Origin of the sequence: Pseudoalteromonas sp. R86517, assembly GCF_042466295.1 — a bacterium.
In the GTDB taxonomy this organism is placed as follows: domain Bacteria; phylum Pseudomonadota; class Gammaproteobacteria; order Enterobacterales; family Alteromonadaceae; genus Pseudoalteromonas; species Pseudoalteromonas atlantica.
This window is the reverse complement of record NZ_JAXHCB010000001.1, coordinates 3,237,501-3,292,500: the sequence shown is the minus strand read 5'-3', so window position 1 is coordinate 3,292,500 and position 55,000 is coordinate 3,237,501. Positions and strand designations below refer to the sequence as shown.

Genomic DNA, 55,000 nt, shown 5'->3' with positions numbered 1-55,000 from the left:
TGTATAACCTAATAATTTATAAGGCTTGGAATAGCTATTTTGAGTTTTAACACCTATTAAAGGCCTTAAAATATCAATACGTGTCACTATTAATGTAATAACCGCGCAAATACACCATGTACCAATAACAACCAAGAGTGGTTCAATAAAAGAACCTACTTCTAAAGGCTGCAAAACAAAACATAGGATTATGAGTACACTTTGGTGCAATAAATAAAAAGGGAACACCCAGCTATTAAATGTTTTTAAGTAATTAGTTTTAAAGTTTAAAAAATGCTGTGCGAGTGCAAGCATGGTAAGCACTCCCAATACTCTTTGAATATTGTATATAGTAGTAAAAATATAACTAGGTAAATCAAATACGTTTTGGTAAGCCATTAATATGTATATACACAGCAGGGTAAAGCTTACACATAACACCCAAAAATAGTGTTTTAGGCTCGCCCAAAAATAATTGTGTTTGGCTAACAGAAACCCTATAAATAGAAATATAAAGCCGTTAGCCTCCCTTACAGCATCTCCTTCTAAGTAGTTATGTGTAAGCAACATGGCTATGACTAATAAGCTTACCAGTAATGGCAGCCTCACTTTACCTAACTTGAGTAAAGGCGTAAAAAAAGGGAGCTTCATGAATAGTGAAAATAAAATAATGATAAGCATGAACTGCCAAAGAGAGCGTAAATACCATAAATGATTTACATCTACGTGCGGCCATACCCCAGACTGGTAATTGGCAAACATCTCATTATTAATATCTAAAAACGCTAAGTAGAACTGCCAATACGTTATGTCTATTACGCTCTTTTGCGACATTTCTGCATACAACTGAAAGGGAACTATTAGCCATAACCCCACCAGCAAAGGTAGTAATATAAAAATAGAGCGATTTAAAAAAAATAACGCATTTGATTTAACACCTCTCACTTTATCGAGCATAAAGCGAAGTGCTACTCCAGATATAAACCAAATCAGTAGCATTCTCCAAGGAGCAAACACCAATAAAAAATACTCTACGTAGTGAGATATATAAGTACTTTTAAAGTGAAAGCCCCAGTTTTCGCTGTACAACATGCCAATGTGATAAAAAATAAGTACAGCAAACGCAATGACTCTCAGCCAATCAAGAAAGTAATGACGGTTTGTTACGTGTAATTGTTTTTTCATGCTAAAACCAATGTATACCTTTTGGTACTAGTAAGACTTAAACGACTCGCAAAAACTATTCATAAGTGCTTATATTACATGCAATAGTGATAAACGGTGGTATTTAGGGATAAACCCACCACATAAATATAAGCACATACTATGAACCTACAACACTTTCAGCGTTTTCAAACCTTATACGCATCAGTATTACTGTGTGCTTACGTATTAATTAATAATACCGTAAATGCAACAACCCAAATCATGGAGGTAAAAAGATCAGGAGATTTACCATTTTTAATTTGGGAGCCATTTGTATGGGAGTATTCAAGCGCGCTAGGATCTTTGCTTATGTTTCCGGCTTTAATTTGGTTTTTGAATAACACACCTTTTAAATGGCATAAAATACCTGCTTCATTGGGTATGTATTTTGGCGCTTCAATTGTATTTAGCATGTTACATATTGCTATTATGGTAGGCAGTCGCAAGCTTGTATATTTAGCTTGGGGTCGCTCTTATGATTTTGGTTTGAGTTGGTTTGAATTAATATACGAATATCAAAAGGATGCTATAAGCTTTATATTTTTTATTGCGCTCATAAAAGTATATCAATATGTCGTTCAGCAATTAATTGGGGAGGCATCTTCTATAGAAGAAAGCGAGCAACAAGCAACACCCACTCTAAACCGTTTGCTTGTAAAAAAGCATGGTAAAGAGTTTATTGTAAAAATAGACGATGTTGATTGGCTTGAATCATCGGGCAACTATGTAAACTTGTATATTGGCACGTCTATTTACCCTTTAAGAACGACCCTTACAGCACTAAGTGAGCAACTAGAAGATAAAGGCTTTTGCAGAGTCCATCGCAGCCATGGCGTAAACCTTGATAGAATAGAGTCTATTACACCGCTACCTAGTGGCGATAGTGAAATAAAACTAACTACAGGTAAGATGCTTAACTTATCTAGACGCTATAAAGAACAGTTTAAACTTCAACTGAAATAAAAAAGGCTACCTAAGTAGCCTTTTATAATTATTTTTTAACCGGGCGTTTCCAGCCCGTTAAATTACGCTGTTTAGAACGTGCTATTGCAAGTTGTTCATCTTCAACGGTACTGGTGATCACAGAGCCTGCACCTACAGTTGCTGTTGTACCAATATTTACAGGAGCAACAAGTGATGAATTTGAACCAATAAAGGCGTTATCACCAATAATGGTTTTTGCTTTATTAACTCCATCGTAGTTACAGGTAATAGTACCTGCGCCTATATTCACTTTTTCGCCAATTTCAGCATCGCCTAAGTAACTTAAGTGGTTTGCTTTAGAACCTTTCCCTAAGCGGGTTTTTTTCATCTCTACAAAGTTACCAATGTGCGAGTCTTCTTCCATTACCGCACCAGGGCGTAGGCGAGCATATGGGCCTAGCGTACATTTAGCCGCTACGCTTGCCTCTTCAATTAGGGTATTCGCTTTTATTACAACGTTATCGCCTATGGTACAGTTTTTAAGTACGCAGTTAGGGCCAATTTTTACGTTATTGCCTAGGGTTACACTACCTTCAAAAATAACGTTTATATCAATTAATACGTCTTCGCCTGTTTTAACATTGCCACGTACATCAATACGAGCAGGGTCGGCTAGGGTGGCACCATTTAACATTAACTCTTCTGCTTGCCATGCTTGATAAGCACGCTCTAGGCCTGCAAGTTGTATGCGGTTGTTTGCGCCTTCAACTTCCATTGCATGATCGGGCTGTGCTGACGTGATTTCTACACCTTCACTGTGCGCCATAGCAACGATATCTGTAAGGTAGTATTCACCCTGCGCATTATTGTTAGATAGATTGCCTAACCATGTTTTTAAAAGCTTGCCGTTAACCGCCATAATGCCGGTGTTTACTTCGCTGATAAGTAGCTGCTCAGCGCTTGCATCTTTTTGCTCAATAATACCTACAAGCTTGCCATCTTCTCGTAGCATACGGCCATAGCCATTTGGGTTAACCAAATTAACTGTTAATACCGCCAAACCATTTTTAGGTGTTGCAGCTAGTAAGCGCTCAAGTGTTGATTGCTTTGTAAGAGGTACATCACCATATAAAACAAGTACAGTGTCGTCATCATTAATATGAGGGTTTGCTTGTGCTACTGCGTGGCCAGTACCAAGTTGTTCTGCTTGCAGTACCCAGTTTACGTCGTTATCGGCAAGTTGTTGTTGTAATAGTTCGCCGCCGTGCCCGTAAACTAAGTTAGTGGTGGTTGCACCAAGTGCCTTTGCGTTATCTATAACATGCTGCACCATAGGTTTACCTGCCACTTTATGCAGTACTTTTGGTAGAGCAGAGCGCATACGAGTACCTTTACCCGCAGCAAGAATTACTGTTGTTAGAGCCATTAAAACAATTTCCTTTTTCCGTTGTTTTAGTGAGGAGTTAATGAAAGTAGCTTAACTAGATTACGCATGTCACTCCATGTATACATACTCAGCCGTATTATAAAAAATAATGACTGAATCTATGATAAACAAACTATTCATAATAATTACACTTATTGTAACCAGCTTTGCTAACCGATATAAGTGCAAAGCCAAATTACAGGCACAAAAAAGCCCACATAACGTGGGCTTTTAAAAACCGGATAGGCTTACTTTTTACGTAATTGCTGAATTACGCGAAGTTGTGCAATAGCTTCTGCTAGTTGCATAGCTGCTTTTTGATAATCAAATTCAGCTGCTGACGCATTAGCCATTTGGCTTTCTGCGTCACGCTTAGCTTGCTCTGCGGCTTGCTCGTCTAGGTCTTCACCACGAACAGCTGTATCAGCAAGTACGGTTACTATGTTCGGTTGAACTTCTAGTGTACCGCCAGCAATGTAGATGAGTTCTTCTTCACCATGTTGCTTAACTAAACGTACCATACCAGGTTTAAGGGCAGTTAGTAGTGGGGCGTGACCGGCATTAACACCAAGCTCACCTTCACTACCAGATACTTGAATCGATTCAACTAGACCAGAGAACAAGCTCTGCTCTGCGCTTACTACGTCAAGATGTACAGTCATAGCTGCCATACTACCCTCCTAATTACATGCTTTTAGCTTTTTCTTGAGCTTCTTCGATAGAGCCTACCATGTAGAACGCTTGCTCTGGAAGGTCATCAAATTCACCGCTTAGAATGCCTTTAAAGCCAGCAATTGTGTCTTTTAGTGAAACGTATTTACCTGGCGCACCTGTAAATACCTCTGCCACGAAGAATGGCTGAGATAGGAAACGCTGGATTTTACGTGCACGAGATACAAGTTGCTTATCTTCGTCAGAAAGCTCGTCCATACCTAGGATAGCAATGATGTCTTTAAGTTCTTTGTAACGCTGAAGAACTGTTTGAACGCCACGTGCTGTATCGTAGTGCTCTTGACCAATTACTAATGGGTCAAGTTGACGTGAAGATGAATCAAGTGGGTCTACCGCTGGGTAGATACCAAGTGATGCGATATCACGTGAAAGTACTACTGTTGCATCTAAGTGAGCAAAGGTAGTTGCTGGAGATGGATCCGTTAAATCATCCGCAGGTACGTATACCGCTTGGATTGATGTAATTGAACCTGTCTTCGTTGAAGCGATACGCTCTTGAAGTACACCCATTTCTTCAGCAAGTGTAGGCTGGTAACCTACCGCTGATGGCATACGACCAAGAAGTGCAGATACTTCTGTACCAGCAAGCGTGTAACGGTAGATGTTATCTACGAAGAAAAGTACATCGCGACCTTCGTCACGGAACTTCTCAGCCATAGTAAGACCAGTTAACGCTACGCGTAAACGGTTACCAGGAGGCTCGTTCATCTGACCGTATACAAGCGATACTTTATCAAGTACGTTTGAATCGTTCATCTCATGGTAGAAATCGTTACCCTCACGAGTACGCTCACCAACACCTGCGAATACTGAGTAGCCGCTGTGCTCGATTGCGATGTTACGGATAAGTTCCATCATGTTTACGGTTTTACCTACACCGGCACCACCGAATAAACCAACTTTACCACCTTTAGCAAATGGACATACAAGGTCGATTACCTTGATACCAGTTTCTAAAAGTTCTACTGAACTTGATTGCTCTTCGTATGAAGGCGCTGCACGGTGAATAGACATACGGTCTTCTTCGCCGATTGGGCCAGCTTCATCGATTGGCTCACCAAGTACGTTCATGATACGACCAAGCGTTGCTTTACCAACTGGAACTTGAATCGCTTCACCTGTATTTTCTACCGCTGCGCCACGACGTAAACCGTCAGTAGTACCTAGTGCGATAGTACGAACAACACCGCCACCTAGCTGTTGTTGAACTTCTAAAGTCAAACCAGCTAAATCGCCATCTGTTACTTTTAGCGCGTCATATACGGCTGGCACGTTGTCTTGAGAAAACTCAATATCCACAACGGCACCGATAATTTGGACGACCTTACCTAAACTCATGTCTATTCCTCTCGTTAATCTTTGCCTGAAGCATTAAACTGCGGCTGAACCAGAAACAATCTCACTAATTTCTTGTGTGATTGCCGCTTGGCGGGCCTTGTTATAAACAAGCTGTAACTCATCCATAAGGTCGCCGGCATTATCTGTTGCAGCTTTCATTGCAACCATACGGGCAGCCTGTTCAGAGGCAGCGTTCTCAACCACACCTTGGTATACCTGAGACTCAACAAAGCGTACAAGCAAAGACTCTAATATAGCGTCTGGGCCTGGCTCGTATAAGTAGTCCCATGTGTGGGCAGATACTTCTTCTTCAGCTTTTGGCAAAGGGAGTAACTGGTCAATTGTTGGTTCTTGCTTCATGGTATTAACGAAGTTGTTATATACCAGGAATAAACGGTCAATTTTACCTTCTGAGAATGCATCTAGCATAATTTTTACAGGACCAATTACGTCTTGTACTGAAGGCTTATCTCCAAGGCCTGCTTTTTTAGCAAGCACTTGACCGCCAAAACGTTGAAAGAAACTAGCAGCTTTGCTACCTAAAGTTGCAAACTCAGCGTCCACACCTTTTTCTTTCCACGCTTTAATGTCTAATGCAACTTTTTTAAACTCATTTGAGTTTAAGCCGCCACATAGACCACGGTCTGTAGAGATAACAATATAACCAACTCGTTTTACTTCACGTTCTTCTAAGAACGGGTGAGTAAAATCAAGATTTGCTTGAGCAACACGACCAATTACTTTGCGTAATTTGTCAGCGTATGGACGGCTTGAAGCCACTCGTTCTTGCGCCTTTTTCATTTTAGACGCAGCAACCATTTCCATTGCGCTAGTGATCTTTTGAGTATTTTTAATACTCCCGATCTTGCTTTTAATCTCTTTTCCGCTGGCCATGACTCTCTCTCCGAATCAAGGTGTGCTTTAGTAAACTAAAGCGCACCATTAATAACTAAATTACCAAGTTTGCGTAGACTTGAACTTCTCAAGAAGTTCTTTAAGCTGCGCTTCGATCTCGGCGTTGTAGTTACCAGTTTCATTGATTTGAGCCACAAGCTCTGCGTATGTGCTACTTGCATAAGAAAGTAAAGCTGCTTCGAAATCCATAATTTTAGAGATTTCGATATCTTTAAGATAACCTTTCTCAGCTGCAAATAACGACAAAGACATTTCAGCAACAGACATTGGTGCGTACTGTTTCTGCTTCATTAGCTCTGTTACACGCTCACCATGCTCAAGTTGAGCACGAGTTGCATCATCAAGGTCAGACGCGAACTGCGAGAACGCAGCTAATTCACGGTACTGAGCTAGGGCTAGACGGATACCGCCACCTAGTTTCTTAACGATTTTAGTTTGTGCAGCACCACCAACACGCGATACCGAGATACCAGCATTTACTGCCGGACGGATACCTGAGTTGAATAAGTCAGTTTCTAAGAAGATCTGACCATCGGTGATAGAGATAACGTTTGTCGGTACGAACGCAGAAACGTCGCCGCCTTGAGTTTCAATGATTGGCAATGCCGTCAATGAACCAGTTTGTCCTTTCACTTCACCGTTAGTGAACTTTTCAACGTAATCAGCGTTTACACGCGATGCACGCTCTAAAAGACGCGAGTGAAGGTAGAATACGTCACCTGGGTATGCTTCACGACCTGGTGGACGCTTAAGTAGTAATGAGATTTGACGGTAAGCAACAGCTTGCTTAGATAAATCATCATATACGATTAATGCGTTTTCACCACGGTCACGGAAGTATTCACCCATAGTACAGCCCGAGAACGGTGCTAAGTACTGAAGTGCCGCAGACTCAGAAGCAGATGCTACAACTACGATAGTATTTGCAAGTGCACCGTGCTCTTCTAATTTACGTACTACGTTAGCAATAGTAGATGCTTTTTGGCCAACCGCTACGTACACACACTTAACGCCTGTGTTCTTTTGGTTGATGATTGCATCGATTGCTAGTGCAGTTTTACCTGTTTGGCGGTCACCGATAACAAGCTCACGCTGACCACGACCAACTGGAATCATCGCATCAATAGATTTGTAACCAGTTTGAACTGGCTCATCTACAGATTGACGCTCGATTACACCTGGTGCAATTTTTTCTACAGGTTCAAAACCGTCGTTATCTAAAGCGCCTTTACCATCGATAGGAGCACCTAGTGTGTTTACAACACGACCAAGTAAGCCAGCACCAACAGGAACTTCTAAGATACGACCAGTTGTGTATACTTTTACGCCTTCAGTAAGGTCAGCGTAAGGACCCATAACTACTGCACCAATTGAGTCACGCTCAAGGTTTAGTGCGATAGCATAACGGTTGCCTGGAAGCTCAATCATCTCACCTTGCATACAGTCAGCTAGACCGTGGATGCGGATGATACCGTCAGTAACAGATACGATAGTACCTTCGTTACGAGCTTCACTTACAACTTCGAACTGCTCAATACGTTGTTTGATCAGATCTGAAATTTCAGTGGAATTAAGTTGCATGCTCTTTTTCCCAATTACGATTGTAGTGTTGTGGCTAAGCGGTTTAATTTACCGCGTACTGAGCCGTCGATTACAGTGTCACCCGCCTTAATAATAAGGCCGCCAACAACTGCAGCGTCTTCACTACAATTCAGCTTAACTTTGCGTGCGAAACGTTTTTCAAGTGTCGCTACCAATGACTCTTGCTGCGCTGCAGCAAGAGGGGTTGCCGAAATCACATCTACGTCGATTTCTTTGTCATACTCTGCTTTAAACGCAGCGAATAACTGAGCAACCTCAGGCAGTGCAATCAAACGTCCATTTTCAGCCATCACCTTAACTAGGTTCTGACCTTGTTCGTTGAGCTGCTCAGCACATAAGTTAATAAATAACTCAGCTTGTGCAGTAGCAGTAGGCAATCCAGCTAGAATGGCTGATGCTTGTTCATTGCTGGCAACTTCGCCTGCAAAAAACAACATGTCATTCCAGCTTTCAATCGTGCCTTTTTCAACGGCAAGTTCAAAAGCCGCTTTAGCGTATGGGCGAGCGATAGTAGTCAATTCAGACATGCTCATACCCTCCTAATTACAGCTCAGCGACAAGTTTTTCAACGATGTCACTATGTGCGGCTTGATTGATTTCACGCTCTAAAATTCTTTCAGCGCCAACCACTGCCAGAGTCGCTACTTGCTTACGTAGCTCTTCTGTTACACGGTTACGCTCTGATTCAATTTCAGAGTGCCCTTGAGCAATAATTTTTTCACGCTCTTCTTGTCCACGAACAGTTTCTTCGTCAACAATAAGCACGGCACGCTTTTTAGCTTGTTCAATGATATCAGCCGCTTGAGCTTTTGCATCTTTAAGCTGTTCTGCAGCTTTTTGTTGCGCAAGTTCTAAGTCTTTTTCGGCTCTATCAGAGGCAGCTAAACCATCTTCAATTTTCTTCTGGCGAGACTCAATTGCATCATTAAGTGGTGGCCATACATATTTCATACAAAATAGTACAAACACCGTAAACGCAATTAATTCACCGATAAGAGTGGCTGTTATGTTCACGACCGCTCCTCCTTAAAATAGTAAGCTGTTCAAAAAATAAAATTAAAGTACGAACAGGATTACCATTGCGATACCAACACCGATCATTGCTACCGCATCGATTAGACCAGCTAGGATGAACATCTTAACTTGTAATGAAGGTGCAAGTTCAGGCTGACGCGCACATGCTTCTAGGAATTTACCACCCATGTTACCGAAGCCGATAGCAGTACCGATTGCACCGAAGCCGATAAGTAAAGCAACTGCGATGTACTTAAGACCTAATACTAGTTCCATTTTTTTCTCCAAAGTTTCAATTGTTAAAGTTAAATATAAAAAGTGTATAAATTAGTGATTGTCTGAACTTGCCATGCTTAGGTAAACAATGGTTAGCATCATAAATACGAATGCTTGTAACACGATTACTAAGATATGGAATACAGCCCAAACAAAGTGCAACGGAAGTTGCATTAAACCAACTGCGCCGATAAGTATGAATATCAATTCACCAGCGTATAAGTTACCGAATAAACGCAGTGCTAACGAGAAAGGCTTAGACACTAGAGCGATTGTTTCTAGTAATAAATTACAAGGAATTAAGAAAATCATAGCCACTTTGCTATTAGAGCTAAACGGGTGAAGTGTAAGCTCTTTAATGAAGCCACCAACCCCTTTAATTTTAATAGAGTAACCAATCATCAGAATAAACACGCCCAATGCTAATGCAGCAGTTAAGTTTATGTCTGTGGTAGGTACAATTTTCATGTAAACGTCGTGTGAGTCCATGCCAAAGGCTTGTTCACCAACAAAACCAGCAAGTGCAGGTAAGAAATCAACTGGGATTAAATCCATTAAGTTCATTAAGAACACCCAAACAAAAATTGTTAAGGCTAATGGAGCAATTAATTTGCTTTTACCGTGGTATGTGTCACGTACGTTGTCACCAACGAACTCAACAATCATTTCAATAAAACATTGAAATTTACCCGGTACTCCGGTGTGAGCTTTCTTTGCGGCGCTTCGGAAGGTCCATAAAAATAATAGACCAAGTCCGATTGACCATGCGAGGGTATCTATATTCCATGTCCAGAAACCACTGTCTGCACACGCTTTGTTGAAGGCAAGACCTGAGTCGGTCATACACATCTTAGCGTTTGTTAAGTGATGCTGGATATGGCTTGATATAGTAACTTCTTCTGCAGCCATGTTATATCCCAAAAGTTAATGTTTAAAAAAAACGGGTGCAAACAATCCAGTAAAGAGCACAAATACGTAAACACAAAAAAACGGCACTAAAACGACCGTGGTTGACTTGAGTATCAGTGCAAACAATACGATTGTTAGCATAAATTTTAATCCGTTACCGCGTTTTAACGAGGTATACGCTTGATTTGCTTTGCTTGCACCCATATATCTGAATGCATAAAGCGCAAATACTAGGTGGGGAAGTATTGCTACGCTGCTACCGGCAAGTGCTGATACGCTGGCGTTTACTCCCCAACCAACAAAAATAATTACTGCAGCTACAAGTGCTACGATACCCTGAAGACAAATTAATTTAAATGCGGCAAGCCTATAAGGTCTTGCTAACTTATTAGTCACGTTTAGTTAACCTTTATGGCGTTCTAATTGTTAGGGTGTGAAAACTGGCGAAATTATACTTAATCCTACCAGTTTTGCAACTTGAGTAGACGCTTTGTAACACAAAATAGCTACAAATGTCTCTTATCGGACATGTAAAATTTTAATGGTCGGTATTGCTGTGATTTATACGATTTAAAATGCCATCAAGCTCATCTAAATTGGTGTAAGAAATAACCAACTTACCTTTGCCTTTCGCGTTATAATTTATTTCTACTTTAGCCCCTAAATTATCGGCTAATTTTTGCTCTAAACGCTTAACATCTGGGTCTTTTTCAGGTGTTTCTTTAGCAGCAACCGGCTCTAAAATTGAGCGTACTAACTTTTCGGTTTCGCGAACAGTTAGCGCTTTAGCAACGGCTAATCTTGCAGCGTCAGATTGTGCTTCACCTTCAAGTGCTAATAAACAGCGTGCGTGGCCCATTTCTATGTCGCCATGCTCTAACAGAATTTTAACATCACTATTTAAATTGTTTAATCGTAGTAAATTGGTCACGGTAGTGCGCGATTTACCCACCGCATCGGCAACTTGCTGGTGCGTTAATTCAAATTCATTCAATAATCTGTTTAAAGCGATAGCTTCTTCCATTGCGTTTAAATCTTCACGCTGAATATTTTCTATCAGCGCAATAGCAACAGCGGCTTCATCTGGCACATCTTTTACAATACAAGGTACGCTTTCAAGCTTTGCTATTTGTGCAGCACGCCAACGGCGCTCACCGGCAATTATTTCAAAGCTATTTTCTGCAACAGGGCGTACCACAATTGGCTGAATAATGCCTTGAGAGCGGATAGAGCTTGCTAACTCCTCAAGCGCTTCTTCAGACATATCTTTACGAGGCTGGTATTTTCCTGAGTGTAAAAACTCAATAGGCAGCTTTTGCAATTCATTCGCAACGGGCTGTGCTGCAGTTTGTACAGCTTCAGTCACATTTACTGTGTCTTGTTCCTTGCTTGAGCTCGGCGCTGGTTTTGATGAACTTAAAAGGGCATCGAGTCCTCGGCCTAAACCTCGTTTTTTAGCAGACATGTTATTTTTTTACCTTAAAGTTAGGCGACTACCGGCGCTGTTTTTTCTTTTCTGCGTAGCATTTCGCCCGCAAGTGCTAAGTAGGCTTTTGCGCCACTTGATGCGCGGTCGTAGTACATTGCTGGTGCACCAAAACTAGGTGCCTCGGCAAGACGCACATTACGTGGGATCACGGTGCGGTATACTTTATCGCCAAAATGTTGTTTTAATTGTTCTGATACATCATTTGCTAATCGATTGCGCGGATCGTACATAGTACGAAGAATGCCTTCAATTTGTAAGTTAGGGTTAACTAACTTTGCAAGTTGCGTAATAGTGTCCATTAATGCGGTTAACCCTTCAAGCGCATAATATTCACATTGCATAGGTACTAAAATAGAATCAGCAGCAGCCATGGCGTTTACTGTTAACATATTTAGTGAAGGCGGGCAGTCGATAAAAATAAATTCGTATTTATCTTGTATTTTTTCAAGCGCATTACGAAGGCGTACTTCGCGTGCAAACAATTCCATTAATTTTACTTCGGCTGCGGTTACATCGCCGTTGGCCGCTATCATATGATACTCACCCGAGGTTTCAGTGATTATAACCTCATCCATTGGTTTTTCTTCAATGAGTAAATCGTAAATGGTGGCGACATCGCCATATTTGTCTACACCGCTACCCATCGTAGCGTTGCCTTGGGGGTCGAGATCTATTAACAGCACTTTACGCTTCGTTGCAGCCATAGATGCAGCGAGATTAACAGCCGTTGTTGTTTTACCAACGCCGCCTTTTTGATTTGCTAATGCGATGACTTTTGCCACTATGTCTCTGATCCCTAGTCTTTAGAAAGAATAATTAAATGTCGTTGTGCATCAAGTTCAGGCACTACTAGCGAGATTTTATCTTCAAATTTTACACCCTCAGGTAGCGACTCTAGCTCTTCACTAGGAAACACACCTTTAAGCGCTATAAATTTGCCTGAGTGATCAATTAAGTGTGAACACCAATCAACCATATCTTGCAGTGAAGCAAACGCACGACTTAGTACGCCATCTAATTTAACACTTGGTTGATATTCTTCAACTCTTGACTGCACAGGGGTGACATTATTTAGCCCGAGCTCGTGTTTAACTTGCATTAAAAAGCGAACACGTTTGCCTAAGCTATCAAGCAATACAAATTGCGTATCAGGTAGTGCAATAGCTAATACAATACCTGGTAAGCCAGGACCTGTGCCTACATCAATATAACGATGACCGGGTAAATGAGGTGCAACAACTAAGCTATCCATAATGTGCTTAATCATCATTTCTTCTGGTAAGCGTACAGACGTTAAATTATACGCTTTGTTCCATTTGTTTAGTAACTCAACGTATTTAACTAATTGCTGTTGTTGTTTTTCGGTTAGCGCAATATCAGTTTGCGCTAACAATGTTGTTAATTGTTGCTGTAACACAGTTTACCTTTACCATTACGCAGTTTTGCGTAATAAGCCTTGCTTCTTCAGATACACTAATAATAGCGAAATCGCCGCTGGGGTGATACCAGAAATACGAGAAGCTTGGCCAATAGTGTCTGGACGCGCATCCGTTAACTTAGCAACTACCTCGTTTGATAAACCCGATACCGTTGAGTAATCGAACTCTTTAGGCAAAATGGTTTCTTCATGACGAAGCTGTTTATTGATCTCATCTTGCTGGCGCGCAATGTAGCCTGCGTATTTAGTATGGATCTCAACTTGTTCAAGTGCAGCTTGGTTTGTAAACTCAGATCCAAGCCCATCAATAGCCATTAAATCGTCGTAACGAATTTCTGGACGACGAAGTAGATCCTCTAAACTTGCTTCACGAGTAAGCGGTGTTTTTAATAAGGCGTTTACTTGATCAACCACAGCATGATCTTTATGGATCCAGGTTTCTTTAATACGCTGTTTCTCTTTTTCGATCACTTCCATTTTTTCGTTAAATGCCTGCCAGCGCTCATCGTTAACTAAACCAAGTTCACGGCCTTTTTCTGTTAAGCGAATATCAGCGTTATCTTCACGTAATAATAAACGGTATTCCGCACGGCTAGTAAACATACGGTACGGTTCTTTTGTACCAAGCGTTGCTAAGTCATCTATTAGTACGCCCACATACGCTTCATCACGACGTGGAGTCCATGCATCTTTGCCTTGTACTTGTAAAGCGGCGTTCATGCCGGCTATTAAACCTTGTGCACCGGCTTCTTCGTAACCAGTAGTACCATTTATTTGGCCTGCAAAAAATAATCCGTCTATAAACTTGGTTTCTAATGACTGTTTTAAATCACGCGGGTCAAAGAAATCATATTCAATAGCATAACCAGGGCGACAAATATGTGCGTTTTCAAAACCATCTATCGATTGCACAATTTGTAACTGCACATCAAAAGGTAAGCTGGTTGAAATACCGTTAGGGTAAAGCTCGTACGATGTTAAACCTTCAGGCTCTACAAATATTTGGTGCTTGTCTTTATCAGCAAAGCGCACAATTTTATCTTCTATTGAAGGGCAGTAACGTGGTCCTATACCTTCAATTACGCCAGAGTACATAGGCGAGCGATGTAAATTGTTACGAATAACCTCATGGGTTTTTTCGTTTGTGTAGGTGATATAGCATGGTATTTGCTGTGGGTGATCGCTTTGTTTACCAATAAACGAAAATACCGGTGTAGGCGCATCACCTGGTTGTTCTTGCATCTTGCTAAAATCAACTGTACGGGCATCAATACGTGGTGGAGTACCTGTTTTTAAACGGTCTACTCTAAAAGGTAATTCACGTAAACGATCAGCAAGTGCAATTGAAGGGGGATCGCCTGCACGACCACCTTTAAAATTCTCTAAACCAATATGTATTTGGCCACCTAAGAAAGTACCTACGGTTAATACAACACTAGGTGCGCTAAAACGTAATCCCATTTGGGTTACTACGCCAACAACTTTGTCGTTTTCAACGATAAGATCATCACACGATTGTTGAAATATTTTTAGGTTTTCTTGGTTTTGTAATGTGTTTTGAATTGCAGCTTTGTACAAAGCGCGATCAGCTTGTGCTCGAGTTGCACGAACAGCAGGTCCCTTTGAAGAATTTAAGGTACGAAATTGAATACCGCCTTTATCAATAGCTTGTGCCATAGCACCGCCTAGCGCATCAATTTCTTTAACCAAATGGCCTTTGCCTATGCCACCAATTGCAGGGTTGCAAGACATTTGACCAAGTGTATCCATATTATGAGTTAGCAGCAGGGTATTCATCCCCATACGTGCAGCAGCCAATGAGGCTTCAGTGCCTGCATGTCCACCACCTACTACGATAACGTCAAACTTTTCGTGAAAAATCATTAATGGGATCCTACTTAATCAAACCAGTAAACTTCAAAAGGGAGCGTATTCTACCTAGAAATTAGGAGAAGATAAATGATTAAACAGTGGGCAAGATCTAAGTCACTGATCACTTATAATATAAAGGATCTTTTAAAGAGATCTTTTAATACTATTACTACTAGTGATCGGGTTTTCTGTTGATAAGCTCTATTTATTCATTTAAAACATAAAATTAGATCAGATCTAAAGGTGTTAATATGATCGGATCATCAGGCAAATAAGCTCTGATCAAAAAAGGGGTTTATACACAGCCCAATATCGATTGGATCTTATCCCATGGATAAGCATGCTTAAAAACGCAGTTTGATCAGCGGTTATCCACAAAAGCTATTAAATTATTAGTAAATTGTGGGTAACTTTGTTTATGCATTTTATTCGATCACATTACTTTAATTGTGTTTTCTCTATCCACGAGTCTAGCCACTCTAGGGCGGTATCTTCGGGTAATGCCTCATCAAGAATATTTAACTCAAGCCTTGGCGCTATGCATGTTGCGCCAAGGCTTGCCATTAAACGATTTATATTACGCCCAGCAAGGTTATAGGTGTCGTAGCTGGTATCGCCTAAGCCAATGACTGAATATTTAATTGCAGATAAGTCACTTTGCTGATTTAGCTGCTCAATAAATGGTAAAAGGTTGTCGGGGTAATCGCCCGCGCCATAGGTTGATGTGCATATAAGCCAGATTGTATTGTGTTGATCAATATCAGATAAATTAGGTTGATCATGTAGTTCAGCACTTATACCTTGGTTATTTAACTCATCACATAGTTGTTCTGCTACATATTCTGCAGATCCCATTTGACTACCAACGATTATATTTACAGAACTCATATTTAAACTGATCACACATTACTTATTTGCCCGCTATGATAACTGAGTTAGCCTTGCAGTAAAGAAAACCTTTGTAATTTTGTATAACTATTTTTGAGTTGTTTTTGCTCTTTGTTGTAATTGCTTATCTAAGTTACTGAATATAAATGAATTAACAAAAACTATTTAAATGTAATCTTCTGATCAAGTTGTTGATAAGGTTGGGGAAAGCTCTGCTTAACTAGTATGTTTTGTAGATCTAAATATAGCTAAGTCATTGATTTTTTATTATAAGTGAGGCCACCAGCCCACGTTTTTATATAGCTAAGCTGTTGTTGATCATAATGTGGATAGTAACCTTGTTGATAACTTAAAAAGGCGATCAAAAATAATTTTTAAAAACGATCCGATTAAGCAGATCTGCCCTAAAAAAGTGAAAATAAGTGTAATAAACCACGCTTTTTTATAGATCGTGGCGGTTTAAGGTTATAAATGTGCCGCTATTTTTGTTTTATTAGCCATAAAGTAGGCGATTGTGGATAACCTTTTTTAATTAGTCTTATTATTTTTCAAGTTCAGCGAGGAGTTTTGCTGGTGGATCAATTAAAAACGAGGGCGTTGGCCTTAATAGTACCGGTTACTTTTGCTTATAAATTCATAAACTGTAGTTAAAACGATCTACTTAAGGATACTTTTTAGCGGCATATTGGTACTTTTTTAAGCTATATCGAGCGCCAATTACGCGCTTAACGTGGTGTATTTTTATACTGTAAGAAATTAAACAGGTGAGTTGAATACGCTAAAATCAGGCGCGTTTTTATTTAATTTTAGCCCCATTTTAGCTTTTTAAATTTTATACCGGGCATAAAAAAGGGCACTAATGTGCCCTAAAGTAAGTGTAATTTTATGCTGCTTTAGCGAGTTATTTACCAATACAGAACGAGCTAAATATTTTGCCTAGTAGGTCGTCTGAGGTAAATTCACCGGTTATTTCGTTTAAGTACTGCTGCGTTAAGCGTAGCTCTTCGGCTAATATTTCGCCGGCTACGTGCATTTCTAACTGCGTTTTACCAGTATCTAAGTGATAGGCCGCATGTTCAAGTGCATCTAAATGGCGGCGGCGCGCCATAAATCCACCTTCTGTTGCGCCTTGAAAGCCAATACAAGCTTTTAAGTGGTCGCGTACAAGCTCAATACCTTGCGCATTTTTAGCGCTTAAACTAATTACTGGGTATTGTTGGTTTTCATCCATACCTACTGCATCGCCCGATAAATCGGCTTTATTTCTGATAACGGTAACACCCATACCTTGCGGTAACTTTGCCATAAACTCAGGCCAAATTGCGTGTGGGTCGGTGTCGGTGGTGTCGGTGCCATCAAGCATAAACAACACGCGATCAGCTTGATTTATTTCATCCCACGCGCGCTCTATACCTATTTGTTCAACGCGGTCTGGGCTTTCACGTAGACCTGCGGTATCGATAATATGCAGTGGCATACCATCAATATGAATGTGCTCACGTAGTACGTCGCGAGTAGTACCGGCTATTTCGGTTACTATGGCAGCTTCGCGTCCTGCTAGGGCATTAAGTAGGCTTGATTTACCCGCATTAGGACGCCCTGCGATAACAACGCGCATACCTTCGCGCATAATACTGCCTTGCTTAGCTTGGCTCGTTACTGTGTGTAATTGACTGATGATGGCATCTAAATCGCCCGATACTTTACCATCGGATAAAAAATCAATTTCCTCATCAGGGAAGTCAATGGCTGCCTCTACATACATACGTAAATGAATAACTTTTTCTACTAGGGTTTCAATGTGTTTAGAAAACTCACCTTGTAGTGACTGTAGGGCGCTTTTAGCTGCTTGCTCTGAGGTTGCATTAATTAAATCGCTAATAGCCTCTGCTTGGGTTAAATCAAGCTTGTCGTTCATAAAGGCGCGCTCAGAAAACTCACCAGGCTTAGCTAAGCGAACGCCTTCTATTTGGCTAATTTCTTTTAATAGCATGTCGAGTACAACAGGGCCGCCGTGACCTTGCAGTTCAAGTACGTCTTCGCCGGTAAATGAGTTTGGGCCTGCAAAATAAATAGCGATACCTTGGTCGAGTTGCTCGCCGCTTAAACTTTTAAAAGGAACGTAGTCGGCATAGCGAAGCTTAGGTACTTTACCTATTATTTTTTCGGCCACGCTTTTCGCAAGGCTGCCAGAAACCCGAATTATACCTACGCCACCACGCCCAGGGGCGGTCGCTTGTGCTGCAATTGTGTCTTGATTGATCATGCTATTTATTTGCCAACGAGAGTAACTTTAATGGCGCTATTGTAACCTATGCATTTATTGGTAGCGAATAGCTGTGGTAAAAAATAGGCAATAAAAAAGGCGACCTAAGTCGCCTTTATATGAGTAGCCGTTAAGCTAGCCTCTTACTTTTATACCTTGCTTTTCCATGCCACGGTAGATGATAAGCATCTGGACAATAGAAATAAGGTTAGACACTAACCAGTAAAGTACTAAACCAGATGGGAACCATAAGAAGAATACAGAGAAGATAACCGGCATAAAGGTCATCATTTTTTGCTGCATTGGATCGGTAACCGTCATTGGTTGTAGTTTTTGCGTCACAAACATACTTGCACCAAATAATATTGGTAATACGTAGTATGGGTCTTTTGTAGAAAGGTCAGTTAGCCAAAGAATGAACTCTGCATGGCGCAGCTCTGTCGATTCTAAGAATACGTAAAATAGCGCTAAGAAAATTGGCATTTGTAGCAAAATAGGGAAACAGCCACCCATAGGGTTAACTTTTTCTTTTTTGTACATTTCCATAGTAGCTTGGCCGAACTTTTGACGGTCATCACCATATTTTTCTTTTAGGGCAGCCATTTTAGGCTGAAGGGCACGCATTTTAGCCATTGACGTGTATTGCGCTTTAGTCAGTGGGTACATTAACGATTTAACGATAATAGTGATGGCAATAATAGCGACACCCCAGTTACCTAAAATACTGTGTAACCATTTAAGAAGTACAAATAAAGGCTGCGAAATAAACCATAACCAACCGTAATCTACAGTTAAGTCTAAATCTGGGTGAATCGCTTCAAGAATATCTGACTCTTTAGGACCCATGTAGTAAGTCGCATTAAGGGTTTGCTCGCTGCCAGCTTGTACATTTATAGGCGCTGCTTTTGTACCAATAATAGCGGCATTACTTTTAGTAATTAAGCTGTAAAGCGTGTGTGTTTCGTCTTGCTTAGGTACCCATGCACTTACAAAGTAATGCTGAATAAATGCAACGTAACCGCCTTGGGTGTTTTTATTTAGGTTTTTGTCAGCCATATCTGAAAAGCTGTATTTTTCGTACGACTCTTCATCAGTACCGTAAGCTGCACCTAAATAGTTTTGATCTACTAAGCTGCCTTTTTCTTGTACGGTACGCTTAATTTGCGTGTATAGCTGTACTTGCACTGGCGCACTTGTAGCATTATTTACTGTGTACTCTAGGCCTACATCGTATTGACCTTTTTTAAATACGTATGTTTTAGTGAAGCTAACGCCATTACTATCTACATAGGTAAGTGGTACACGTAGCTCATCACCGCTTAGCGTGTAGGCTTTTTGCGTTGCTTGGTAAGTAGGGCGACCATTCGCTGATGCGTCTGGGCCATTTAAACCAATTAAACCACTTTGTGAGAAGTATTGATTGCCATCAAACTCGCCTAGAAGCATAAATGGTGTTTCTTCACCTTTTACTTCTTCGTATTGGAGTAAGTCTGCTTCAACAATGTCACCGCCTTTGGTGTCTATTTTTACTTTGAAAACGTCAGTCGTAATGTCAATAACTGAACGCTTAGCAGCGGTAGCCGAAGCAGGTAAACCTGAATCTGACGATGACGGTATATAATCATCTGACTCTGGTGACGTTGTGTTTAGTGTTTGTGTAGTGGCACTAGGATCGGCTTTAGGAGTGTTGTAGTCATTATTCCATTCTTGAAATAATAAAAACGACACTAACATTAAACCGATTAATAAAAACGTGCGTTGCGATTCCATAACAGCTCTTATTTCTCGTGTTGGTGGTTAATACGGGTTAATTTTTCAGGAACGGGGTCTTCTCCGCCTGAATGTAAAGGATGGCATTTTAATATGCGTTTAAGTGCTAACCAACTCCCTTTTACAAATCCATGCAAATTAATTGCTTGAATAGCGTAATGAGAGCAGCTTGGATTAAAACGACAATGCGGGCCTAGTAGTGGGCTTATCCACATTTGATAACCGCGGATAAATAACACTAAACAACGCTTTGGAATAGCAACAAGTGGTTTAAGTAACCTCATGGTGTTTATACCCCTGCGTATATTTAGTGAATAGATACCATGTATTTAAAGGCTCAATTAGAGATTTTAAACGCATGATTAAAAGGTGAGCTAAAGATACCCTAATTAACCCTGCAATTCTATTGCTATCGGGTTTGTTTATTAGATTTAGCTGATTTGTTTGGGCGTTTTTTAAAAGGTGGTGGTTTAGGTGCACCAGGTTTGCAGCGTTCATTTATTTTACGCCACAGCTTTGTAAGTTGTTTGGTTATTTCTTCGTTAGACTGCTCATCAATACCACTTTTTACCATAAGCACAATATCGATATTATCGATGGTGTGTTGATTTAAACGAAAACTTTCGCGAGCGAGTCGTTTAATACGGTTACGTTGGCATGCCTTTTTTACACGTTTTTTAGCAACAGTGAGCCCTAACCTAGGTTTAACTTGGTCATTAGGTTTAGCTAAAAGAGTAAATAAAGGAGTTGCAGCCCGAGCGGGTTCGTTAAATATGCGAGAGTAATGCGAGGGAGTTAACAGACGTAACTCCCTGCCAAAGCTAAAGTCTTCCACTTATATATTAAGCAGAAAGAACTTTGCGGCCTTTAGCGCGGCGACGTGCTAATACTTTACGGCCATTTACAGTTGCCATGCGAGCACGGAAGCCGTGTGCACGTTTGCGTTTTAAAACGCTAGGTTGAAAAGTTCTTTTCATAACAATCTCATCCGATCGGTTAAAGTTAAAACATCCTATGCAGGTCGCGATCCTGGCACAGGTGCCATTGCGAGCGCGAGATATTATAGATTAAGCACTTTAAAGTCAATCATAATTGCGCTGTAAACACCGTGTTTATTACATTTTTTGTACGCTGGCTTGATATTTATGGATTAATTTTAAAGCAAAATGGCCTGCTTTTGCGCAAAAAGGCGAATTAATGGCCGAGAGTGACTTAAAGAATGTGGATCGTAATAAAGTAGGGTGATCAACTAGGATCATCATAATTAAGAAGTTTTCCACAGCTGGTGTTTAAAAAGTGAATAAAAGCATGGGAAAACTCATTTAGATCGTAAAATTGGTTCGCGATCTCAGTGTGTTTTTGTTATGATCTGTTATCAGGCTTTAAAATAAAAGTCGCTATAAATCAGTCTGTTAAGATATTTATACACTGATATCAACAATTTTATAAAAATCAATCTTTTACTTGTGGATAAAGTGCCTTCATAATACCCGGTCTTGGGTCGGGTAGCTGGCCAATTGAACGCAATAAATGCATGATTTTTAATCATTATTGATGTGCGGGAATAAAAATTATACCTCTGGGAGTTTAACTGTGTATCTGTCGGTTTGGCAAAGTTGTTTATATGTATTGCAAGATGAGTTGCCTTCGCAACAATTCAGTATGTGGGTAAGACCACTACAAGCAGAAAGTACCGAAGATACCTTAACGATTTACGCACCTAATCGCTTTGTTCTTGATTGGGTAAGAGAAAAGTATTTAAACCGTATTAATGAGTTACTGGTAGAAATTTGTGGTGATGAAGCGCCCGAATTACGTTTTGATGTAGGTAGTAAACCACTACTAAATACTCAAGCGGCGGCGCCAAGTGTTGAAGCCCCTGCATCACCTAGTTCACAGGCACCTGCTAAACAGCAACCTGTAGAACAAAAAGCAGCAGTAGAGCCTGCGCCTAAATCAGGCTATAAATCTAATATAAAAGATAACTATACCTTTGACAGCTTTGTTGAGGGTAAATCTAACCAGCTAGCAAAAGCGGCTGCAACACAAGTTGCAGATAACCCTGGCTCTGCCTTTAACCCGGTATTTATTTACGGTGGCACAGGCTTAGGTAAAACTCACTTATTACATGCAGTAGGTAATGGCATTATGGCTAACAAGCCCGATGCTAAAATTGTTTACATGCATTCTGAGCGTTTTGTGCAAGACATGGTAAAAGCACTACAAAATAACGCCATTGAAGAATTTAAACGTTATTACCGTAGTGTTGATGCGCTAATGATTGATGATATTCAATTTTTTGCTAATAAAGAGCGCTCACAAGAAGAGTTTTTTCATACCTTTAATGCATTATTAGAAGGTAATCAGCAAATTATTTTAACCTCTGACCGCTACCCAAAAGAAATTGAGGGCGTAGAAGACAGGCTTAAATCACGATTTGGTTGGGGTTTAACGATTGCTATAGAGCCGCCAGAACTTGAAACGCGCGTTGCCATTTTGATGAAAAAAGCGCAGCAGAGTAAAATTAATTTACCGCACGAAGTCGCTTTTTTTATCGCTAAAAAATTACGCTCAAACGTACGTGAATTAGAAGGCGCGCTTAACCGTGTAATAGCTAATGCTAATTTTACCGGACGCCCAATTTCTATCGACTTTGTAAAAGAAGCACTGCGCGATTTATTGGCACTACAAGATAAGCTTGTCACTATAGACAACATACAGCGCACCGTGGCTGAGTATTACAGAATACGTGTGTCAGATCTGTTATCTAAGCGCCGCAGCCGCTCTATCGCGAGGCCGCGTCAGGTAGCTATGGCATTATCAAAAGAATTAACTAATCACAGCTTACCTGAGATTGGTGACGCATTTGGTGGACGTGACCACACCACGGTATTACATGCGTGTAGAAAGGTTAAATCACTTCGTGATGAAAGCCACGAAATAAAAGAAGATTATCAAAATTTAATAAGAACGTTGTCATCTTAGGGCTGACTTTATTATGCAAATAACCATTTCAAGAGAACAATTTTTAAAGCCATTAGTGCAAGTATCGGGTGCGATTGAACGTAAACATACGTTACCTATATTATCTAATGTATTGTTAGTGGTAGAAAACGGGCAACTTTCAATGACAGGCACAGACCTTGAAATTGAACTAGTTGCAGGTGTTTTTGTTGGTGATGATATTGCCGATACAAAGTTAACGCTACCTGCTAAAAAATTACTCGATATTTGTAAAAGCCTGCCTGATGGTTCTGAGCTTACATTGAGCTTACAAGAGCACCAACTGCTTTTAACCAGTGGTAAAAGCCGCTTTTCACTTACAACGCTTGCCGCGGAAGACTTTCCTAATTTAGAGCAGTGGGATGGCGAGGTTGAGTTTCAGCTAACGCGTTTAGAGTTACGTAAATTACTTGAAAGCACGCATTTTTCAATGGCTAACCAAGACGTTCGTTATTACTTAAATGGCATGTCGTTTGAAGTAGATAATACCGACATAAAAACAGTGGCCACCGATGGCCACCGTTTGGCAATAGCGCAAAAAGAATTAGGCCAATCGTTAAATACGCAGCGCCAATTAATAATACCGCGCAAAGGGGTGCAAGAAATTATGCGCCTTATGGTTGCCGATGAAGAATTAGTTACTATTCAATTTGGCGCTAACCATATTCGTATTATCGATGTGGAATTTACTTTTACAAGTAAGTTAGTGGATGGCCGCTTCCCGGATTACCGCCGCGTATTACCACGTGGTGGAGATAAAGTAATTACTGCTAACCGTGAATGGTTACGTAATGCGTTTCAACGCGTGTCTATTTTATCTAACGAAAAATTTAGAGGTGTGCGTTTAAACCTTGCCAATGGCTTACTTAAAATTACGGCTAATAACCCTGAGCAAGAAGAGGCTGAGGAAATAGTAGAAGTAATGTATGAGGGTGATGAGCTAGAAATTGGTTTTAATGTATCGTATGTATTAGATGTACTAAATACACTAAAAACAGAAGATGTACTATTTACATTAGCAGATTCAAACAGCAGTGCACTTATTGAAGGTGCAGGCGATGAAGAAGCAATGTACGTGGTTATGCCTATGCGATTATAAGATACCAATTATAAATGAGTTTAAGTCACTTGAGCCTCAAGTATTTTCGTAATATTGAGGCACTGACGCTAGAACCAGTCAACGGCGTTAATATAATTTATGGTGAAAACGGCAGCGGAAAAACCAGCCTTTTAGAGGCTATTTATTACCTTTCTCACGGCAAATCTTTTCGAACACCTAAACATAAAAGTATTATTCAACATCAGCAAGATCTGTTTGTAATACATGGCCGCAAAGCGCTACACGACTTGTCTATTCCTATTGGGATTAGTAAAACCCAAAGTGGTGAAACTAATTTAAAAATACAAGGCAAAGCCAGTAGAAAAATCTCTGAACTTGCGCAGTTAATGCCTGTGCAAATTATTACACCCGAAAGCTATTCATTGTTTTTTGGGGGCCCAAAAGAGCGACGTAAGTTTTTAGATTTGGGTTTGTTCCACGTGGAACATGAGTTTTTTTATTTATGGCAATCGTTTAATAAAGTGCTTAAACAACGCAATGCATTATTAAAAAGTAAGCCAAAGAATTATTTTGACCAAATTAGGTTTTGGGACAAAGAATTTGTTAGACTGGCAGAACAAATAAATAAATTAAGAATGGCGTATATAAGTAGGTTTAAGCAGCAGTTTTTTGATAAAATGTGTGCAGAATTAACGCTTATACGCGATTTAGAAATCAACTTTAATGCAGGCTGGAAAGACAGTGAGTCTTTGAGTGATGCATTAGAGCAAAACTTTGAGCGAGACGCTCGCCAAGGTTTTACAAGTAAAGGCCCTCATAAGGCCGATTTTAGTTTTAGTGTCGCTGGCAACAGCGTAGAGAATACGTTTTCACGCGGTCAATTGAAGTTATTGCTTTATGCGTTAAAAGTAACGCAAAATAGTTTAATTGAGTCAGAGACAGATAAGCAATCTATATTGCTAATAGATGATCTACCTTCAGAGTTAGGCGAAGATACAAAAGAGAAAGTGGGACAATTATTGGCTCATTGCAGTTCTCAAATTTTTATTTCTTCAATTTTGTCTGATAGTATTTCTGCTGTGGTGGAACCCATGCAACGAGAACTACAAATGTTCCACGTGAAACATGGCAACCTAATAACAAGATAAGTGGGATTAACCATGTCTGAGAATTATGATTCGTCGAGTATTAAAGTACTTAAAGGATTAGACGCAGTAAGAAAGCGTCCTGGAATGTATATAGGGGACACCGATGATGGCACAGGCTTACACCACATGGTGTTTGAGGTCGTTGATAACTCTATCGATGAAGCCTTAGCAGGTCATTGTGATGATATTTATGTAACGATTCACTTAGACGGTTCAGTCTCTGTAAGAGATAACGGTCGTGGTATCCCAACTTCTATCCATGAAGAAGAAGGTGTGTCTGCTGCCGAGGTTATCATGACGGTACTTCATGCCGGTGGTAAGTTTGATGATAACTCGTATAAAGTATCAGGTGGCTTACACGGTGTTGGTGTATCGGTAGTAAATGCATTATCAGAAAAACTAACCCTTACTATTCGTCGTGAAGGTAAATTGCACGAGCAAACTTACAGCATGGGCGTACCTAACGCTCCATTAACTGTTATTGGAGATGCTGACACTACGGGTACTGAACTGCGTTTTTGGCCAAGTGGCGAAACATTTACAAACCTTGATTTTCATTATGATATTTTAGCTAAGCGTTTACGCGAGCTATCGTTTTTGAACTCTGGTGTAAGCATCATCTTAACTGATGAACGCGAAGAAAATAAAACCGACCACTTTAAATATGATGGCGGTATTCAAGCGTTTGTTGAATACTTAAACCGCAATAAAACACCAGTACATAAAGGTGTATTCCACTTTACTCACGAGCGTGAAGAAGATGGTATTAGCGTTGAAGTTTCAATGCAGTGGAACGATGGCTTCCAAGAAAACATTTACTGTTTTACTAATAACATTCCACAACGTGATGGTGGTACTCACTTAGCCGGCTTTAGATCTGCGCTAACACGTACACTTAATAACTACATGGAAAAAGAAGGCTTTAACAAAAAAGCTAAAACAACCAGTAACGCAACGGGCGATGATGCGCGTGAAGGCTTAACTGCGGTTGTAAGTGTTAAAGTACCTGATCCTAAGTTCTCATCACAAACTAAAGACAAGCTAGTATCAAGCGAAGTTAAATCTGCGGTTGAGCAAGCAATGGCTGAAAAGTTTTCTGATTTCTTATTAGAAAACCCAATGGATGCCAAAATTGTTGTTGGTAAAATTATTGATGCAGCACGAGCACGTGAAGCGGCGCGTAAAGCCCGTGAAATGACTCGTCGTAAAGGCGCTATGGATTTAGCAGGTTTACCTGGTAAATTAGCTGACTGCCAAGAAAAAGACCCATCATTATCTGAACTATACATAGTGGAGGGTGACTCAGCTGGCGGTTCAGCCAAGCAGGGTCGTAATCGTAAAAACCAAGCAATTTTACCACTTAAAGGTAAAATCTTGAACGTAGAGAAAGCACGCTTTGATAAGATGCTTTCTTCACAAGAAGTAGCGACGCTAATAACAGCCCTAGGTTGTGGTATTGGCCGTGATGAATATGACCCAGAAAAACTACGTTACCACAGCATCATTATCATGACCGATGCGGACGTGGATGGTTCTCACATTCGTACATTGCTACTAACATTCTTCTATCGCCAAATGCCAGAAATTGTTGAGCGTGGTTATATTTACATTGCACAACCGCCACTTTATAAAGTGAAAAAAGGTAAGCAAGAGCGTTATATTAAAGACGATCCTGCACTAGTAGATTACCTAACATCACTTGCACTAAATAATGCAGCGCTTTACACAAGCGAAGATGCAAGTGCAATTGAAGGTGAAGCGCTTGAGCAAATAGTACAAGATTACCAAAACACAGTTAAAGTCATTGAGCGCTTAAAACGTAAATACCCTAACACGGTAATGGAACGTTTGATTTACCAAAGCGAGTTAAAAGTAGAAGACTTATCTAACGAAGCTAAAGTAATTGAGTGGACTAAAGAGCTAGTTGACGACTTAGTTGAACGTGATGAAGATGCGACAATTTTCCATGCGGGTACTGAGCATGATGCAGAGCGCAACTTGTACTTCCCGGTTGTGAATATTCGTCAGCACGGTGTGGATAAAGCACACGTATTACATTACGACTTTATTGCCTCACGTGACTACCAACGCATTGCTGTGACTGGCACGAAGATCGCAAACATCTTAAAAGAAGGCGCATATGTTCAACGTGGTGAGAAAACAAAACCTGTTGATAACTTTGTGGATGCTTTGGAATGGTTGATCGCAGAATCTAAGCGCGGGATCTATATTCAGCGCTATAAAGGATTAGGCGAAATGAACCCTAGCCAACTGTGGGAAACCACAATGGATCCTTCAGCTCGTCGTATGTTACAAGTAACAATTGAAGATGCTGTAGCGGCAGATCAATTGTTTGCAACATTAATGGGCGATCAAGTTGAGCCTCGTCGTGAGTTTATAGAAACCAACGCACTTCGCGTAGTTAACTTAGACGTGTAAAAAATTATACTTACATCTTAAAAGGAGCCTAATGGCTCCTTTTTTATTTTAACAACCGCACAAACTGCTTAAAACCTGCGTGTGCACAAGGTATACTGAGGGTAATTTTCACGCTACTTTCAGATAGTAAAAAGCCAAATATGCAAAAATATGACGTTAAAACCTTTCAAGGTTTGATCCTGGCTTTACAGGATTATTGGGCGCAGCAAGGCTGTGTCATTATTCAACCACTTGATATGGAAGTGGGCGCAGGGACATTTCACCCGCAAACATTCTTAAAATCTATTGGCCCTGAGCCAATGTCGAGCGCATACGTACAACCGTGTCGCCGTCCTACCGATGGCCGCTACGGCGAAAACCCTAATCGCTTACAACATTACTACCAATTTCAGGTAGTTTTAAAGCCATCACCAGATAACATTCAAGAGCTTTACCTAGGCTCACTAGAAGCGATGGGAATTGATACCCTAACGCACGAAGTACGCTTTGTAGAAGATAACTGGGAATCGCCAACACTAGGCGCATGGGGCTTAGGTTGGGAGATTTGGCTAAACGGTATGGAAGTAACGCAGTTTACTTACTTTCAGCAAGTAGGGGGCTTAGAGTGCTCTCCTGTAACCGGTGAAATTACCTACGGCCTAGAGCGTTTAGCAATGTACATTCAAGGCGTAGACAGTATTTACGACCTAGTATGGGCAGACGGTCCATTAGGGCGTGTAACTTACGGCGATGTATTCCATCAAAATGAAGTAGAACAATCTACTTACAACTTTGAACACGCAAACGTAGATGACTTATTTGCACAGTTTGATAAGTGTGAAGCTGAGAGCCAAAAGCTAATTGAAGCAAATTTACCACTACCTGCTTACGAGCAAGTAATGAAAGCATCGCACGCGTTTAACTTACTCGATGCGCGCCATGCAATCTCAGTAACCGAACGTCAGCGTTATATTTTACGCGTTCGAGCGTTATCAAAAGCGTGTGCACAAAGCTATTACGATGCACGTGAAGCGCTTGGTTTCCCGCTGTGTAAGGATAAGTAAGCATGTCAGCACAAAATTTATTAGTAGAAATTGGCACCGAAGAGCTGCCACCAAAAGCACTGCGCAAATTAGCAGAAGCCTTTGCCGCAAACTTAACCGCAGAGCTTGAAACACTAGAGCTTGGGCATGAAGGCGTAAGCTGGTATGCATCGCCTCGTCGTTTAGGTTTACAAGTAAAAGCGCTTGAAGCAAAGCAGCAAGATAAAGAAGTAGAAAAGCGTGGCCCTGCAACTAAAGCTGCGTTCGATAGCGAAGGTAACCCAACTAAAGCAGCAATGGGTTGGGCACGTGGTTGTGGTATTGACGTAAGTGAAGCACAAACTCTTGAAACCGACAAAGGCGCTTGGCTTTTACATATTGCTAAAGTAGCAGGACAAGAAACCAAAACGCTGATGAGCGATGCCATTGCAAAGTCGTTAGCAAAGCTGCCAATACCTAAGCCAATGCGTTGGGGCGCGAATAAAACACAATTTATTCGCCCAGTTCATACCGTAACTATTTTATTTGGTGATGAACTTATTGAAGGCGAAATTTTAGGTAAGCAAGTAACTAATCAGTTACAAGGCCACCGTTTTCATCATCCAGAAAAAATCACCATTAGCCATGCAGATGACGTGTTCGACGTATTAAAATCAGCCTACGTTATTGCTGATTACGAACAACGTAAAGCGCAAATCCGTGCACAAATAGAAGAAGCTGCAAGCGCAGTGAATGCGGTTGTTGCAATGGATGAAGACTTATTAGAAGAAGTTACTTCACTGGTAGAGTGGCCAGTAACGTTAACGGCAACATTTGAAGAAGCATTTTTAGATGTACCTGCCGAAGCGCTAATTTACACCATGAAGGACGATCAAAAATACTTCCCGCTATTAGATCAAAACGGCAAGCTTTTAAATAAGTTTTTGTTTGTATCTAACATCGAAAGTAAAGATCCAAGTGTGGTTATATCTGGTAACGAAAAAGTAGTGCGCCCACGTTTAGCTGATGCGCAGTTCTTCTTTGAAACAGATAAAAAGAAAACCCTAGAAAGTCGCTTAGAGTCACTTGATACTGTTTTATTCCAAAAGCAATTAGGTACGCTTAAAGATAAATCTGTACGTATTAGCGAACTTGCCGGCTACATTGCAGAGCAACTAGGTGCCGACAAAGACCTTGCAAAACGTGCTGGCCTATTAAGTAAAACAGACTTAATGACCGAAATGGTAATGGAATTTACCGACGTGCAAGGTGTAATGGGTATGCACTATGCACGCTTTGATGGCGAAGCAGAAGATGTAGCTATTGCACAAAACGAGCAATACATGCCGCGTTTTGCGGGCGACAATTTACCTACAAACCTAATCAGCTGTGCAGTAGCAATTGCAGATAAGTTTGATACGCTGGTGGGTATTTTTGGTATAGGCCAAGCACCAAAAGGTGACAAAGACCCATTTGCACTTCGTCGTGCTGCCATTGGTGCACTGCGTATCATGGTAGAAAAAGAGCTACCGCTTGATATTTTAGACCTAGTAGCAAAAGCACAAACACTGTTTGGCGAAAAGCTTACTAACCTAAATGTATCAACCGACGTATTTGACTTTATGCTAGGGCGCTTCCGCGCATGGTATCAAGACGAAGGCATTGAAGTAGATGTTATTCAGGCAGTACTGGCACGTCGTCCTACTAAACCTACTGACTTTGACCGTCGTGTTAAAGCAGTAAGCCACTTCCGTACGTTAGACGCAGCAGAAGCGCTTGCAGCAGCGAATAAGCGTGTAGGTAACATACTAGCTAAAAATAACATTACCACCGAAGGTGATGTTGATGAGAGCCTATTAAGCGACGACGCTGAAAAAGTATTAGCATCACAAGTAGCAAAATTTGCGACTGAGCTTGCACCACTTTACGCTGATGGAAACTACCAAGAGGCATTAAGCCAATTGGCAGGTATTCGCCAAAGTGTTGATAACTTTTTTGACAACGTCATGGTTATGGCCGACGATGAAGCTGTAAAGCAAAATCGCCTCGCACTATTAAGCCAGTTAAGCCGCTTATTTTTAGATATTGCAGATATATCTGTACTACAAAAATAACACCGCTTAAGCCAATAAAAAGCCAGCGTATTGCTGGCTTTTTAGTTTTAACAGAACGAAGGAAACCCATTAATGATGCCAATGAAACGAATTTTAACGCTTGCCATTGCCGGCTTACTCACAGCGTGTACTAGCCAAGTGTCTATTAACGACGTACTACCACAGCAAGAGCTGGATAAAACAATTTACCTAAGAGGCGATTTTACGCTTTGGGATGCAGAGCCTCAGTACCAGTTTATGCCAGTAGGCGGCGCGCTTTACCAAGCAGAAGTTAAATTTAGCACCCCAGGTAAAGTGTACGAATTTAAAATAGCCGATGCCGATTTTAGTGAAGGCTACAACTGCGGCTATAGCGACTCACAACCTGCAGGGCAAAAACTAACGCTCGGCCAACCCGTCCTTGCAGACTGTAATACTATTTATAATTACTTTAGTTACTCACCTGCAATAAAAGGCACATACATAGTAAGTATTGATTACAGTGACTACGATAAGCCGCAAGTGACGATTACGAAGAAATAGCTGTCAGTTGGGTAGAGTGAAATGAAACCCAACATGTGCGGCGAATAAAACTGTTCTGCTGGTTATCAAATACGTTGGGTTTCGTAAAACTCAACCCAACCTACATCAATAATAATTTTTATTGATTGCTATAAATATACAATCAAATTAATGATCTTAGTTAGTATTAATCACAGTCGTAAATCAAAAGCGCGATAATGGATAAGTAGATTTTAAGTAGGTTGGGTAGAGTGAAACGAAACCCAACATGTGCGGCGAATAAAACTGTTCTGCTGGTTATCAAATACGTTGGGTTTTGTAAAACTCAACCCAACCTACATCAATAATAATTTTTATTGATTGCTATAAATATATAATCAAATTAATGAGCTTAGTTAGTCTAATTACAATCGTAAACCAAAAGCGCGATAATGGATAAGTAGATTTTAAGTAGGTTGGGTAGAGTGAAACGAAACCCAACATGTGCTGTGAGTAAAACAGTTCTGCTGGTTATCAAATACGTTGGGTTTCGTAAAACTCAACCCAACCTACATCAATAATAATTTTTATTGATTGCTATAAATATACAATCAAATTAATGAGCTTAGTGAGTATTAATTACAGTCGTAAATCAAAAGCGCGATAATGGATAAGTAGATTTTAAGTAGGTTGGGTAGAGTGAAACGAAACCCAACATATGCTGCGAATAAAACTGTGCTGCTGGTTATCAAATACGTTGAGTTACGTAAACCTGTCTTGATTATAATTAACAAAACTAATCTATACTCTTATTTATCTGTTTATTTTATGGATAAAAATATGCGTTATAAACGTATGTTAGAGGCGGGCGCATGTTATTTTTTTACGGTAAATTTAGAAGATAGATCTCAGCCTTTGCTTGTGGAAAATATAGAGTTATTACGCCGTGTATATTCAAAGGTGGCAAATAATCACCCAATAAAGACGATTGCAATTGTTATCATGCCCGATCACCTTCATGCTATTTGGCAATTACCTAAAGGTGATAGTAATTACGCAATGCGTTGGCGACTTATAAAATCAGGCTTTTCTCGAGAGCTGCCAGCAACAGAGTTTTGTAATAAAAGTCGAATAGCGAAAGGAGAGCGCGGGATTTGGCAGCGTCGCTATTGGGAACATAAAATTAGAGATGAAGAAGACTTAAATAATCATATTAATTATATTCACTACAACCCGGTGAAACATAACCATGTTATTAAAGTGAGTGATTGGCCATTTTCAAGCTTTCATCAATACGTTAAAAATTCAAAACTAAGCCAAGATTGGGAGTGCAATAATGATTCAACCACTTTGTATGATGAATAAAATTTCGGTGTTATAAAACAAGTTGGGTTTCGTAAAACTCAACCCAACCTACATCTGGTTTAAGTTCTTAACGATGCGTTAAATATTCAAAAATAACCCAACTTACTAAACCAGCTTTCAAACCTATAACCCTTTCTTCACCACATACCTATACGGTGCTTCATCGGCGTCTGTAGCCACCAGCGTGTGATCCATAAACGTACAAAAACTTGGAATATCGCGAGTGGTTGATGGGTCATCAGCGGTAATTAATAACGTTTCACCGTCGTTCATCTTACGAATTGCCGCGCGTATCATCATTACAGGTTCTGGGCAGCGTAGGCCTATGGCGTCTAATTGGTGATCGGGATTATCAAAGCTCATAAAAAGTTACCTGTAAAAATAGTCGCGGCTTGGTTAGGTCGGGTAGTTTAGCGCAATTAATCTGTTTGGTTAACTGTTTTGCATATAACGGGTAAGCGTAATACATTAAAAAATAATCTGGTTTAAATTTAATACACCCGATCACATTATTCATATCGGCTATAAGCTGGTGGCATAAAAAAAGGCGAACTAACTTGCGCTAGTTCGCCTTTTTAATCACCAAGATGGTTTACATGTTTAAGTTAATACTTAGTCTTGAACACGTTCAAATACAGTCGCGATGCCTTGGCCTAAACCAATACACATAGTTGCTAGACCATATTTTGCATTTTTATCTTCCATTAAGTGAATAAGCGAGGTGCTAATACGCGAACCTGAACAACCTAGTGGGTGACCAAGTGCGATTGCGCCGCCGTTTAAATTCACTTTTTCATCAACCACGTCTGCTAAACCTAAGTCTTTAAGTACAGGCAGTGATTGTGCTGCAAATGCTTCGTTAAGCTCTGCTACGTCAATGTCATCAATAGTAATACCTGCTTGTGCAAGTGCTTTTTTACTTGCTGGTACTGGGCCGTAACCCATGATTGATGGATCGCAACCGGCAACTGCCATTGCTTTAACGCGTGCACGAATTGGTAAGCCAAGCTCTTTTGCTTTTTCTTCGCTCATTACTAACATGGCTGATGCGCCATCAGAAAGTGCAGAAGACGTACCCGCAGTAACCGAGCCAGAAGCAGGGTTAAATACTGGGCGAAGCTGAGATAAACCTTCAACCGTTGTTTCAGGGCGAATTACTTCATCATCTTCAACTAAAATTAAAGAGCCATCAGCTGCGTGACCTTCCATTGCTAAAATTTCGCGGCGGAAACGTCCTTCAACTGTTGCAGCATGTGCGCGTTGGTGCGAACGGTATGCAAATTCGTCTTGCTGCTGGCGGCTAATTCCGTGAATGGTAGCAAGGTATTCTGCAGTTAAACCCATAGAGCCAGATGCTTGCGCAATTGAAGTTGCTAAGCCTGGGTGAAAGTCGTTACCGTGAGTCATAGGAACGTGACCCATGTGCTCAACACCGCCAATTAGGTAAGTGTCGCCAGCGCCTGTCATAATTGCGCGAGCAGCGTCATGCAATGCTTGCATAGACGAGCCACATAAACGGTTAACGGTTGTAGCTGGTACTGAGTGTGGAATACCTGCAAGTAACGATGCGTTACGTGCAACGTTAAAGCCTTGCTCTAATGTTTGCTGTACACAGCCCCAATAAATATCGTCAATTGATGCAGGATCAACTGCTGGGTTGCGCTCTAATAACCCTTTCATAAGGTGAGCACTTAAATCTTCCGCACGCTTGTTTTTAAATACGCCGCCTTTTGAGCGACCCATTGGTGTGCGGATACAATCTACAATTACTGGATTATTCATGATATTAACCTTCCACCTTATAGAAAACACGACCTTCTTCGGCCCATTTGCGAGTTTGCTCTGATACTTGGTAAATCGCACCTAGGTGAGCATATTTGTCTGCTGCTGCAACAAAGTTAGCTAAACCTGTTTGATCTAAGTAACGGAACGCGCCGCCTCTAAATGGAGGGAAACCAACGCCGTATACAAGGGCCATATCAGCTTCTTGAGGAGAAGCAACAATGCCTTCTTGTAAACAAAGAAGCACTTCGTTGATCATTGGGATCATACAACGGTCGATAATTTCTTGTTTATCAAATTCTTTCGGTGCATCAGTAATTGGCGCTAGTAGCTCAACTGCTGTTGCATCGGTTGATTTTTTAAGACGACCACGACGGTCTGTTTCGTACTTGTAAAAACCTGCTTTGTTCTTTTGACCAAAACGTTTTTCGTTAGCAAAAACAGTCACCGGATCTTTTTCTGCGCGTGCCATACGCTCAGGGAATCCGTCAGCCATTACGCCAGTACAGTGATACGCCGTATCAATACCTACAACATCAAGCAGGTAAGCCGGGCCCATTGGCCAGCCAAATACGTTTTCCATTACTTTATCTACTTTTGCAAAGTTAGCGCCTTCAACAACTAATTTGCTAAAGCCTGCAAAGTACGGGAATAAAACTCGGTTTACAAAAAAGCCAGGGCAATCGTTAACAACAATTGGAGACTTGCCAAGTTTAAGAGCGTAATCAACAACTGCATTAATTGTTTTATCAGAGGTTTTTGCACCACGGATAATTTCTACTAATGGCATTTTTGGCACTGGGTTGAAAAAGTGCATACCACAGAAGTTTTCTGGCTTATCGAGTGCTTCTGCAAGTAAGTCTATACAAATAGTCGATGTGTTTGATGTAAGTACCGTGCCTTCTGGCATGTTCTTTTCAAGGTCAGCTAATACCGCTTGCTTAACTTTAGGGTTTTCTACAACCGCTTCAACAATAATGTTGGCGTTTTGTAGGTCTGCATCGTTAAGCGTTGGCTTAATTTTGCTAAGCGTTGCCAGCATTTTTTCCATTGGCATGTGGCCGCGTTTAACTTTTGCACCCAGTAGTTTAGATGCTTCACCCATACCTAAATCAAGCGCATCCTGTTGGATGTCTTTCATTACAATTGGGGTACCTTTATAAGCAGACTGGTATGCAATACCGCCGCCCATAATACCAGCGCCTAATACAGCCGCTTGTTTAATTTCAACATCGCTGTGCTTAGCAAGCTTACGTGCTTTACCTTTAATAAACTGGTCATTTAAGAAAATACCGGTTTGCGCTGCAGCTTCATTAGTGCGCGCAAGTTTTGCAAAGTTAGCATTTTCGATTGCCATTGCTTCATCGCGAGTACAGTTGGCCGCTGCTTTAATAGTGCGAACTGCCATAACCGGAGCAGGATAGTGGCCTTTGGTTTTACCCATTACCATACCTTCTGCCATTGCAAAGCTCATGCCTTGCTCAACACGGTTTAATTTAAGTGGCTGAAGTTTAACATCGCGCTTTGCCTGCCAATCTAGCTTGCCGGCAATTGCTAATTCAAGTGTTGCTAGGCTTGACTCTAAAAGTTTGTCAGCACTAACTACCGCGTCAAACGCACCTACTTTTAGGGCGTCAGCGGCACGGTTTTCTTTGCCTGAGGTGATCCAAAGCATGGCGTTATCTGCGCCAATAATGCGTGGTAAGCGCACTGTGCCACCAAAACCAGGCATTATACCTAGTTTAACTTCTGGTAAGCCCATTTTAGCGGTTTCGCTTGCAACGCGATAATCGGTAGCAAGTGCCCACTCACAGCCGCCGCCAAGTGCCAAGCCATTTATAGCGCTAAGAGTTGGGAATGGTAAGTCTTCGATTGCGTCAAAAACGTCGGTTGCGTTTTTGATCCACGTTACTAATTCTTCTTCTGGTTTAGTAAATGTTGGTAAAAATTCGAAGATATCTGCACCAATAATAAAGTGATCTTTATCACTGGTAAAAATCATGCCTTTGATATCAGAATTAGACGCTAATTCTTTTAATGCTGCTGCACAATCTGAAAGAGTTTGCTGAGATAGTGTGTTTACAGAACCTGCAACACAAAACTTAAACTCGGCGATGTTTTCCTTTAGGAAGCTAACTTCAAAGGAATCGCTTTTATATAACATTATTATTCTCCCTAGTTGACGAACTAAGACTGGTACGATGAGTTTGCATTTCGACCAGTGTGCTTGCTTTAAAATTAAAATGCAACGAAAAATTTAACTCGGTTACAAACGGTTGGTTAAAATATAGCTGGTTTGGTGCTAAGGTGTACTGGAATATGCTAAAGGTACTCATTAATTATTATGAGTGCGTAAATTAAATGTTGTTCATACTTTATTAAAGGCACTCTCATTATTGTTTTAGTGTCTCAAACTGGAAATTATTAACCCTGACAGGTCGTTAAACCTAAAGGATATTATGAAAAAAATTTTATTAAGCGCTGTGGCAGCTGCCTTTATTCTTCCTTTTAGTTCTGCCCAAGCGAGTATCGATAATGACGCGTTTTTAGATGCTGAAAAAAAAGTGCGCTATGGTAGCTACCAAGACTTTAAAGAAGCAATAAACGGGTTAGACCACCCGCTAAAGCCGTATGTCGAAAAAACATATTGGCAACGCCATCCCAATTTTAAATACCAAAGCGAAATAGAAGATTACCTAACCATTTATGAACATACCCCGCTTGAGTGGCCGGTACGCAAAGCGTGGTTAGAGTATCTTGAAAAAAACAATAAAAAAGCAGCTTATATAAAAAACTACCGAGAAACGTCTAACGCAGCGCTAACATGCACGTTTTTAGATTTTCAGCTTGATTTAGGGGCGCCAGAAAAAGCCATTTTTAATCAGGTTACCGATTTATGGACGGTGGGTAAGTCGCAACCGAATGAATGCGACCCGCTATTTTCGCTTTGGCGCAAAAAAGGCTATTTAAATAATGAACTTATATGGAAGCGCATAACGCTTGCAGCGCAGGGCGGTACGCAAAGTTTACTCCCTTATTTAAAAACGTTGTTACCTAAAAACGAGCGTTACTTAGCCGATTTATACTCAAAAGTACGCCGCGACCCTAGTGCGGCAGCAGGCTTGTATCGTTATAAAACTAAGTCAGCAAAAGAAGCGCAAATAGCCATTTATGGTGTTAAGCGTTTAATTTGGCGCGATAAAGCGTTGGCTTTAAGAGCCTGGCAAAAGCTAGAAAAAATGTTTACTTACAGCGATGAAGAAAAAGCAGATTTGTATTACACGTTTGCTTTATCGCTTGCTTCAAGTGGGCATAAGCAGGCCAGCTTTTGGCTTAATAAAGTGCCTAAAGCGCGACAAGACAGAAAGCTAATTCAGTGGCAACTTGGTAATATGCTTAAAACCCAAGACTGGGAAGGCATAGCGGCTTTTTTTACAGGTAAAGACGATTTAAGTTTAGGCCAGCAATATTGGCTTGCTTATAGCTATGCTAAGCGAGGCGAGCAACAAAAAGCAGACGAAATTTGGACTAAAGTGGCCGCTAACCGCGATTACTATGGTTTTTTAGCGGCGGCACGATTAGGGCTACCAGTTGATTTAAACAATCAGCCTTTGCAGGTTGATCAAAAACTAGTAGAGAAGGTGAAGAATGCGCCGGGCTTTAAACGTGCAAAAGCACTTTACGAACTCGAGCGTTTTACCTCTGCACGCCGAGAATGGAATTACTTAACGAACACCTCTACTGATGAAGAAAAACTAGCTGCCTCAAAGGTTGCAGCGCAAAACAATTGGCACGATAACGTTATTTTCACGTTAGCTAAAATTAAAGCATGGGATTATGTTGAACTGCGTTTTCCGTTTGCATTTCAAGATATATTTGAGCGCTACAGTAAACGCAGCAAAATAGACCCCGCGTGGAGTATTGCAATTGCACGGCGCGAAAGCTCGTTTGCACCAGATGCGCGTTCGCATGCAAATGCGCGTGGTTTAATGCAATTGCTCCCTAGTACGGCAGAATACGTTAACAAAGCAAGGGTATCGAGTACGCGTTTGTACCAACCTAAAACCAATATACGCTTAGGTACTAGTTACTTGCAGTACTTAAAAAAGAAAAACAAAGGGAATGAAATACTTGCTACGGCTTCTTACAACGCAGGGTATCATCGTATTAAACGCTGGTTACCTGACGAAGCCATACCTGCAGAGCTATGGGTTGAGCTGATCCCGTATAGAGAAACGCGAGATTACGTAAAAAATGTGTTTGCTTATCGCCAGGTTTATCACACCCGGATGGGCCGAGAAGGAAACGTGCTCGCGCCGTTACTCAACATGAAAATGGGCGGGTAAATTATGTAATACCAATTGCCTAAAATATTTAGCCATTCTAGCGTGCTAAATAAAGGGCTAATAACGTAACACCATGGGTATAAGTATTAGGGGGATATTTACATGTTAAATATCCCCCTTTTTTGAGCGCTTTACGTTTAAGTGGTAGACTCAAAGCAAGTTAAATTTAACAGATGGATTAACAATGGATAAATTAGCCGTTTTATATGCAGAGCATATTGCCACATTACAACAACGTACGCGTACAATTTGTGACCGTGAAGGGCTCGAGGGTTTAGTTATTCACTCAGGCCAAGCTAAGCGCCAGTTTTTAGACGACATGTATTACCCATTTAAAGTTAATCCACACTTTAAAGCTTGGCTTCCTGTTATTGATAACCCACATTGTTGGATTGTGGTAAATGGTAGCGATAAACCGAAGCTTATTTTTTACCGCCCAGTTGATTTTTGGCACAAAGTACCAGATGAGCCGCGTGATTTTTGGGCTGAGTACTTTGATATAGAATTATTGCTACAGCCTGATCAAGTTGAAAAACTATTACCTTACGATAAAGCTAAATACGCTTACATGGGCGAATACCTAGAGGTAGCGCAAGCGCTTGGCTTTAGTATTATGAACCCTGAGCCGGTACTTAACTATTTTCATTATAACCGCGCTTATAAAACGCAGTACGAGCTTGAATGTTTACGCCAAGCAAACCGCATCGCGGTAGATGGACATAAAGCAGCACGCGATACGTTTTATAATGGTGGTAGCGAATTTGATATTCAGCAAGCGTACCTTATGGCTACACGCCAAAGCGAAAACGAAATGCCGTATGGCAACATAGTAGCGCTTAACGAAAACTGCGCTATTTTGCATTACACACATTTTGAGCCAAAAGCACCGCTTACTCATAATTCGTTTTTAATCGATGCTGGCGCAAACTTTAATGGGTATGCCGCAGATATAACCCGTACGTACGATTTTAAAAAGCAGGGCGAGTTTGCTGAACTAGTACAAACTATGACGGCAATACAAATTGAGCTAGGCAACGCATTAAAGCCTGGCATGTTATATGGCGATTTACACGTTGATTGCCATAACCGTATTGCGCAAATTCTTAGCGACTTCAATATTGTAAACTTACCTGCAACAGAAATTGTGGAACGTAAAATTACCTCAACATTTTTTCCTCATGGCTTGGGCCATCACCTTGGCTTACAAGTGCACGATATGGGCGGCTTTATGCGTGATGATAAAGGCACCCACCAGCCATCGCCAGAAGGGCACCCATTCTTACGTTGTACTCGTAAAATAGAGAAAAACCAAGTGTTTACTATTGAGCCAGGGCTTTACTTTATAGACTCATTATTAGGTGATTTAGCGCAAACCGACAGTAAGCAGTTTATTAACTGGGAAAAAATCGAGTCGTTAAAACCATACGGCGGTATTCGTATTGAAGACAATATTATTGTTCACGAAGACAGCCTAGAAAATATGACTCGTGATTTAGCGCTCGACTAAGCTAATAAAGACGAGCTCGCCAATACGCGCTAAAATACGCGAATGCAAAGGGGCCTTTTGGCCCCATTTTTAATTGAGCTTTAATTATGTCTGAATATAAATACCCCGCCGATGATGTGTTTCATCAAGAAGAAATTAAAAAAAGCACCTTTATAGTTCATATCGCGCATACGCCAGACCTAGAGGCTGCTAAAGCATTTATTAAAAGCATTGAAGAAAAGTACCCAGATGCTCGTCATAATTGTTGGGCGCACGTAGCGGGTAACCCAGGCGGAAGCCATGTTTATGGTTTTTCTGATGATGGCGAGCCAAATGGTACCGCAGGAAAGCCCATGCTTAATGTGCTGGTGGGTTCTGGACTTGGCGAAATTACTGCGGTTGTCACCCGTTATTTTGGCGGTATAAAGCTGGGCACCGGTGGGTTAGTACGTGCCTATGGTGGGTCGCTTAATAATGCACTTTCACAGCTAAAAACGGTGACTAAAGTACCGAGTATCGAGATTGTAGGCCAGAGTGAATACAGCATGCAGGGCGCAATAGAGCAATTGTTAAAAACCAATTATCAAGTACTTAATATAGAAAAACAATTTACTGCTAATATTGAATGGGTTATTACTATTGATAGCCGCCAAGCAAAACAGGCCATTAAAGATATTTTTGATTTAAGCCATGGCGCAGTTGAGTTAACTATCAAAGAGTAAGACAATAACTTACACACTTATATTTACTAATAATAAAAGCGATAAGCTACATGCAATTTCGTACCATCATAAAAATCCTTGGCCAACTTGTTGCGCTGTTTAGTATTACCATGGTGCCGCCTGCGGTGGTGTCTTTATTTTATAAAGATGGTGGTGGTGTTCCTTTTGTATTAGCGTTTATATTTAGTGTGGTTATTGGTTTAACAGCTTATTACCCAAACAGGCATGAAAACGGCGACTTAAAAGCACGCGAAGGCTTTTTAATTGTTGTACTGTTTTGGCTGGTACTAGGGGCGTTTGCATCGTTACCGCTGATTTTTTTACAAGAACCTAATTTGTCTATGGCCGATGCGGTGTTTGAGGCCTTTTCTGGCCTTACAACCACTGGGGCCACGGTACTTACCGGAATTGAATACCTGCCTAAGTCTGTTTTGTTTTATCGCCAGCAATTACAGTGGTTTGGCGGTATGGGTATCATTGTACTTGCTGTTGCTATACTGCCCATGCTTGGGGTCGGTGGCATGCAGTTATACCGAGCTGAGATCCCAGGCCCAGTAAAAGATTCAAAAATGACCCCCCGCATTGCCGATACCGCAAAGCACCTTTGGTACATTTATGTGTCGTTAACGGTAACCTGTATGTTGGCGTATTGGGCGGCAGGTATGGAGTGGTTTGATGCTATATGCCATGCGTTTTCTACAGTGGCGATTGGCGGTTTTTCTACTTACGATGCCTCAATAGGGCACTTTGATAGCCCTGTCATTAACTTTATATGTGTTTTCTTTTTAATTATTGCTGCGGTTAACTTTTCACTGCATTACGCGGCGGTAGCGAGTCGTAATATTCAGGTATACATTCGCGACCCTGAATTTAAAGTTTTTTTACTGATACAGTTAGCGCTGGTGGTGATTTGTTTTACGGTGCTCTCATCTAACGAAATATTTGCCGATGGCGATGAAACCCTCGATCAGGCCTTATTTCAGGCGGTGTCTATGAGTACCACAGCCGGTTTTGCTACTGACAACTTTTCTACTTGGCCGCTGTTTTTACCTATATTGCTTATTTTTTCGAGCTTTATAGGTGGCTGTGCAGGTTCAACCGGTGGCGGTATGAAAGTTGTACGCGTGTTTTTACTTTACCTACAAGGCATACGTGAGCTTAACCGCTTAGTGCACCCACGTGCTATATACTCTATTAAGCTTGGTCGTAAAGCCCTGCCCGATAAAGTAGTTGAAGCGGTTTGGGGGTTTTTCTCAGCGTACGCATTGGTGTTTATTATTATAATGTTGGCGCTAATGGGAACTGGCATGGACAACATTACCGCGTTCTCTGCTACGGCGGCGTGTTTAAATAATTTAGGCCCAGGCTTAGGTGATGTTGCCTCGCATTATGGGGCGGTGAGCGATGGTGCCAAATGGCTATTAACCATTGCCATGGTATTTGGTCGCTTAGAAATATTCACCTTACTCGTGCTATTTACGCCGACCTTTTGGCGTGGGTAATAATATACAAATGATGCTTAGGAACAGGCATGCCACATTCTAATTTAGATAAATTACACCAGTTAACAACAGGACGATTGGTCGACTTGGAAATTGTTACGCCTACCAGTAGTAAACGCGTAAAAACAGAGTTTATTGGCTTGCTAGAAAATAAATTTATTATTTTAAATTACCCAAGTTCAAAGCGTTTACCTGCTGCAAGTGATTACCTACGTGACGGTGTAATGGTGGTGGTAAGAGCGGTTATAGAAGGCAGTGGCGGACAAGTAATAGCATTTAGGCAGCAGCTTATGTCGGTTGCCTCACACCCTGCTAGGCTCATTTTTATTAATTACCCTACGCAAGTGCAGTTATTTGCACTGCGCGCGCAAACACGCATACCTACCTTATTACCTGCCAAATTAACTCTCAGTGACGATAGAGTACTTGAAGGGGTGATTAAAGACATCTCGCTTACCGGGGTGATGTTTGATGTACGCGGCGATCAAAACGATGAAAATATTAAAGATATGCAATGCAAGGTGACGGTTGATACCAACAATAAAGCATTTACTGGCGAAATATGCAGCGTAAAAGAGCACGCCGCGGGAGTTAATTGTGGTATTAAACTTCTAGCCAGTGAAGATGAAATGAAGGCATTTATGAAAGAGCATTTTATCGATCCCGCAATGCTTGAGCTGCCATTAGAATAAGCACTTTCGCTTAATAGCAACAAATGGCCACTTTTTACTTGAGTGGCAGTCATATTTTTTAAAACTTCACAAAATAATTTTTATTTTCTATAAAAATCAGCTGTATAGATTAGTTTTACGAGTGAGTTATTTTAATACGTTAGCTCCCCTCACGGCTAAAATTTAGTCTCTTTTTTCGATAAATCTTCATCCTTACAATTTACGCCGAAAATTGTAGCTTTTTTCTTTTATGTAACTAGCTGTTTTTATTGCTTTTAAAAACTTAGCTTTACCCATTGTTGCTAGTTTGCAACACAAAACCCCCGCAAATTTATCAAAAATAGCCAAGCACTCTTTTAACTGATTGAAATTAATCAGCTTTTAAAACTTGGCATTCAAGTTGTAATAGTCTGGCTGTACTGAACAATAACGTGATTTAAAGTAAAACACTTAATCGCACACATATACTTGAAGGAATTATATTATGAAAAGCATTAATAAAACTTTAGCACTTATCGCCCTTGCTTCATCATCAGCGGCATTTGCAGCAACCGATTTTGATACGTTAGATGTAGATGGCAGCGGCACGATTAGCAAATCAGAGGCATCAATTGATGCAAAACTGATGAGCATGTTCTCAGAATTAGATACTGACCAAGATGGTGAGCTATCAAAAGAAGAATTTTCAGAAGCTTAAAGTGTGGTAACAATCCTGAGTTGCCAATGACAACCTAAGTAGGCAAGGGAGCTTACGAAAAAGGATTACAAGGATTGCGTACACCACGTAGTGAACTTAACTAATTTGTTTATATTGAAGGATTAAATTATGAAGCATTTAAATAAAGCACTCGCATTTATGGCTATTGCCTCTTCTTCTGCTGCCTTTGCAGGGACTGATTTTGACACGCTAGATGTAGATGGCAATGGCGCCATTAGCCAAGCTGAAGCATCGGTTGATGCGGATTTAATGGCTGAGTTTGTTGAGCTTGATACCGATGGAAATGGTGAGCTTTCAAAGCAAGAGTTCTCTAAATACTAGGGTGTGATGATCTTTGCCAATTGAGCGCAGGACAGCGCATGTTCACTTAGCAAAGAGTCATTTGCTCTAATCCAATGTGCATTAAAACTTAATAATGCACATTGGCAAAAGCACTTTTTAGTTAATTTTTAAACCCATGGATCTTAGAAAAGGATTTCCTCTTAATTAGGACACAACTATGAAAACATTAAATACAGCACTTGCCGTTATCGTATTAGCTTCTTCATCAGCGGCGTATGCTGCAGTCGACTTTGCCTCGTTTGATGCCGATGGTGATGGTGCAATTTCAAAGCAAGAAGCGCAGGTAAATTCACAGCTAGTGAAAATTTTTGACCAGCTAGATACTGATGGTAATGGTGAAATTTCTGAGCAAGAGTTTTCAAAAGTACAGTAATTAGAAGCTGCTAAGCAGGGTTGCCTAGCATTAAAAAAACATACTCCACTAAAGCCGCCTTAGTCAGCGGCTTTTTTGTGTTTAACTATAAAAATATAGCGCTAACTTGGAATAGCTTTTCTACTACGTTGATATGCTTTTTATCGATTAAAAACATAATAACGTGATCACCAGACATAATAACCGTGTCGTCGTGGGCAATCAGTACGTCGTCATTACGTACAATAGCACCAATCGTTGTACCTGCAGGTAGCTTGATATCGGCAATCGCACGGCCAACTACTTTTGATGTGTTTTCATCGCCATGGGCAACGGCTTCAATGGCCTCTGCCGCGCCTTTACGTAACGAGTACACATTAACAATATCGCCACGGCGTACGTGTGTAAGTAGCGCCGAAATAGTTGCTTGTTGTGGTGATATAGCAATATCTATTTCACCCCCTTGCACTAAATCTACATACGCACCACGCTGAATAAGCACCATGGTTTTTTGTGCGCCCATGCGTTTTGCAAGCATGGCCGACATTATATTTGCTTCATCGTCGTTGGTTACGGCAATAAACACATCAACTTGCTCTATGTGCTCTTCAGATAGTAGTTCTTGGTCTGAGGCGTCTCCACAAAACACGACGGTGTTATCTAGCATTTCAGAGAGTTGCTCAGCACGCTCTTTACTGCGCTCTAATAACTTAACGCTGTGGTTTTTTTCCAGTGAGCGAGCAAGGCCTGCACCAATGTTACCGCCACCGGCTATCATAATTTTTTTGTAAGAACGCTCAAGTTTTTGTAGCTCGTTCATAACCGCACGAATATGCTTAGTGGCAGCAATGAAAAATACTTCATCGTCCGCTTCTATTACCGTTGTGCCCAGCGGCTTTATAGCTTTACCTTGGCGATAAATTGCTGCTACACGGGTTTCTACATTCGGAATATGCTCTTTTAAAGCAGAAAGCGCATAACCCACTAATAAGCCACCGTAGTAAGCTTTTACAGCCACAAGAGAGAGCATGCCATCGGCAAATTGCAGCACTTGCAACGCGCCTGGGTAATCTATTAAACGGCGAATATATTTGGTAACAAGTGCTTCGGGGGCAATATAGTGATCAACCGGGAGGTCATCGTTATGAAATAGCTTTTCGCGGTATTTTAAATATTGCTCTGATCGGATACGGGCTATTTTAGTTGGCGTATTAAAAATACTATACGCGACTTGGCACGCCACCATATTGACTTCATCTGAGCTGGTTACCGCAATAATCATGTCGGCGTCTTCAGCACCTGCACGTCTGAGCACATCTGGGTGTGCACTGTGCCCCGTGACCCCTTGTAAGTCGTACTTATCTTGTAGCTCTCGTAAGCGGTTGCCGTCTATATCAACAACGGTTATTTCGTTTTGTTCGCCAACTAAGTTTTCAGCAAGCGTACCACCGACTTGTCCGGCACCGAGTATGATTATTTTCATTATTTACCCGAATTACTGTTTAATTAAAAAAATAGCCATTTACTGTTTAATAAATGGCTATTGAGTGTACGGCTATTAGGCTTTTTTAACTAGCTTAGCGTAATAAAATCCGTCGCTTTCACCTGGTAGTAATTGTAAACCAGGGTTGGTAACTGTGTCGTTGTCGTGCAGTGGTATATGCTCAACGTCACTATTATTAGCTAAAAATTTAGCGACTTGCTGTTGGTTCTCTTGCGGCAGTACCGAACAGGTTGCGTATATCATTGTGCCGCCTGGTTTTAGTAGCGGCCAAATGCTATTGAGTATATCGCTCTGTAGTGTAGCTAAATCTTCAATGTCGGATGCGCGGCGAAGCCATTTTATATCTGGGTGGCGGCGTATAACACCGGTTGCCGAACAAGGGACATCTAATAAAATGCGGTCAAACTGTTGCTCATCCCACCATGTGTGTGGCTGCGAAGCGTCTGCACATTGTAGGTCTGCGCCTAAACCGATACGGGTTAAATTTTGTTTAACACGTTCTAGGCGAGTGGCGTCACTATCAAGCGCTAATACTTCTGCATCGGCAAGCTCTAATATATGACATGTTTTACCGCCAGGTGCTGCACAGGCATCTAAAATGTATTCATCAGCTTGAGGTGCTAAAAAGCGTGCGGCTAATTGTGCTGCGGCGTCTTGAACTGAGCAGGCGCCCACATCAAATTCTGGCAACGAAAATACATCACGCGGCTTAGCTAGTTTAATACCATCAACAAACTCAGGGTTTAACGTGTGCTCTATATCGTTAGCCGTTAACATTTCGCTGTATTGTTGCGTGCTGTATTGTGCTTGATTGACACGTAACCACATAGGGGCTTGTTGTTGGTTTTCTTCAAGAAGCGCTTCCCAGTTGTCTGGGTACGCAGCTTGCACTTGTTTAATAAACCAATTTGGATGGTTATATAAACACACTGGTATTTGCTTGGCTTTTTCTTCAAGCTCGCTTTGTTGGCGCTGAAAACTACGCAAAATAGCGTTGATTAAGCCTTTTAAGCCTAATGCACGCATTTGGCCAAGGGCATTAACGGTTTCAGAAATGGCGGCATGCGGTGGCACGCGCATATGCTGCAGCTGATAGATACCGACATACAACAAAAACTGAAAAATACGACGCTTACCTTTAAGTGGCTGTTCTACTAAATGTTGGCAGTAGTTTTCAAGGCTAGGTAGGTAGCGCAACACGCCGTAACAAATTTGCTGTAATAGCGCTTTGTCTTTAGGGGGCAGCCCTTGGCTGGCAAATGGTAGCTCTTGATTTAGCGAAGCGCCTTTATCAACCACGTTATATAAAGTTTCAGCGGCAAGCGCACGTACGTTTTGAACATTACTCATTGTTTTCGCCTAATACGGTGCCAGGAGTTACCCAGTCACTGCGACCGTTTAAAAAGTCGCTAATTGCCATTGGTTTTTTACCTTGGGGTTGCAGCTGTGTAATACTTAATGCCTGCTTGCCACACGCCACTACAATGCCGTTTTTATCGCTTGATAAAACAACGCCCGCAGGGCCTGTTTGCTCAACGACGGAGGCTTGGTAAATTTTTACTTTGTGCTCACCCATTTGAGTAAAACACACTGGCCATGGATTAAACGCACGAATATTACGCTCAATTTGTACGGCATCCATCGTCCAATCAATATTTGCTTCCTCTTTTGAAAGCTTTTTAGCGTAATTTGCCAGCTCGTCGTTTTGCGGCTCAGCTATAAGCTCGCCATTGGCTAACTTATTAATGGTTTGAACAAGTGCTCCGGGACCAAGTTCAGCCAGTTTGGTGTATAAACTGGCACTGGTTTCATCCGCAGCAATAGGGCAGCGGCTAATGTGCAGCATGTCGCCGGTATCAAGCCCTTCATCCATTTGCATTATGGTTACGCCGGTATCTTCATCGCCAGCCCAAATTGCGCGCTGTATAGGCGCAGCACCGCGCCAGCGCGGTAAAATAGAGCCATGCACATTTAAGCACCCTAAGCGTGGTGCCTCTAAAATGGCTTTTGGTAAAATTAAGCCATAAGCCACCACAATCATGATATCGGCATTTAAGCTTTTAAGCTCAGTGAGTGCGTCTTCATTTTTTAATGATTGTGGCTGAAAAACAGGTAGTTCATGTTCAAGCGCAAGCGCTTTTACTTCACTGGCTTTTAATTTTTTACCACGCCCAGCAGGGCGATCTGGTTGGCTGTAAACACCAACAATTTTGTGTTCGCTTTGAATTAACGCTTGTAGGTGACGAGCGGCAAAGTCCGGCGTACCGGCAAATATAATGCGTAGTGGTTTTGTCACTGAGTTTTCCTAAGGTGCTTATTACTTCGCGGCAAATTTAGCTTCTTTTTCAAGCTTTTTGCGAATACGTTGACGCTTTAATGGCGATAGGTAATCAATAAATAGTTTACCTTGTAAGTGATCTAGTTCGTGTTGAATACAAATAGCTAATAGCTCATCTGCATCTAGTACAAATTCTTCACCATTTTCGTTAAGAGCAGCAACGGTTACGGTTTCAGCACGGTCTACTTTTGCGTAAGAGTTAGGCACTGATAAACAGCCTTCTTCGCTAATTGTTGCACCATCTTTTTTAATAATTTGTGGGTTAATTAAAACCAGTGGTTCGTCGCGTTCTTCTGATACGTCGATCACCACAATACGTTGATGAATATCAACCTGTGTAGCAGCTAGCCCAATGCCGTTTTCATCGTACATTGTCTCTAGCATGTCTTTTACAATTTGGCGAACGTTGTCATCAACCTGTGCAACTTCTTTTGCTACCGTACGTAAACGCTCATCTGGAAATCTTAAAACTTCTAACCTAGCCATAGTTACCTTTTTACACTTGTGCTTAATTTAGGGTATTGTATGCTCTTATTTTAGCCATTCGCGTTCCCCTTTAACAGGTTTTGGTCAATAATAATGAAAAAACAATACAAGGAAGCCCAATGAAATCTCAATTGGCTGCAATTATGCTTGCACTAAGTACTGCTTTTCCTGCAGTCGCTGATGTTTTACAAATAAAAAAAGATGCTCCAAAACAATATGTTGTAAAAAAAGGCGATACCCTTTGGGATATTTCCGGCATTTATTTAGAAGAACCATGGCTGTGGCCAGAGTTGTGGCAAATGAACCCGCAAATAGATAACCCGCATCTAATTTACCCAGGCGATGCACTCGCGTTAGTGTACGACTCCGACGGTAACCCGCGTTTGGTGATTAATAAAGCGTACAGAAAATTATCGCCGCAAGGGCGTATTACACCAAAAGGTAATAACGCCATCACCACTTTGCCACTTGAAATAATTAAACCTTATTTAAGCTATGAGCAAGCGATTAACAGCGATGACATAGATGATAAGCCTTATATTTTAGGGGCAAACGAAAATACTAAAACGCAAACTCTCGGGCATATTTTATACGTTAAGGGCGATTTAAAAGTACATAAAGCGTATGCTATTTATCACAAAGGCGAACCTTACATAGATACACAAACCGGTGAAGAGCTAGCCACTCGCGCTACTTATGTCGGTATGGCTCGTGCATTTAGAACGGGCGATGAAAGCAATGGCGTACCATCGTCTTTACGGGTTGAGTCAGTTAAACAAGAAATACAACAAGGCGATTTTTTACTCCCTGCTATGCAAGGGCAAATGTTACCAGCGTACTTTAATATGCATCGTCCTAAGCAAAGTGTATCAGGCAGTGTTATTGACTCTCCGCGCCAAGTAAGAGAATTCAGCACAATGGATGTAGTGGTGCTAAACTTAGGTGCTGAGCAACAAATTGAAGTTGGTCATATCCTCGATTTAGAACGCCAATCACCCACTGTTATTGATGGCCCTCGAGGACCGCGTTATCCAGAGGATTCGAGCAAATTTGAAAAGCTTTTATCTGATGCAGGTGAATTATTTGGCAGCGAGCCAGATGAAGACACCACAACATGGACAATGCCACACGAAAAAGTGGGTGAGTTAATTGTATTTAAAGTGTATGACAAAGTGAGTTATGCATTAATAACAAAAAATCAGCACCCAATTCGCGTTGGAGATAGTGTAGTAATTCATTAAGTTGTAGCGAGTCGGTGCTCTAGGAGAGAGCATGGATCAGTCATCTGGCAAGCTAGCCCACTGGCTTGCCTTTTATATGTGTAAAGGCTTAGGTATTAAAACACTGTTAGCCTTATCACATACTCACCCCCTCGAATCATTATTTGATTTAAACCAAAGTGAATTACAACAGCTTGGCCTTACCCAAAACCAAGCCTGCAACTTACTCAATACCAATTGGCAGCAAGTAAACCATTACGAACAACAAATACAGCAGCTTAATATTACAGTGGTGTGTATTTTTGATGCGCTATACCCAAACGAGCTAAAACACATAGCCAGTGCCCCTTTACTGTTATTTTGTAAAGGCGATATATCGCTGTTATCTAGCCCGCAAGTGGCCATTGTTGGTAGTAGAAACGCGACCCCTACGGGGCTCGAAATAGCCTCAGAGCTTGCTTATCAGCTTACTTTAGCCGGTATTACTGTTACCTCGGGCATGGCGCGGGGAATTGATGGGGCCGCGCATAAAGGGGCATTGGCCAATAATGGCAAAACAATTGGTGTATTAGGGACAGGGGTTGATATTTACTACCCCAAACGCCATAAATTATTAACAGACCAAGTATTAGAGCATGGCTTATTAATAAGCGAGTTTTTACCGGGTACCGCTGCTAATGCGCATAACTTTCCACGCAGAAACCGTATTATATCTGGGCTGTCTTTAGGCGTGGTTATTGTAGAGGCTGAAATTAAAAGCGGTTCATTGATCACGGTACGTTACGCTATTGAACAAAATAAAGAAGTGTTTGCAGTACCGGGCTCTATTAAAAACCCTTTATCGCAAGCGAGTCACTTTTTAATAAAGCAGGGCGCTAAGTTAGTCGAAAATGTAACAGATATTTTAGATGAGGTGAGCTTTTCTTATCAAAGCGGTCTATATAATAAAGAGGAGCCTGTAAACAAACAGTCACAGTGTGAGGTGTTAAATAGTATAGGGTATGAGGTAACCAGTGTTGATGAAATTGTACGTCGCGCCAAGTGGCCAATTGATAAAGTGCTGGCAAGGTTGCTCGATTTAGAGTTAGACGACGAAATAGAGCGAGTGTTAGACGGGTATATAAAGCTAAGCACAGGAAGGTAATATGTTTGATATTCTCATGTATCTTTTTGAAAACTACATTCACAGTGAAGCCGATATTTATATTGAAGAAAACGAGCTTACCGATGAATTACTTCGCGCGGGCTTTAATAAGACCGAAATTTTTAAAGCATTAAACTGGCTTGAACAATTGGCCGATTTACAACGCAGCGACGAGTCGCCTTATTTAATTACAAAGCCTCACCAAGCAATGCGCATTTTTACCGATAGCGAATGCAAAATGTTAAACGTTGAATGCCGTGGCTTTTTGATGTTTTTAGAGCAAATAAGGGTGGTTAACAGTGTAACCCGTGAAATGGTTATGGACCGCCTTGCCGCATTAGATAAACCTTATATTTCGCTCGACGACTTAAAGTGGGTGGTGCTTATGGTGTTATTTAACGTACCTGGCTCAGAAGAGGCTTACGAGCAAATGGAAGACCTTATATTTGACGAACCCACCGAACTTCTACATTAAAATTGTATGCCAAACCACTTAAACCTATATGCACAGCTTGTATCTTTAAGTGGTTTGGGTATATTAGGCGAAAATTCAGCAACCCGTTAGGAACCTCATGAGTAAAATCGACCATTCGCTTTTCTCGGCGGATAAACACGCCTTAGAAAAAGAATACGAAGTCTGCCCGCAATGTGGTTCTGAATTAGTGATCCGTAACTCTAAAACAGGTCCTTTTTTGGGTTGTGCGAGTTACCCTAAATGCGACTTTATTCGCCCATTAGCGCATCACGACAGCAACGAAATAAAGGTGCTTGAAGATTCAGCCTGCCCACAGTGCACAAAACCGCTGGTGGTTAAAAACGGCCGTTATGGTATGTTTATTGGGTGTACAGGGTACCCTGAGTGTCATTATATCGCCCACGATGACGAACCTAATAATAACGATGATGTATTACCTGGGTGTCCTAAATGCAAAAAAGGGCAGCTAGTTGCACGCAGCAATAAATTTGGTAAAACGTTTTACTCATGCGATTGTTACCCAAGCTGTAAATATACTCTAAATAACAAACCCATAGCCAAGCCATGCCCTAAGTGCGATTGGCCGCTTGTTATTGAGAAAAAAATGGCCAATGGTACTGTGCTACAGTGCCCACAAAAAAGTTGCCTGCATAAACTTACCACTACTGATTAATATAAATTTCTGGAGCATATTTTGTCAGACCTTTCTACATTGCCTACGGCTATATCTTGCTTAGAGCAAGGTGAAGTTATTTTATATCCTACTGAAGCTGTCTATGGTTTAGGGTGTGATCCAGATAATCAGCAAGCTGTTGAGAAGTTGCTAGAAATAAAACAGCGTCCCGTTGAAAAGGGCCTTATTTTAATCGCCGATAACTACGGCCAGTTATTAAAGTATGTTGACGATGTAAAGCTGCCAATGGACAAGCGCGCTGATATTTTTTCTAGTTGGCCCGGTGCTATTACCTGGGTAATGCCTGCAGCTAAAAATACGCCTAAATGGTTAACAGGGCAGTTTGATACGATTGCAGTACGGGTTACTGATCATCCAAGTGTTAAGCGCTTATGCCAGCAATTAGGCAAGCCTCTTGTCTCCACTAGTGCTAATTTAACCGGACAGCCAACCGTAACAAGTATTGAACAAGCCAAGCAGCAATTTGCAGATAAGGTAGGCTGTTACATTGATGAGCCCTTAGGGGGCAACACGCAGCCAAGCACAATTAAAGATGCCATGACCGGCAAAGTATTTAGAGGTTAATATGCAAAGCGAATTATTAGAACAAGTAAAAGCGTATTTTATGGCTTTGCAAGACACCATTTGCCAAGGCTTAGAGCAGGCCGATGGCAATGCAAAATTTGTAGAAGATAGCTGGCAACGTGCCGAAGGCGGTGGCGGGCGTACGCGTGTTACCACTAACGGTAATGTAATAGAGCAAGGCGGCGTTAACTACTCGCATGTGTTTGGTGCATCTATGCCGGGCTCTGCGACCGCTCATAGACCAGAGCTTGCAGGGCGAAGCTTTCATGCATGTGGTGTTTCATTAGTTATTCATCCAAAAAACCCACATGTTCCTACAAGTCATGCCAATGTACGCTTTTTTATAGCTGAAAAAGAAGGCGAAGAGCCTATTTGGTGGTTTGGCGGAGGGTTTGACTTAACGCCTTTTTACCCCGTTTTTGAAGATGTACAGCATTGGCACCAAGTCGCACACGACATTTGTGCACCATTTGGTGAACAAGTGTATCCAAAATACAAAACGTGGTGTGATGAATATTTTTACCTAAAACATCGCGACGAAACACGCGGTGTAGGCGGCTTATTTTTTGATGACTTAAACGAGCTAGGGTTTGAGCAGAGCTTTGCATTTATGCAATCGGTTGGTAATGGCTTTTTAGATGCGTACTTACCTATTATTGAGCGTCGTAAAAATGATGAATACACGCAACAGCAGCGCGACTTTCAATTGTATCGCCGCGGTCGTTACGTAGAATTTAACCTTGTGTGGGATAGAGGCACTTTATTTGGCTTACAAAGCGGTGGGCGCACAGAGTCTATATTAATGTCGATGCCGCCACTGGCGCGTTGGGAATACAATTATAAGCCCGCGCCCGACAGCGCAGAGGCTAATTTGTATCAATACTATTTACGTCCACAAGAGTGGCTAAGCACTAAACCCACTGATTTAATAGCCAGAGAGTGGCAGTTATAAATATTAAATTAAGGTAGGGGCTGTTTAATCCGCAAAGGTCAATAAACCCTAATAAAAGGCGCTTAACAGCGCCTTTTTGCTAAGTAGTTACAATTAGTGCTCATTAATCATATGGGTGGCAAGTTGTCCAAAAGACTGCTTTAACCCTTCGCGCAGTAGGGGGTTGTCTACTTCTATATCGAGGGTTTTATTCATGCAATACATCCACTGATCGCGCAGGTCTTTATTTATAGTAAAAGGCATATGGCGTTTGCGCAGCATAGGTTGGCCATGTTTTTCAGTAAATAGGTTAGGGCCGCCTAACCAACCCGATAAAAACTCAAAAAACACTTGGCGAATTCTATCTAATGGCAGAGGATGCATATCATATAATGGTTTGGCGTATTCATCGCTGGCCATTATGTCGTAGAATCTATTAGCAATAGCACGGGTACCTGCTTCTCCACCAATAATTTCATACGGTGTTTTCTCAGGAGTGGGCGCTGGTTGCTCAGGAGCTGGTTTAGATTTTGAAAAAAGTCGTTTAATCATATTACTTATCATCGTTAATAGGCAGTGTATAGCTGCAAAGAGGTTGCTTTAAAATGGACAAATATGCGGTTTTTGGAAATCCAATCAAACATTCAAAATCCCCCGCGATACATAAACAATTTGCTGTATCTTTGGGTGAGCAAATCGACTACCGCGCAATATTAGCACCTATCGATCACTTTGAAAAAACAGTAACCACCTTTTTTGAGCAAGGCGGGATAGGTGCCAACGTTACTATGCCATTTAAAGAGCAAGCGTATGCCATGGCTGATGAACTCACCCCACTTGCTAAAATTGTTGGTGCAGTTAATACACTTAAAAAACGCGATGATGGCACTTTGTTAGGCGATAACACCGATGGCGTGGGCTTTGTTAATGATTTACTTGCCAATGAAGTGACAATTACCAATAAGCGTATTTTAATTATTGGTGCTGGTGGCGCAGCAAGAGGGGTAATACTACCGCTACTTGAGCGTAACCCAGCTGAAATAACGATTGTTAATCGCACGGCAAAAAA

Annotated in this window: 53 protein-coding genes (2 of these 53 only partly in view); 24 read left to right on the top strand and 29 right to left on the bottom strand. The window is 41.2% G+C overall.

Going from position 1 to position 55,000, the window contains the following annotated elements:
* Positions 1-1,164: the 5' portion of an acyltransferase family protein gene (locus tag SJY38_RS14935; protein ID WP_286743909.1), read on the bottom strand. It extends 48 nt beyond the left edge of the window; 1,164 of the gene's 1,212 nt are visible here — the first part of the coding sequence; its start codon is at positions 1,162-1,164; its stop codon lies off the left edge, out of view.
* A 141-nt stretch (positions 1,165-1,305) separates the two neighbouring features.
* Between SJY38_RS14935 and SJY38_RS14930 the strand changes: the two genes are divergently transcribed.
* Positions 1,306-2,148, top strand: a complete 843-nt coding sequence (locus SJY38_RS14930) for a LytTR family DNA-binding domain-containing protein (RefSeq protein ID WP_064386567.1) — start codon at positions 1,306-1,308, stop codon at positions 2,146-2,148.
* 28 nt (positions 2,149-2,176) lie between these two features.
* Here SJY38_RS14930 and glmU read toward each other — a convergent pair whose 3' ends face one another.
* The 20 genes from glmU to rpmH all read right to left on the bottom strand — a co-directional run bounded on the left by glmU (position 2,177) and on the right by rpmH (position 21,021).
* Positions 2,177-3,535: a bifunctional UDP-N-acetylglucosamine diphosphorylase/glucosamine-1-phosphate N-acetyltransferase GlmU gene (gene glmU, locus SJY38_RS14925; protein ID WP_377110070.1), complete on the bottom strand. Its 1,359-nt coding sequence runs from the start codon at positions 3,533-3,535 to the stop codon at positions 2,177-2,179.
* Between the two features lie 248 nt (positions 3,536-3,783).
* Positions 3,784-4,206, bottom strand: a complete 423-nt coding sequence (locus tag SJY38_RS14920; RefSeq protein ID WP_004588077.1) for a F0F1 ATP synthase subunit epsilon — start codon at positions 4,204-4,206, stop codon at positions 3,784-3,786.
* 13 nt (positions 4,207-4,219) lie between these two features.
* Positions 4,220-5,605, bottom strand: coding sequence for a F0F1 ATP synthase subunit beta (atpD, locus tag SJY38_RS14915; RefSeq protein ID WP_004588076.1), 1,386 nt, complete (start codon positions 5,603-5,605; stop codon positions 4,220-4,222).
* Between the two features lie 33 nt (positions 5,606-5,638).
* Positions 5,639-6,499 carry a F0F1 ATP synthase subunit gamma gene (atpG, locus tag SJY38_RS14910; protein ID WP_004588075.1) on the bottom strand — a complete coding sequence of 287 codons (861 nt, stop codon included), beginning with the start codon at positions 6,497-6,499 and terminating at the stop codon, positions 5,639-5,641.
* Positions 6,500-6,559: 60 nt separating this feature from the next.
* The gene (gene atpA / locus SJY38_RS14905; protein WP_004588074.1) at positions 6,560-8,101 is read right to left on the bottom strand and encodes a F0F1 ATP synthase subunit alpha; all 1,542 of its coding nucleotides are present in this window, start codon (positions 8,099-8,101) and stop codon (positions 6,560-6,562) included.
* 14 nt (positions 8,102-8,115) lie between these two features.
* The gene (gene atpH, locus SJY38_RS14900) at positions 8,116-8,649 is read right to left on the bottom strand and encodes a F0F1 ATP synthase subunit delta (protein WP_004588073.1); all 534 of its coding nucleotides are present in this window, start codon (positions 8,647-8,649) and stop codon (positions 8,116-8,118) included.
* 16 nt (positions 8,650-8,665) lie between these two features.
* Positions 8,666-9,136 (bottom strand): F0F1 ATP synthase subunit B, encoded by a 471-nt coding sequence (atpF, locus tag SJY38_RS14895; RefSeq protein WP_004588072.1) that lies wholly within the window; start codon positions 9,134-9,136, stop codon positions 8,666-8,668.
* A gap of 42 nt (positions 9,137-9,178) precedes the next feature.
* Positions 9,179-9,412 carry a F0F1 ATP synthase subunit C gene (gene atpE, locus SJY38_RS14890; protein ID WP_004588071.1) on the bottom strand — a complete coding sequence of 78 codons (234 nt, stop codon included), beginning with the start codon at positions 9,410-9,412 and terminating at the stop codon, positions 9,179-9,181.
* 51 nt (positions 9,413-9,463) lie between these two features.
* Positions 9,464-10,321, bottom strand: coding sequence for a F0F1 ATP synthase subunit A (gene atpB, locus SJY38_RS14885; RefSeq protein WP_004588070.1), 858 nt, complete (start codon positions 10,319-10,321; stop codon positions 9,464-9,466).
* Positions 10,322-10,336: 15 nt separating this feature from the next.
* Positions 10,337-10,717, bottom strand: coding sequence for an ATP synthase subunit I (locus tag SJY38_RS14880; RefSeq protein WP_024032126.1), 381 nt, complete (start codon positions 10,715-10,717; stop codon positions 10,337-10,339).
* A 142-nt stretch (positions 10,718-10,859) separates the two neighbouring features.
* Entirely contained in the window at positions 10,860-11,786 is a 927-nt protein-coding gene (locus tag SJY38_RS14875) for a ParB/RepB/Spo0J family partition protein (protein ID WP_286245678.1), read from the bottom strand.
* A gap of 20 nt (positions 11,787-11,806) precedes the next feature.
* On the bottom strand, positions 11,807-12,592 hold the full coding sequence (locus tag SJY38_RS14870) for a ParA family protein (protein WP_004588067.1): 786 nt from the start codon (positions 12,590-12,592) through the stop codon (positions 11,807-11,809).
* A gap of 14 nt (positions 12,593-12,606) precedes the next feature.
* Positions 12,607-13,227: a 16S rRNA (guanine(527)-N(7))-methyltransferase RsmG gene (gene rsmG, locus SJY38_RS14865; RefSeq protein WP_096042524.1), complete on the bottom strand. Its 621-nt coding sequence runs from the start codon at positions 13,225-13,227 to the stop codon at positions 12,607-12,609.
* A 15-nt stretch (positions 13,228-13,242) separates the two neighbouring features.
* Positions 13,243-15,132, bottom strand: coding sequence for a tRNA uridine-5-carboxymethylaminomethyl(34) synthesis enzyme MnmG (gene mnmG, locus SJY38_RS14860; RefSeq protein WP_054983815.1), 1,890 nt, complete (start codon positions 15,130-15,132; stop codon positions 13,243-13,245).
* 426 nt (positions 15,133-15,558) lie between these two features.
* Positions 15,559-16,008, bottom strand: coding sequence for an FMN-binding protein MioC (mioC, locus tag SJY38_RS14855; RefSeq protein WP_286743928.1), 450 nt, complete (start codon positions 16,006-16,008; stop codon positions 15,559-15,561).
* Positions 16,009-16,909: 901 nt separating this feature from the next.
* The gene (mnmE, locus tag SJY38_RS14850) at positions 16,910-18,274 is read right to left on the bottom strand and encodes a tRNA uridine-5-carboxymethylaminomethyl(34) synthesis GTPase MnmE (RefSeq protein WP_004588063.1); all 1,365 of its coding nucleotides are present in this window, start codon (positions 18,272-18,274) and stop codon (positions 16,910-16,912) included.
* A 135-nt stretch (positions 18,275-18,409) separates the two neighbouring features.
* Positions 18,410-20,044, bottom strand: coding sequence for a membrane protein insertase YidC (gene yidC / locus SJY38_RS14845; RefSeq protein WP_024032130.1), 1,635 nt, complete (start codon positions 20,042-20,044; stop codon positions 18,410-18,412).
* Between the two features lie 8 nt (positions 20,045-20,052).
* Positions 20,053-20,328: a membrane protein insertion efficiency factor YidD gene (gene yidD, locus SJY38_RS14840; protein ID WP_004588061.1), complete on the bottom strand. Its 276-nt coding sequence runs from the start codon at positions 20,326-20,328 to the stop codon at positions 20,053-20,055.
* A 125-nt stretch (positions 20,329-20,453) separates the two neighbouring features.
* A complete protein-coding gene (rnpA, locus tag SJY38_RS14835) occupies positions 20,454-20,879 on the bottom strand; it encodes a ribonuclease P protein component (RefSeq protein WP_286743933.1) in 426 nt (141 codons plus the stop codon).
* 7 nt (positions 20,880-20,886) lie between these two features.
* Positions 20,887-21,021 carry a 50S ribosomal protein L34 gene (gene rpmH, locus SJY38_RS14830; protein ID WP_004335215.1) on the bottom strand — a complete coding sequence of 45 codons (135 nt, stop codon included), beginning with the start codon at positions 21,019-21,021 and terminating at the stop codon, positions 20,887-20,889.
* Positions 21,022-21,637: 616 nt separating this feature from the next.
* Between rpmH and dnaA the strand changes: the two genes are divergently transcribed.
* The 8 genes from dnaA (at position 21,638) to SJY38_RS14790 (ending at position 32,654) form a co-directional block, all read left to right on the top strand.
* Positions 21,638-23,029 (top strand): chromosomal replication initiator protein DnaA, encoded by a 1,392-nt coding sequence (gene dnaA, locus SJY38_RS14825; protein ID WP_004588059.1) that lies wholly within the window; start codon positions 21,638-21,640, stop codon positions 23,027-23,029.
* Between the two features lie 13 nt (positions 23,030-23,042).
* Positions 23,043-24,146 (top strand): DNA polymerase III subunit beta, encoded by a 1,104-nt coding sequence (gene dnaN / locus SJY38_RS14820; RefSeq protein WP_004588058.1) that lies wholly within the window; start codon positions 23,043-23,045, stop codon positions 24,144-24,146.
* A gap of 14 nt (positions 24,147-24,160) precedes the next feature.
* Entirely contained in the window at positions 24,161-25,255 is a 1,095-nt protein-coding gene (gene recF, locus SJY38_RS14815) for a DNA replication/repair protein RecF (protein ID WP_377110064.1), read from the top strand.
* Between the two features lie 12 nt (positions 25,256-25,267).
* The gene (gene gyrB, locus SJY38_RS14810; RefSeq protein ID WP_286743956.1) at positions 25,268-27,694 is read left to right on the top strand and encodes a DNA topoisomerase (ATP-hydrolyzing) subunit B; all 2,427 of its coding nucleotides are present in this window, start codon (positions 25,268-25,270) and stop codon (positions 27,692-27,694) included.
* Positions 27,695-27,834: 140 nt separating this feature from the next.
* Positions 27,835-28,737 (top strand): glycine--tRNA ligase subunit alpha, encoded by a 903-nt coding sequence (gene glyQ, locus SJY38_RS14805; RefSeq protein WP_004588055.1) that lies wholly within the window; start codon positions 27,835-27,837, stop codon positions 28,735-28,737.
* A gap of 2 nt (positions 28,738-28,739) precedes the next feature.
* Positions 28,740-30,809, top strand: a complete 2,070-nt coding sequence (gene glyS, locus SJY38_RS14800; protein WP_286740493.1) for a glycine--tRNA ligase subunit beta — start codon at positions 28,740-28,742, stop codon at positions 30,807-30,809.
* A gap of 72 nt (positions 30,810-30,881) precedes the next feature.
* Positions 30,882-31,331, top strand: coding sequence for a hypothetical protein (locus tag SJY38_RS14795; protein ID WP_286740496.1), 450 nt, complete (start codon positions 30,882-30,884; stop codon positions 31,329-31,331).
* A 798-nt stretch (positions 31,332-32,129) separates the two neighbouring features.
* On the top strand, positions 32,130-32,654 hold the full coding sequence (locus tag SJY38_RS14790) for a transposase (protein ID WP_286740498.1): 525 nt from the start codon (positions 32,130-32,132) through the stop codon (positions 32,652-32,654).
* Positions 32,655-32,777: 123 nt separating this feature from the next.
* Here the strand turns inward: SJY38_RS14790 and tusA are convergent, their stop codons facing one another.
* From tusA to fadB, 3 genes are all read right to left on the bottom strand, one after another.
* On the bottom strand, positions 32,778-33,017 hold the full coding sequence (gene tusA / locus SJY38_RS14785) for a sulfurtransferase TusA (protein ID WP_286740501.1): 240 nt from the start codon (positions 33,015-33,017) through the stop codon (positions 32,778-32,780).
* A 249-nt stretch (positions 33,018-33,266) separates the two neighbouring features.
* A complete protein-coding gene (gene fadA, locus SJY38_RS14780) occupies positions 33,267-34,436 on the bottom strand; it encodes an acetyl-CoA C-acyltransferase FadA (RefSeq protein ID WP_004588050.1) in 1,170 nt (389 codons plus the stop codon).
* A gap of 4 nt (positions 34,437-34,440) precedes the next feature.
* Positions 34,441-36,600, bottom strand: a complete 2,160-nt coding sequence (fadB, locus tag SJY38_RS14775; RefSeq protein ID WP_286740506.1) for a fatty acid oxidation complex subunit alpha FadB — start codon at positions 36,598-36,600, stop codon at positions 34,441-34,443.
* A 295-nt stretch (positions 36,601-36,895) separates the two neighbouring features.
* Here fadB and SJY38_RS14770 point away from each other — a divergent pair, with 295 nt between their 5' ends.
* The 8 genes from SJY38_RS14770 to SJY38_RS14735 all read left to right on the top strand — a co-directional run bounded on the left by SJY38_RS14770 (position 36,896) and on the right by SJY38_RS14735 (position 44,596).
* On the top strand, positions 36,896-38,782 hold the full coding sequence (locus SJY38_RS14770; protein WP_377110058.1) for a transglycosylase SLT domain-containing protein: 1,887 nt from the start codon (positions 36,896-36,898) through the stop codon (positions 38,780-38,782).
* Positions 38,783-38,966: 184 nt separating this feature from the next.
* A complete protein-coding gene (pepQ, locus tag SJY38_RS14765; protein ID WP_004588047.1) occupies positions 38,967-40,289 on the top strand; it encodes a Xaa-Pro dipeptidase in 1,323 nt (440 codons plus the stop codon).
* An 86-nt stretch (positions 40,290-40,375) separates the two neighbouring features.
* Entirely contained in the window at positions 40,376-40,990 is a 615-nt protein-coding gene (locus tag SJY38_RS14760; RefSeq protein WP_096040916.1) for a YigZ family protein, read from the top strand.
* A gap of 50 nt (positions 40,991-41,040) precedes the next feature.
* Positions 41,041-42,492, top strand: a complete 1,452-nt coding sequence (locus tag SJY38_RS14755; RefSeq protein ID WP_004588045.1) for a TrkH family potassium uptake protein — start codon at positions 41,041-41,043, stop codon at positions 42,490-42,492.
* A gap of 29 nt (positions 42,493-42,521) precedes the next feature.
* On the top strand, positions 42,522-43,184 hold the full coding sequence (locus SJY38_RS14750) for a flagellar brake protein (RefSeq protein WP_248452297.1): 663 nt from the start codon (positions 42,522-42,524) through the stop codon (positions 43,182-43,184).
* Positions 43,185-43,647: 463 nt separating this feature from the next.
* A complete protein-coding gene (locus SJY38_RS14745) occupies positions 43,648-43,860 on the top strand; it encodes an EF-hand domain-containing protein (RefSeq protein WP_004588043.1) in 213 nt (70 codons plus the stop codon).
* Positions 43,861-43,989: 129 nt separating this feature from the next.
* A complete protein-coding gene (locus SJY38_RS14740; RefSeq protein WP_004588042.1) occupies positions 43,990-44,202 on the top strand; it encodes a calmodulin-like protein in 213 nt (70 codons plus the stop codon).
* A gap of 178 nt (positions 44,203-44,380) precedes the next feature.
* Positions 44,381-44,596, top strand: coding sequence for an EF-hand domain-containing protein (locus SJY38_RS14735; protein ID WP_004588041.1), 216 nt, complete (start codon positions 44,381-44,383; stop codon positions 44,594-44,596).
* A gap of 85 nt (positions 44,597-44,681) precedes the next feature.
* On the opposite strand, the gene trkA is transcribed toward SJY38_RS14735, so the two are convergent.
* The 4 genes from trkA to def form a co-directional block, all read right to left on the bottom strand.
* Positions 44,682-46,058 carry a Trk system potassium transporter TrkA gene (trkA, locus tag SJY38_RS14730; protein ID WP_004588040.1) on the bottom strand — a complete coding sequence of 459 codons (1,377 nt, stop codon included), beginning with the start codon at positions 46,056-46,058 and terminating at the stop codon, positions 44,682-44,684.
* A gap of 75 nt (positions 46,059-46,133) precedes the next feature.
* A complete protein-coding gene (gene rsmB / locus SJY38_RS14725) occupies positions 46,134-47,429 on the bottom strand; it encodes a 16S rRNA (cytosine(967)-C(5))-methyltransferase RsmB (RefSeq protein WP_004588039.1) in 1,296 nt (431 codons plus the stop codon).
* Entirely contained in the window at positions 47,422-48,375 is a 954-nt protein-coding gene (fmt, locus tag SJY38_RS14720) for a methionyl-tRNA formyltransferase (RefSeq protein ID WP_377110053.1), read from the bottom strand. The genes rsmB and fmt overlap by 8 nt, the downstream gene beginning before the upstream one ends.
* Before the next feature lie 21 nt (positions 48,376-48,396).
* Entirely contained in the window at positions 48,397-48,903 is a 507-nt protein-coding gene (def, locus tag SJY38_RS14715; protein ID WP_004588037.1) for a peptide deformylase, read from the bottom strand.
* A gap of 119 nt (positions 48,904-49,022) precedes the next feature.
* Here def and SJY38_RS14710 point away from each other — a divergent pair, with 119 nt between their 5' ends.
* The 6 genes from SJY38_RS14710 to hemF all read left to right on the top strand — a co-directional run bounded on the left by SJY38_RS14710 (position 49,023) and on the right by hemF (position 53,952).
* Complete coding sequence (locus tag SJY38_RS14710; RefSeq protein ID WP_377110051.1) at positions 49,023-50,144, top strand: LysM peptidoglycan-binding domain-containing protein; 1,122 nt, start codon at positions 49,023-49,025, stop codon at positions 50,142-50,144.
* A 31-nt stretch (positions 50,145-50,175) separates the two neighbouring features.
* Entirely contained in the window at positions 50,176-51,267 is a 1,092-nt protein-coding gene (gene dprA, locus SJY38_RS14705; protein ID WP_004588035.1) for a DNA-processing protein DprA, read from the top strand.
* A gap of 1 nt (position 51,268) precedes the next feature.
* Complete coding sequence (locus SJY38_RS14700; RefSeq protein ID WP_004588034.1) at positions 51,269-51,742, top strand: DUF494 family protein; 474 nt, start codon at positions 51,269-51,271, stop codon at positions 51,740-51,742.
* A 97-nt stretch (positions 51,743-51,839) separates the two neighbouring features.
* Entirely contained in the window at positions 51,840-52,415 is a 576-nt protein-coding gene (locus tag SJY38_RS14695; RefSeq protein WP_024032146.1) for a type I DNA topoisomerase, read from the top strand.
* Between the two features lie 21 nt (positions 52,416-52,436).
* On the top strand, positions 52,437-53,000 hold the full coding sequence (locus SJY38_RS14690) for an L-threonylcarbamoyladenylate synthase (protein WP_004588032.1): 564 nt from the start codon (positions 52,437-52,439) through the stop codon (positions 52,998-53,000).
* Between the two features lies 1 nt (position 53,001).
* On the top strand, positions 53,002-53,952 hold the full coding sequence (gene hemF, locus SJY38_RS14685; RefSeq protein ID WP_248463323.1) for an oxygen-dependent coproporphyrinogen oxidase: 951 nt from the start codon (positions 53,002-53,004) through the stop codon (positions 53,950-53,952).
* A gap of 93 nt (positions 53,953-54,045) precedes the next feature.
* On the opposite strand, the gene SJY38_RS14680 is transcribed toward hemF, so the two are convergent.
* A complete protein-coding gene (locus SJY38_RS14680; protein ID WP_029773006.1) occupies positions 54,046-54,483 on the bottom strand; it encodes a group II truncated hemoglobin in 438 nt (145 codons plus the stop codon).
* Positions 54,484-54,536: 53 nt separating this feature from the next.
* Between SJY38_RS14680 and aroE the strand changes: the two genes are divergently transcribed.
* Positions 54,537-55,000 carry the 5' portion of a shikimate dehydrogenase gene (aroE, locus tag SJY38_RS14675; RefSeq protein ID WP_286740530.1) on the top strand. The gene runs 361 nt beyond the window's last position, so 464 of the gene's 825 nt are visible here — the first part of the coding sequence; the start codon lies at positions 54,537-54,539; its stop codon lies beyond the right edge, outside the window.

Bases quoted from the DNA above. Each gene is read 5' to 3' on its own strand.
- SJY38_RS14930 (WP_064386567.1), top strand. From the start codon at position 1,306: ATGAACCTACAACACTTTCAGCGTTTTCAAACCTTATACGCATCAGTA.
- glmU (WP_377110070.1), bottom strand. From the start codon at position 3,535: ATGGCTCTAACAACAGTAATTCTTGCTGCGGGTAAAGGTACTCGTATG.
- SJY38_RS14920 (WP_004588077.1), bottom strand. From the start codon at position 4,206: ATGGCAGCTATGACTGTACATCTTGACGTAGTAAGCGCAGAGCAGAGC.
- atpD (WP_004588076.1), bottom strand. From the start codon at position 5,605: ATGAGTTTAGGTAAGGTCGTCCAAATTATCGGTGCCGTTGTGGATATT.
- atpG (WP_004588075.1), bottom strand. From the start codon at position 6,499: ATGGCCAGCGGAAAAGAGATTAAAAGCAAGATCGGGAGTATTAAAAAT.
- atpA (WP_004588074.1), bottom strand. From the start codon at position 8,101: ATGCAACTTAATTCCACTGAAATTTCAGATCTGATCAAACAACGTATT.
- atpH (WP_004588073.1), bottom strand. From the start codon at position 8,649: ATGTCTGAATTGACTACTATCGCTCGCCCATACGCTAAAGCGGCTTTT.
- atpE (WP_004588071.1), bottom strand. From the start codon at position 9,412: ATGGAACTAGTATTAGGTCTTAAGTACATCGCAGTTGCTTTACTTATC.
- atpB (WP_004588070.1), bottom strand. From the start codon at position 10,321: ATGGCTGCAGAAGAAGTTACTATATCAAGCCATATCCAGCATCACTTA.
- SJY38_RS14875 (WP_286245678.1), bottom strand. From the start codon at position 11,786: ATGTCTGCTAAAAAACGAGGTTTAGGCCGAGGACTCGATGCCCTTTTA.
- mnmG (WP_054983815.1), bottom strand. From the start codon at position 15,132: ATGATTTTTCACGAAAAGTTTGACGTTATCGTAGTAGGTGGTGGACAT.
- mioC (WP_286743928.1), bottom strand. From the start codon at position 16,008: ATGAGTTCTGTAAATATAATCGTTGGTAGTCAAATGGGATCTGCAGAA.
- mnmE (WP_004588063.1), bottom strand. From the start codon at position 18,274: ATGATCAATCAAGACACAATTGCAGCACAAGCGACCGCCCCTGGGCGT.
- yidC (WP_024032130.1), bottom strand. From the start codon at position 20,044: ATGGAATCGCAACGCACGTTTTTATTAATCGGTTTAATGTTAGTGTCG.
- yidD (WP_004588061.1), bottom strand. From the start codon at position 20,328: ATGAGGTTACTTAAACCACTTGTTGCTATTCCAAAGCGTTGTTTAGTG.
- rpmH (WP_004335215.1), bottom strand. From the start codon at position 21,021: ATGAAAAGAACTTTTCAACCTAGCGTTTTAAAACGCAAACGTGCACAC.
- dnaN (WP_004588058.1), top strand. From the start codon at position 23,043: ATGCAAATAACCATTTCAAGAGAACAATTTTTAAAGCCATTAGTGCAA.
- recF (WP_377110064.1), top strand. From the start codon at position 24,161: ATGAGTTTAAGTCACTTGAGCCTCAAGTATTTTCGTAATATTGAGGCA.
- gyrB (WP_286743956.1), top strand. From the start codon at position 25,268: ATGTCTGAGAATTATGATTCGTCGAGTATTAAAGTACTTAAAGGATTA.
- glyQ (WP_004588055.1), top strand. From the start codon at position 27,835: ATGCAAAAATATGACGTTAAAACCTTTCAAGGTTTGATCCTGGCTTTA.
- glyS (WP_286740493.1), top strand. From the start codon at position 28,740: ATGTCAGCACAAAATTTATTAGTAGAAATTGGCACCGAAGAGCTGCCA.
- SJY38_RS14795 (WP_286740496.1), top strand. From the start codon at position 30,882: ATGATGCCAATGAAACGAATTTTAACGCTTGCCATTGCCGGCTTACTC.
- SJY38_RS14790 (WP_286740498.1), top strand. From the start codon at position 32,130: ATGCGTTATAAACGTATGTTAGAGGCGGGCGCATGTTATTTTTTTACG.
- tusA (WP_286740501.1), bottom strand. From the start codon at position 33,017: ATGAGCTTTGATAATCCCGATCACCAATTAGACGCCATAGGCCTACGC.
- fadA (WP_004588050.1), bottom strand. From the start codon at position 34,436: ATGAATAATCCAGTAATTGTAGATTGTATCCGCACACCAATGGGTCGC.
- fadB (WP_286740506.1), bottom strand. From the start codon at position 36,600: ATGTTATATAAAAGCGATTCCTTTGAAGTTAGCTTCCTAAAGGAAAAC.
- SJY38_RS14770 (WP_377110058.1), top strand. From the start codon at position 36,896: ATGAAAAAAATTTTATTAAGCGCTGTGGCAGCTGCCTTTATTCTTCCT.
- pepQ (WP_004588047.1), top strand. From the start codon at position 38,967: ATGGATAAATTAGCCGTTTTATATGCAGAGCATATTGCCACATTACAA.
- SJY38_RS14760 (WP_096040916.1), top strand. From the start codon at position 40,376: ATGTCTGAATATAAATACCCCGCCGATGATGTGTTTCATCAAGAAGAA.
- SJY38_RS14755 (WP_004588045.1), top strand. From the start codon at position 41,041: ATGCAATTTCGTACCATCATAAAAATCCTTGGCCAACTTGTTGCGCTG.
- SJY38_RS14750 (WP_248452297.1), top strand. From the start codon at position 42,522: ATGCCACATTCTAATTTAGATAAATTACACCAGTTAACAACAGGACGA.
- SJY38_RS14745 (WP_004588043.1), top strand. From the start codon at position 43,648: ATGAAAAGCATTAATAAAACTTTAGCACTTATCGCCCTTGCTTCATCA.
- SJY38_RS14740 (WP_004588042.1), top strand. From the start codon at position 43,990: ATGAAGCATTTAAATAAAGCACTCGCATTTATGGCTATTGCCTCTTCT.
- SJY38_RS14735 (WP_004588041.1), top strand. From the start codon at position 44,381: ATGAAAACATTAAATACAGCACTTGCCGTTATCGTATTAGCTTCTTCA.
- trkA (WP_004588040.1), bottom strand. From the start codon at position 46,058: ATGAAAATAATCATACTCGGTGCCGGACAAGTCGGTGGTACGCTTGCT.
- rsmB (WP_004588039.1), bottom strand. From the start codon at position 47,429: ATGAGTAATGTTCAAAACGTACGTGCGCTTGCCGCTGAAACTTTATAT.
- def (WP_004588037.1), bottom strand. From the start codon at position 48,903: ATGGCTAGGTTAGAAGTTTTAAGATTTCCAGATGAGCGTTTACGTACG.
- SJY38_RS14710 (WP_377110051.1), top strand. From the start codon at position 49,023: ATGAAATCTCAATTGGCTGCAATTATGCTTGCACTAAGTACTGCTTTT.
- dprA (WP_004588035.1), top strand. From the start codon at position 50,176: ATGGATCAGTCATCTGGCAAGCTAGCCCACTGGCTTGCCTTTTATATG.
- SJY38_RS14700 (WP_004588034.1), top strand. From the start codon at position 51,269: ATGTTTGATATTCTCATGTATCTTTTTGAAAACTACATTCACAGTGAA.
- SJY38_RS14695 (WP_024032146.1), top strand. From the start codon at position 51,840: ATGAGTAAAATCGACCATTCGCTTTTCTCGGCGGATAAACACGCCTTA.
- hemF (WP_248463323.1), top strand. From the start codon at position 53,002: ATGCAAAGCGAATTATTAGAACAAGTAAAAGCGTATTTTATGGCTTTG.
- SJY38_RS14680 (WP_029773006.1), bottom strand. From the start codon at position 54,483: ATGATTAAACGACTTTTTTCAAAATCTAAACCAGCTCCTGAGCAACCA.